Annotated in this window: 45 protein-coding genes and 2 pseudogenes (1 of these 47 running past the window's edge); 36 read left to right on the forward strand and 11 right to left on the reverse strand. The window is 39.6% G+C overall.

The annotated features are described in order from the left end of the window. Nucleotides 1–293 precede the first annotated feature (293 nt). Nucleotides 294–986, reverse strand: coding sequence for a DevA family ABC transporter ATP-binding protein (locus IQ244_RS21190; protein WP_193897744.1), 693 nt, complete (start codon nucleotides 984–986; stop codon nucleotides 294–296). A 229-nt stretch (nucleotides 987–1,215) separates the two neighbouring features. Between IQ244_RS21190 and IQ244_RS21195 the strand changes: the two genes are divergently transcribed. Next, nucleotides 1,216–1,803 carry a Uma2 family endonuclease gene (locus IQ244_RS21195; protein ID WP_193897745.1) on the forward strand — a complete coding sequence of 196 codons (588 nt, stop codon included), beginning with the start codon at nucleotides 1,216–1,218 and terminating at the stop codon, nucleotides 1,801–1,803. On the opposite strand, the gene devC is transcribed toward IQ244_RS21195, so the two are convergent. Together devC and IQ244_RS21205 are read right to left on the reverse strand one after the other, a co-directional pair. Beyond that, complete coding sequence (gene devC / locus IQ244_RS21200; protein WP_416209788.1) at nucleotides 1,800–2,975, reverse strand: ABC transporter permease DevC; 1,176 nt, start codon at nucleotides 2,973–2,975, stop codon at nucleotides 1,800–1,802. The genes IQ244_RS21195 and devC overlap by 4 nt on opposite strands. Before the next feature lie 413 nt (nucleotides 2,976–3,388). After that, nucleotides 3,389–4,585, reverse strand: coding sequence for an ABC exporter membrane fusion protein (locus tag IQ244_RS21205; protein ID WP_193897747.1), 1,197 nt, complete (start codon nucleotides 4,583–4,585; stop codon nucleotides 3,389–3,391). Nucleotides 4,586–4,888: 303 nt separating this feature from the next. Here IQ244_RS21205 and IQ244_RS21210 point away from each other — a divergent pair, with 303 nt between their 5' ends. Then, a complete protein-coding gene (locus IQ244_RS21210) occupies nucleotides 4,889–5,506 on the forward strand; it encodes a TetR/AcrR family transcriptional regulator (protein WP_193897749.1) in 618 nt (205 codons plus the stop codon). Here IQ244_RS21210 and IQ244_RS21215 read toward each other — a convergent pair. Continuing rightward, entirely contained in the window at nucleotides 5,490–7,190 is a 1,701-nt protein-coding gene (locus tag IQ244_RS21215) for a glycosyltransferase family 39 protein (RefSeq protein WP_193897751.1), read from the reverse strand. The genes IQ244_RS21210 and IQ244_RS21215 overlap by 17 nt on opposite strands. Before the next feature lie 335 nt (nucleotides 7,191–7,525). On the opposite strand from IQ244_RS21215, the gene IQ244_RS21220 reads away from it, so the two are divergent. Continuing rightward, nucleotides 7,526–9,844, forward strand: a complete 2,319-nt coding sequence (locus IQ244_RS21220) for a cation:proton antiporter (protein ID WP_193897753.1) — start codon at nucleotides 7,526–7,528, stop codon at nucleotides 9,842–9,844. Nucleotides 9,845–9,954: 110 nt separating this feature from the next. On the opposite strand, the gene IQ244_RS21225 is transcribed toward IQ244_RS21220, so the two are convergent. Then, nucleotides 9,955–10,173 (reverse strand): Hfq-related RNA-binding protein, encoded by a 219-nt coding sequence (locus tag IQ244_RS21225; RefSeq protein WP_193897833.1) that lies wholly within the window; start codon nucleotides 10,171–10,173, stop codon nucleotides 9,955–9,957. Between the two features lie 174 nt (nucleotides 10,174–10,347). Between IQ244_RS21225 and dapF the strand changes: the two genes are divergently transcribed. Then, complete coding sequence (gene dapF / locus IQ244_RS21230) at nucleotides 10,348–11,187, forward strand: diaminopimelate epimerase (protein WP_193897755.1); 840 nt, start codon at nucleotides 10,348–10,350, stop codon at nucleotides 11,185–11,187. 298 nt (nucleotides 11,188–11,485) lie between these two features. Here dapF and IQ244_RS21235 read toward each other — a convergent pair whose 3' ends face one another. Further along, nucleotides 11,486–13,645: a Tex family protein gene (locus tag IQ244_RS21235; protein ID WP_193897757.1), complete on the reverse strand. Its 2,160-nt coding sequence runs from the start codon at nucleotides 13,643–13,645 to the stop codon at nucleotides 11,486–11,488. Between the two features lie 242 nt (nucleotides 13,646–13,887). On the opposite strand from IQ244_RS21235, the gene IQ244_RS21240 reads away from it, so the two are divergent. Beyond that, a complete protein-coding gene (locus tag IQ244_RS21240) occupies nucleotides 13,888–14,124 on the forward strand; it encodes a hypothetical protein (protein WP_193897759.1) in 237 nt (78 codons plus the stop codon). On the opposite strand, the gene IQ244_RS33025 is transcribed toward IQ244_RS21240, so the two are convergent. Next, a complete protein-coding gene (locus IQ244_RS33025; RefSeq protein ID WP_265578941.1) occupies nucleotides 14,125–14,256 on the reverse strand; it encodes a hypothetical protein in 132 nt (43 codons plus the stop codon). It lies immediately after the preceding gene. Between the two features lie 27 nt (nucleotides 14,257–14,283). After that, nucleotides 14,284–16,458: a GumC family protein gene (locus IQ244_RS21245; protein ID WP_193897761.1), complete on the reverse strand. Its 2,175-nt coding sequence runs from the start codon at nucleotides 16,456–16,458 to the stop codon at nucleotides 14,284–14,286. A gap of 1,345 nt (nucleotides 16,459–17,803) precedes the next feature. On the opposite strand from IQ244_RS21245, the gene IQ244_RS21250 reads away from it, so the two are divergent. The 28 genes and pseudogenes from IQ244_RS21250 to IQ244_RS21385 all read left to right on the forward strand — a co-directional run bounded on the left by IQ244_RS21250 (nucleotide 17,804) and on the right by IQ244_RS21385 (nucleotide 51,644). After that, a complete protein-coding gene (locus IQ244_RS21250) occupies nucleotides 17,804–19,153 on the forward strand; it encodes a glycosyltransferase family 4 protein (RefSeq protein ID WP_193897763.1) in 1,350 nt (449 codons plus the stop codon). 853 nt (nucleotides 19,154–20,006) lie between these two features. Beyond that, the gene (locus IQ244_RS21255) at nucleotides 20,007–20,435 is read left to right on the forward strand and encodes a hypothetical protein (RefSeq protein WP_193897835.1); all 429 of its coding nucleotides are present in this window, start codon (nucleotides 20,007–20,009) and stop codon (nucleotides 20,433–20,435) included. Nucleotides 20,436–20,465: 30 nt separating this feature from the next. Beyond that, nucleotides 20,466–21,305, forward strand: a complete 840-nt coding sequence (locus tag IQ244_RS21260; protein WP_193897765.1) for an ABC transporter permease — start codon at nucleotides 20,466–20,468, stop codon at nucleotides 21,303–21,305. A 15-nt stretch (nucleotides 21,306–21,320) separates the two neighbouring features. Next, entirely contained in the window at nucleotides 21,321–22,610 is a 1,290-nt protein-coding gene (locus tag IQ244_RS21265) for a polysaccharide ABC transporter ATP-binding protein (protein ID WP_193897767.1), read from the forward strand. 19 nt (nucleotides 22,611–22,629) lie between these two features. Next, nucleotides 22,630–23,142: an acyltransferase gene (locus IQ244_RS21270; RefSeq protein WP_193897769.1), complete on the forward strand. Its 513-nt coding sequence runs from the start codon at nucleotides 22,630–22,632 to the stop codon at nucleotides 23,140–23,142. Between the two features lie 153 nt (nucleotides 23,143–23,295). Then, the gene (locus tag IQ244_RS21275) at nucleotides 23,296–24,333 is read left to right on the forward strand and encodes a Gfo/Idh/MocA family protein (protein ID WP_193897771.1); all 1,038 of its coding nucleotides are present in this window, start codon (nucleotides 23,296–23,298) and stop codon (nucleotides 24,331–24,333) included. Next, nucleotides 24,330–25,424 carry a DegT/DnrJ/EryC1/StrS family aminotransferase gene (locus IQ244_RS21280; protein WP_193897773.1) on the forward strand — a complete coding sequence of 365 codons (1,095 nt, stop codon included), beginning with the start codon at nucleotides 24,330–24,332 and terminating at the stop codon, nucleotides 25,422–25,424. The genes IQ244_RS21275 and IQ244_RS21280 overlap by 4 nt, the downstream gene beginning before the upstream one ends. 12 nt (nucleotides 25,425–25,436) lie before the next feature. Continuing rightward, entirely contained in the window at nucleotides 25,437–26,135 is a 699-nt protein-coding gene (locus IQ244_RS21285) for an acyltransferase (RefSeq protein WP_193897775.1), read from the forward strand. Between the two features lie 2 nt (nucleotides 26,136–26,137). Continuing rightward, nucleotides 26,138–27,112, forward strand: a complete 975-nt coding sequence (locus tag IQ244_RS21290) for an NAD-dependent epimerase/dehydratase family protein (RefSeq protein ID WP_193897777.1) — start codon at nucleotides 26,138–26,140, stop codon at nucleotides 27,110–27,112. Then, a complete protein-coding gene (locus IQ244_RS21295; RefSeq protein WP_193897779.1) occupies nucleotides 27,105–28,316 on the forward strand; it encodes a DegT/DnrJ/EryC1/StrS family aminotransferase in 1,212 nt (403 codons plus the stop codon). The genes IQ244_RS21290 and IQ244_RS21295 overlap by 8 nt, the downstream gene beginning before the upstream one ends. 86 nt (nucleotides 28,317–28,402) lie before the next feature. After that, nucleotides 28,403–29,125, forward strand: a pseudogene (locus tag IQ244_RS33415) (DUF4082 domain-containing protein); the annotation flags it as partial. A 33-nt stretch (nucleotides 29,126–29,158) separates the two neighbouring features. Beyond that, nucleotides 29,159–32,200 carry a N,N-dimethylformamidase beta subunit family domain-containing protein gene (locus tag IQ244_RS21305; protein WP_416209789.1) on the forward strand — a complete coding sequence of 1,014 codons (3,042 nt, stop codon included), beginning with the start codon at nucleotides 29,159–29,161 and terminating at the stop codon, nucleotides 32,198–32,200. Nucleotides 32,201–32,363: 163 nt separating this feature from the next. After that, complete coding sequence (locus tag IQ244_RS21310; RefSeq protein ID WP_193897781.1) at nucleotides 32,364–34,019, forward strand: glycosyltransferase family 4 protein; 1,656 nt, start codon at nucleotides 32,364–32,366, stop codon at nucleotides 34,017–34,019. Between the two features lie 61 nt (nucleotides 34,020–34,080). Next, nucleotides 34,081–35,016, forward strand: a complete 936-nt coding sequence (locus IQ244_RS21315) for a glycosyltransferase family 8 protein (RefSeq protein WP_193897783.1) — start codon at nucleotides 34,081–34,083, stop codon at nucleotides 35,014–35,016. Then, entirely contained in the window at nucleotides 35,017–35,583 is a 567-nt protein-coding gene (locus IQ244_RS21320) for an acyltransferase (RefSeq protein ID WP_228059052.1), read from the forward strand. Beyond that, nucleotides 35,580–36,524, forward strand: coding sequence for a glycosyltransferase (locus IQ244_RS21325; RefSeq protein ID WP_193897786.1), 945 nt, complete (start codon nucleotides 35,580–35,582; stop codon nucleotides 36,522–36,524). Before IQ244_RS21320 ends, IQ244_RS21325 begins: the two co-directional genes overlap by 4 nt. Nucleotides 36,525–36,602: 78 nt before the next feature. Continuing rightward, entirely contained in the window at nucleotides 36,603–37,565 is a 963-nt protein-coding gene (locus IQ244_RS21330) for a glycosyl transferase (protein ID WP_193897788.1), read from the forward strand. Between the two features lie 28 nt (nucleotides 37,566–37,593). Beyond that, complete coding sequence (locus tag IQ244_RS21335; protein WP_193897790.1) at nucleotides 37,594–38,607, forward strand: glycosyltransferase family 2 protein; 1,014 nt, start codon at nucleotides 37,594–37,596, stop codon at nucleotides 38,605–38,607. A gap of 60 nt (nucleotides 38,608–38,667) precedes the next feature. Then, nucleotides 38,668–39,843, forward strand: a complete 1,176-nt coding sequence (locus IQ244_RS21340) for a glycosyltransferase (RefSeq protein WP_193897792.1) — start codon at nucleotides 38,668–38,670, stop codon at nucleotides 39,841–39,843. 342 nt (nucleotides 39,844–40,185) lie between these two features. After that, the gene (locus IQ244_RS21345; protein WP_193897794.1) at nucleotides 40,186–41,256 is read left to right on the forward strand and encodes a glycosyltransferase; all 1,071 of its coding nucleotides are present in this window, start codon (nucleotides 40,186–40,188) and stop codon (nucleotides 41,254–41,256) included. A 137-nt stretch (nucleotides 41,257–41,393) separates the two neighbouring features. Then, nucleotides 41,394–42,629, forward strand: a complete 1,236-nt coding sequence (locus IQ244_RS21350; RefSeq protein ID WP_228059053.1) for a glycosyltransferase — start codon at nucleotides 41,394–41,396, stop codon at nucleotides 42,627–42,629. 12 nt (nucleotides 42,630–42,641) lie between these two features. Continuing rightward, nucleotides 42,642–44,132 carry an O-antigen polysaccharide polymerase Wzy gene (wzy, locus tag IQ244_RS21355; protein ID WP_193897799.1) on the forward strand — a complete coding sequence of 497 codons (1,491 nt, stop codon included), beginning with the start codon at nucleotides 42,642–42,644 and terminating at the stop codon, nucleotides 44,130–44,132. 20 nt (nucleotides 44,133–44,152) lie between these two features. Continuing rightward, nucleotides 44,153–45,325 (forward strand): glycosyltransferase family 4 protein, encoded by a 1,173-nt coding sequence (locus IQ244_RS21360; RefSeq protein ID WP_193897801.1) that lies wholly within the window; start codon nucleotides 44,153–44,155, stop codon nucleotides 45,323–45,325. Further along, nucleotides 45,312–46,490, forward strand: coding sequence for a glycosyltransferase (locus IQ244_RS21365; protein WP_228059054.1), 1,179 nt, complete (start codon nucleotides 45,312–45,314; stop codon nucleotides 46,488–46,490). Before IQ244_RS21360 ends, IQ244_RS21365 begins: the two co-directional genes overlap by 14 nt. 56 nt (nucleotides 46,491–46,546) lie before the next feature. Beyond that, nucleotides 46,547–48,340, forward strand: coding sequence for an asparagine synthase (glutamine-hydrolyzing) (gene asnB, locus IQ244_RS21370; RefSeq protein WP_193897803.1), 1,794 nt, complete (start codon nucleotides 46,547–46,549; stop codon nucleotides 48,338–48,340). A gap of 61 nt (nucleotides 48,341–48,401) precedes the next feature. Then, complete coding sequence (locus IQ244_RS21375; RefSeq protein WP_193897805.1) at nucleotides 48,402–49,613, forward strand: glycosyltransferase; 1,212 nt, start codon at nucleotides 48,402–48,404, stop codon at nucleotides 49,611–49,613. 10 nt (nucleotides 49,614–49,623) lie between these two features. Continuing rightward, nucleotides 49,624–50,775 (forward strand): glycosyltransferase family 4 protein, encoded by a 1,152-nt coding sequence (locus IQ244_RS21380; protein WP_193897807.1) that lies wholly within the window; start codon nucleotides 49,624–49,626, stop codon nucleotides 50,773–50,775. Between the two features lie 80 nt (nucleotides 50,776–50,855). Further along, nucleotides 50,856–51,644, forward strand: a complete 789-nt coding sequence (locus IQ244_RS21385) for a glycosyltransferase family 2 protein (RefSeq protein WP_193897809.1) — start codon at nucleotides 50,856–50,858, stop codon at nucleotides 51,642–51,644. Between the two features lie 102 nt (nucleotides 51,645–51,746). Here the strand turns inward: IQ244_RS21385 and IQ244_RS21390 are convergent, their stop codons facing one another. Together IQ244_RS21390 and IQ244_RS21395 are read right to left on the reverse strand one after the other, a co-directional pair. After that, complete coding sequence (locus IQ244_RS21390; RefSeq protein ID WP_193897811.1) at nucleotides 51,747–54,140, reverse strand: DUF4082 domain-containing protein; 2,394 nt, start codon at nucleotides 54,138–54,140, stop codon at nucleotides 51,747–51,749. Nucleotides 54,141–54,146: 6 nt separating this feature from the next. Then, nucleotides 54,147–54,506, reverse strand: coding sequence for a hypothetical protein (locus IQ244_RS21395; RefSeq protein WP_193897813.1), 360 nt, complete (start codon nucleotides 54,504–54,506; stop codon nucleotides 54,147–54,149). 908 nt (nucleotides 54,507–55,414) lie between these two features. Here IQ244_RS21395 and IQ244_RS21400 point away from each other — a divergent pair. Further along, nucleotides 55,415–55,855: pseudogene (locus IQ244_RS21400) on the forward strand (colanic acid biosynthesis acetyltransferase WcaF). 130 nt (nucleotides 55,856–55,985) lie between these two features. On the opposite strand, the gene IQ244_RS21405 reads toward IQ244_RS21400, so the two are convergent. Then, nucleotides 55,986–56,243, reverse strand: a complete 258-nt coding sequence (locus IQ244_RS21405; protein WP_193897815.1) for a hypothetical protein — start codon at nucleotides 56,241–56,243, stop codon at nucleotides 55,986–55,988. Nucleotides 56,244–56,663: 420 nt separating this feature from the next. On the opposite strand from IQ244_RS21405, the gene IQ244_RS21410 reads away from it, so the two are divergent. Both IQ244_RS21410 and panD read left to right on the forward strand, forming a co-directional pair. Then, nucleotides 56,664–57,173: an inorganic diphosphatase gene (locus IQ244_RS21410; RefSeq protein ID WP_193897817.1), complete on the forward strand. Its 510-nt coding sequence runs from the start codon at nucleotides 56,664–56,666 to the stop codon at nucleotides 57,171–57,173. Nucleotides 57,174–57,349: 176 nt separating this feature from the next. Continuing rightward, on the forward strand, nucleotides 57,350–57,671 hold the 5' portion of the coding sequence (gene panD, locus IQ244_RS21415; RefSeq protein ID WP_193897819.1) for an aspartate 1-decarboxylase. It continues 62 nt past the right edge of the window; only the first 322 of its 384 coding nucleotides appear in the window; it begins with the start codon at nucleotides 57,350–57,352; its stop codon lies off the right edge, out of view.

The following is a 57,671-nucleotide window of genomic DNA, read 5'->3' on the forward strand; positions in this document are numbered from 1 at the left end:
TGTTTTCTCAGCCGCTCACGTAATTCCTCGGCTGACTCTTTTATTTTTACTTTGGTGACTCCTGCCATGAACGTCTGCTCATATTTCTGATTTAACTATTTCTATCATGTTTTTCGTGAATTGGTATCACCTGTTACCTGTCACCTATTCCCTGTCCCCTACTATAAATAAAAAAAGGTAGGAAGCCCTACCTTATACCCAAAAAAAAGCATTTTGTAACCAAATACATCATTTAATATCACATACAGTTGTGACGACAATATTGCAAACACGCGACGAATATATGAATATTTTCACATCTTGACTGCTTGCACTAGTTTGCCATCTTCCATCTGCACAATGCGATCGGCAATGTCTAAAATTCGATGGTCGTGAGTCACCATGAGGATGGTACTGCCTTGTTCTTTGGCGAGTTTTTGCATGAGGTTCACCACATCTCGACCTGACTGACTATCAAGGGCGGCGGTAGGTTCATCCGCTAAGACAATTTGGGGATAACTCACCAAGGCGCGGGCGATCGCCACTCTTTGTTTTTGTCCGCCAGAGAGTTTATCAGGATAGTAATGTAGGTGATTCCCCAAACCAACCTGCTCTAACATCTGGGTTGAGCGAGTTTGGATTTCTTGAGTGCTAATATTTTGGTGTAACTCTAAACCGATTTTGACGTTCTGCACGGCTGTTAAACTACCATGCAGGTTGTGTGCTTGAAAGATATAACCGTTATGGCGGCGTGTCTGCACTAATTGTTCAGCGGTACCACCGCAAAGTTCTTGTCCTAAAACCCGTAAGCTGCCAAACTGTGGAGAGCGCAACCCACCAACTAAGGTTAACAATGTAGTTTTACCAGAACCGGAGGGGCCTGTCAAAATAATAATTTCACCAGCGTTAATTTCTAAGTTGATTTTAAATAATACTTGCTTACGCAGTGGCCCATGACCAAAGTAGTGATTGAGATTATCAATGGAAATAATGGGTGTGTGATTCATTAGTAAGTCGTAATTTAATGAGAAATTCTCAGTATCTTTCGAGTGTGTGACGCTGTTGCAACAAGTGAGGCGATCGCTGCACAAACGATACTAAAATTGAAAAATATAGGACTCCTAGTTGATTTTTGAAAAAACTCAGTACAGTTTCGCTTCCCTGTTCCCTAGCTTCACGAGTAAGTTCAGAAATCAAATCGGATTGCTATATATTGCTGTTCTTTATACAGATAATATGAACACTAACACCGTCAGTTTACCTGCTCCCCTCGAACTAAATATTGACTTAACTGACGAGCAGTTTTTTCAACTTTGTCAAAATAATCGTGACTTGAGATTTGAGCGGACAGCTACAGGGGAATTAATTATTATGCCACCGACAGGAAGCGAAACTGGTTACTACAATGCCGATCTAACTTATCAGTTAAGAGCTTGGAGTCGCCAGAATCAGCTAGGAAAATCTTTTGACTCTTCGGCTGGATTCAAACTTCCTAACGGTGCAGAACGTTCTCCTGATGCGTCTTGGGTGAAAATAGAACGGTGGAACACTTTGACTCAAGCTGAAAAAGAAAGATTTGCGCCTTTATGTCCTGATTTTGTGGTTGAATTAATTTCTCCCAGTGATTCCCTAGAAAAGACACGCGCCAAGATAAGAGAATATATGGATAATGGCGCAAAATTGGGATGGTTAATTAATCGTCAACAGCAGCAGGTAGAAATTTATCGCCCCAATCAAGAAGTTGAAATTTTGCAAAGTCCGCAAACTTTATCGGGAGAGGATGTTTTACCCGGATTTGTTTTGGATTTAACGGAAATATTTTAAAACATATCCGCAGGATCAGCAGATTGCAGTTTACGAGTAGCGATCGCCCCGGAAATTGCACACATCATAAAAGTGAGAATTATTACTTGTAATCCCCGAATTAAAGTCATATACATTGGTAGATTTGTCGCGGCGCGGGTTAGCTGATAAAGTCCCAATGATACGGCTACACCGGGAATAAAACCTAGTAGTGCTAAAATTAATGCCTCTTCAAAAACTACACTGAGTAAATAGTAATTGCGATAGCCAATAGCTTTAAAGGTCGCATATTCCCTAATATGGGCATTAACATCAGTCGAAAGCACTTGGTAAACAATAATTACCCCAACCACAAATCCCATTGAGACACCCAGACTAAAAATAAATCCAATGGGTGAATTTGTTCGCCAAAAGTTGTTCTCAAATTCAATAAATTCGGCATGAGTTAGCACCTTGACATCATCTCTCAGGTGTGCTTTCAATGCCATTGCTACCTGTTTTGCATCATAGCCAGGTTGTACCTTAATTAAGCCCAAACTGATACTACTTGACTGTCGTCGGGGAAAGATTCGCAAAAAGTTTTGATCACTAGTCATCAGACTACCATCCGCCCCAAAAGACGCACCAACTTGGAATAATCCACTAATTCTAATGGTGCGTCGTTCCATTTCTGTGGTGAGGATTTTACCTTGATCAATTTGGGCGATCGCTTTTTGGTAATCGCCTCTAGCACCACGGTCAAACAGAACATTATCAGGTAAGGCGATCGTCTGCAATTGTTGGTTGACATCGGTTAAATCAAAGGCTGGCTTATTGGGATTAAACCCAATTACTAACACCCCAGTCTCGCGCCGCGTTTGCGGATTCTTCCAAATACTGTTACTAAAATACATTGGTTCGGCTGACTTGACCCCAGGTACATCCATCGCTTGGTACAAGCGTCGCCGCGAAAACGAAGACATACTTTGCAGGTTTCGGGCTTGAGGACTGAGTAACACAATATCTGCTTGTAAACTTCGATGCAGTCTTGTGTTACTGTCATACAATGCAGTCTCAAAGCCAAGCTGCATAAACATCAGCACATCCGCAAAGGCAATGCCTGATAATGCTACCAACAGCCGACTTTTTTCATGACTCAGTTGCAGCCACCCTAAAGGTGTGCGTCGCTGGATTTGTTTGATAAGCCACATCATAAATTAAGTGCTGAGTACTGAGTATAAAGAAATATAGCGTTTCCATCTCTGGTGAGGTACAAAATTACCCCTCCCCAACCCTCCTTTTGGCAAGGCTACCGTGTACACACAAATCGGAAATTTGCAGTCTGAAACCGTATCCCGCCTTGAACTAAAGTTCCAGGCTCATAGCCAAAGTCTACTGAAGTAGACTGGAATCAATTTATTTTTGAGTCCTCTTGAGAGGACTTATGCTATTAGACTCGGAATTCATTCCGAGGCGGGACAGATGCACTACACGAATATTTCTGTGTACACCGTAGCCCTGGGGAGGGTGCGCGACAGCGCGAGTGGGGTGTATTTCATCTGCTGGGGAATTGCTATGGTATTTTTTGACCAATAACAAAGGACAAATGACCAATGACAAACAGCAATCAACGTTGAATTACCACTTTGACTTGCAAATTACTCAAAGTGGCGGCTTTTTGGCTGGATGCTTGATCTAGTTTGATATGTACTTGGACTACTCGGTTATCAATATTACTTAGAGGGTCACTATTGACTAGATTTTGTCGCCGCACTTGCAAGCCTTTGCGTTCTACTGTTCCTTGCAATTCAATAGGCAAAAAATCACCGACTATTTGCACTTTTTGTCCTGGGCTGACTTTGCCAATATCGCTTTCGTAAACTTCTGCGACAACATACATTTGGCTGGTTTGTCCAATGTCCGCAATGCCATCGTTACCGATTAATTCCCCTGGCTGGGTGTGGATTTCAAATACTTGACCATCTTGGAGCGATCGCACATAAGCTTGTTGTAAATTTACCTTAGCCCGATTCATTGTGGCGATCGCACGATTCACTTCGGCTTGGGCAACTTCCACATCGACTTTCGGCACGTCGGTAATTTGGTCTAAAGTAGCTGTGGCTTCTTTAAGTTGTTGCTGACTAGATGTTTGAATGCGTTTTAACTGGGCTTGGGCTTCTTGGAGTGTTTTTTGGGCAGTTTCTAAATTTAAGCGTTTACTATCTCGTTGAGAAACCGAAATTGCACCTTCTTTAAACAGAATTTGATAACGATTATTTTCAATGACAGCGTTTTCGACTTCGGCTTGTAAACGGGCAACAGTTGCCGCTTGAGAAGCAATATTTCCTTGGCGTTCTGCTTCTAGACTGGCAATTTTTGCTGTTTGGGCGGAAATCTCCCCGCGTTTTGCCCCTACTTGAGTGCGATTTAAATTCGCTTGGGCGACTTTGACTTGTTCTTGTGCTTCTTTAAATGCTGCTTCTAAGCGATCGCGATTATCTAAAATGGCAATTATTTGCCCTGCTTTTACCTTATCCCCTTCATTAATTAATAATTGTTCAACTCGATTAACTTCAGTTGATGTCGAAGCTGAGAGTTGTATAACTTTTCCCTTTGGTTCAATTCGCCCCAAAGCTGTGACTGTTTTAATTTCTGGCAACAGTACTGCTGGAATTTGCGCCCTTTGATTAGCCGCTTCCCGAAATTTTAATACAGTAAAAATACTACTGCCAATTACGGTTAAAGATACAATAGTGGCGATAAAAAAGGGTGGACGGAAAATAGACTGACGAGATATCGGCCTGCCTAGCTTTGAGTTTTGCACGATAGCATACCTTTGAAACCATTCCAGATTGGTTGATTCAAATGCGGGAAAAATAGAATTTTGGTAAATGTCTTGACCCAGTTTGGACGTAGATGCTCAACGGTTATAAGAGAACAATGAAGCGGGAAATACAAAACTAAACCGTATAGTTATATAATTAGGATTATACTAAACCGAGTAGTTTAGTCAAGCCATAGCCAAAAAGTATTTACTATTTAAGAGCATTGCCAGACTTGCTTTCGACTCAAGTGTTACAGCTACAGAAATTCTTAAGACAGATTACAAGATAAGGAATATTGAAAAATGGCACGCCCAAAAGCGGGGGAAATTGACCGTTCAAATTCAACAGATAAAGTAGAAAAGATTCTCCAAGGGGCAATGCAGGAGTTTCTTGCTCATGGCTATGCTGCTACGAGTATGGATAAAGTGGCAGAAGCAGCCAGCGTTTCTAAAGCCACGGTATACAGCCATTTTCAAGATAAACAAGGGTTATTTCGGGCATTAATCGAAAAACTGGCAAGAAAGCGATTTCATTCAATTTTGGGGACACAACCCCTCTACGGAGAACCTTATGTTGTGCTGCGGCGGTTAGCCAAAACAGCATTAGATCAGATGGTGAATGACCAAGAATATCAAGCATTTGAACGCTTGCTAATGGGAGAGTCAGCGCGATTTCCCGAATTAGCACAGGTGTTTATTGCTAGTATTGCCAAACCCGCCATTGAGACTATCAGTAAATATTTAGCCTCTTGTGCCGAATTAAACATCCCCGACCCAGAAGCCACAGCGAGAATACTCATTGGTTCATTAGTGCATTTTGTGATTACACAGGAGATTATGCACGGTAAAAATATTATGCCAATGGAGAGCGATCGCATTATCGATGCTTTAACACACCTGATTGTCAATTGCGCTGATTAACCGCTTGTAACTTCCATAAACCGAAAACTGGATTTTTCCCTAGATAAAGAGGTTCTAGATTATAGCTAACTCTGAGATATTTATATAACTTTCTTGATGGATAAAACAAAAATAAACTATCTTGCTTTTTGGGAATCACCAACGCTTGAGGCTGAGTCGTTAGTTGAAAACTCGCATCTGAATTAAGTAGATGAGTTAGTCCTAAAATATAGGGAAATTTCGCATCACTCACTACTACAGGCTGGAGAGTTTGATTGAGGACAGTTGCAACTTGATCTAACCTTAAATTATTTGCCGCACCTTTATTCCACCAAATCCCAGCCGAAGAAATAATTACACAAGATATAACACCACAAGAAATTACAAAAATAGTAATTAATCTCCAGATTTTTTGCCATTTTAGACTTTGAATTAAGACTAATTTACTTGCCAACAAATGAGCTATAGTTAATTGAATTCCTAAAAATGTCGGTATCAAATATCTCGCAACTCCCGAACGTCTACCACCAAAGAGAATATCAGGGATTATTAATGCGATCGCTGTTGGGAAAGTAAAAGTGAGTAGAAATAGCCACGTAGTTTTAGGCGTTGAACGACAGAGATAGTAGAATCCATAGCCAATTAAAATTAGTAATGCCAAAGTAAGTGGTATCAACCAAACGATTGCTTTAATTGATGTATTTTCATTAATATTCATCCAATCGAGAAAAAGCCGGGTGATATTCAGCAGCCACTTACCCATTAAAGCTGGTAAACTAGTCGGTTCTGTAATCCAATCTAATCGTTGAATTCTGCCAGACATTTTGCCTTGGTAAATAACTATCAACCAAGGCAAGAAAGCTATAATGGCTACCATCAAAGATAATATATAAGCAATTAATGTCTTAGTTAGTTTATAACTATTGATTACTAATATATAAATTCCATGCCCAAGTGGCACAAAGATTGAGAACAAAAATGTGTAAAAACTTAAAATGAGTGTAATTGTATAAATCACCCAACTAAAAAAAGTCTTTTTTCTTAAAGCCAGTAGTAGGGAATAATTAGAAATTAGAATGCTCAATGTCCAGAGGCTGTATTCTCTAGCCTCCTGAGCATATAATATATGAAACGGTGAGATGGCTATTAGTGATATAGATATCCAACTTGTTAATCTCGACTTAAATAATTCTTGACACAAATAATATATACCGACTAAAGAAAATACACTAATAATGGCAGATAAGCTTCTAATTATAGCTACTGAATTACCAAGCCAAGCTGACCATAACCAAGCAAGATAATAATATAGTGGTGGATGTTGAGAGTCTTCTAAAGCTAACCGAGTAATTGCACTATTGATACCTTGGTCAATATTTACCTGTTGATATTCTTTCAATATGTCAATATTGACAATTGCACCATTATAAAACTTTTCGATAATTTCTAAAGTGGAATGACCAGAAAGCCATAACGATGTATAAACTTCATCTGTCCAATAAACTTTGTGATCAAGATTAGCAAAACGGAAATAAATTCCCAGCAACAAGATACAAATAACCAGAATTTTTAGCCAGATAAAATCTCTTTTGTGATGTTGGCTATCGAGAGTTTTCATGGTAAAAAAATCAAGAGAATAGTAGGTTGGTTGTAGCGATCGCGTCACCCAACAAAGTCTAGATGATGTTGGGTTCTGTTCCTCCACCCAACCTACATCTAAGTGGGCGATTTTTCTAGTAGACTATTGGTTCTAATTTAATGCAAGTATGTTTTTACACTTATATTACTTAGTGTCATCTTGCCAAGTAAGTATTTTTGCTTGCTAAAGTAACAGCAATTAGCCTCATCTTTACATTCGGATACAAATTCGTGGTAAGTAGTTACTAACGATGAACTATGTAAGTCTATTTACAAGTTGTAATTGAGCAATTTCAAGAAGAAAGCACAAATTTGTTGCCTCTATACCAACAATTTAACCCCTAGATAGATAAAAATTTGTATGCTGAAGTTAACAGGTCTTAATAGTTCTTTTTAAAGATTGTGCAGGAAGATTTTAGATTAATTGTCGATTTAGTATTAGTTTTGGGAGTCGCAGCCTGTGGGGGACTGTTAGCATCCCTGTTAAAACAACCTGTGCTGTTGGGTTATCTCATCGGTGGAATGGTTGTTGGGCCTGCGGGGCTAGGGCTGATTAAAGAAATTATTCAAGTAGAGACCTTGGCACAATTTGGGGTTGCCTTCCTTTTATTTGCCTTGGGCGTGGAGTTTTCTTTTTCTGAATTAAAAAAAGTAAAAGCGATCGCCCTTGGTGGAGGTGGACTGCAAATCGCCTTGACAATCTTAGTCACAGTTGTGGTGTGTGGCGTAACGGGAGCTTGGGGTAGTTTACCCGCCAAAGGTGTATTCTTGGGGTCTATTCTCTCTTTATCTTCCACCGCCGTTGTCCTCAAGTGCTTGATGGAGCGTAATGAAACGGAAACGCCCCACGGGCAGGTAATGCTGGGGATTTTGGTAGTGCAGGACTTGGCTTTAGGGCTGATGCTGGCTGTATTACCCGCCCTGCACGCACCAGCAGAAGTTATTGGTGTAGCAGTATTAACAGCCTTGGTACGGATTGGTTTATTTGCCGCTGGGGCAGTAGTGGCAGGCATTTGGCTGATCCCGCCATTATTGCGAATGTTAGCCCGCACGGAAAGCCGCGAACTATTTTTACTCGGTGTAGTAGCCCTCTGCTTAGGCATTGCTCTATTAACAGAGTATTTGGGCTTGTCAATTGAAATGGGGGCGTTCGTCGCTGGCTTGATGATTTCTGAGGTGGAATACGCCGACCAAACTCTGACTTATGTAGAACCACTACGAGATATTTTTGCCAGTTTATTCTTTGCGGCCATTGGGATGCTGATTGACCCGGTGTTTTTGTGGCAGAATCTGGAATTAATTTTAGGGTTAGTGGCGTTGGTCTTTGTCGGGAAGTTTTTGATTATTACGCCTTTAGTCAGACTGTTCCGCTACCCGTGGAAAACGGCCTTAATTGCTGGGTTGGGACTGGCACAAATCGGGGAATTTTCCTTTGTTCTCGCCAGTGAAGGACAAGTACTAGGGTTAGTATCCCGACGGATATATTTATTAATTTTAGGAACAACAGCCGTTACCCTGATTTTGACCCCTTTTGTGTTGCGGCTACTACCATTTTTGTTTAACTTTGCCGAATCCATGCCTTGGCTAAAACCCTATTTAGCTGGGGAAGCTGAAGCACGAGATGTATCGGACGAATTACCCATAAAAGACCATATAGTTGTTTGTGGCTATGGGCGTGTGGGCAAGAATTTGGTCAAGTTATTGCAACAGCATGACTTACCTATAGTAGTTATAGATCAATCTGAAAGTCGAATTCAGCAGTTGCGGGATGCGGGAGTGCCTTATGTGTATGGTAACTGCGTAAGTTTTCATGTTTTAGAAACCGCAGGTGTTAACCATGCTAAAGGAATGGCGATCGCACTTCCTGACCCCATGAGTACGCGCCTCAGCCTGAAACGCGCTTTGGAATTACATCCAGAATTAAATTTGGTTGTCCGCGCTACCCAAGATAAAAATATTGAAGTGCTTTATCAATTAGGGGCGAGGGAAGTTGTTCAACCAGAATTTGAAGCCAGCTTAGAAATGGCAACTTATTTATTAAACGACTTAGGCTTCTCACCATTTATCGTCCAGCGAGAAATGCAGCAAATCCGCAACGATCATTACTTGGATTTGCGCCCAGAACGTTCGGCTGATGAGGTTTCCCGTGATTTACACCAAGCAACCCGTGATTTAAATCGGCGTTGGTTTCCTGTACCTTCTACTTCACCTTTGATTGGGATGAGCTTAGAAGAAGCAGATATGCGTTATCTAACAGGGGTAAGCTTGATGGCGATTCGCCGCGCTAATGGGACAGAAATTGACTATCCTAATAATCAAACTAAATTAGAGGAAGGCGATCGCTTGTTGGTCGTTGGTGCATCTGAGGAACTAGCCGCCTTAGAAGAATTTGCTCAAGGTAAGATAGCCGTTCCTGGAGAAAATAGTGCTTGTCAGTGGATAGCTGTCGAGGCTGATTCTCCCGTTGACAGTAAAACCCTGGCTGACTTGCAAAATCATGAGCCATCAGTCAAGGTGCAAGCACTGCGGCGGGATGGTAAGTTTATTCGCCGCCCTGATGACAAAACAGAACTCAGAGTTGGCGACCAAGTATTATTATGTGGTAGCTTACCCAGTCTGAACCAACTACAACCCTTATTCGCCCCAGCCAACAAAGTGCCTTTATCTATCCCCATCGCCAAAGCGAATGAAGCACAAAAACTGAAAGAGTTTCTGCCTTGAAAGTGCTGTTAGCGGTAGCGGGGCGTTTAGCCCGTGCTGAGTGCTGAGTGCTGAGTAAAATTACTACTCTCTAACCTCTAGTCTCTCTTTCATCGGAACAGCCTGGAGGATTAAACTTTGGGTTTGAAGTAGGCGATCGCTTGTTTCCAAATGGTTGTTTGCTGGTTGTTTTCATCGGCAATACAAACACAACCTGGGTCTTGCCATAAAACCTTACCTGTCAACAGGTCGCCTGTCACCAGTTTGAACTCAACTAATGCGGCTTGTTTAATCAGGTTCTGCACTTGGCGAATGCTTGGCAGTGACGTATCAAAATCAGTTGTCGCCATGTTTGGGGATGGTTTATGCACAATAAAAAATGTTTTCTGTAAGGAGTTGTAAAGTATGAATTATTGATTATGAAGGATAAAATTTCATCCTAGCCTACGGCAAGCCACCCAAAGGGTGTCTACATACTTCACACTTCATACTTTCCTAATCATTGATAATTCATCATTGGAAAAATGGCAATCGAATTTACTAAGTATCACGGTCTAGGAAACGACTTTATTTTAATTGACAATCGCGCGTCAGCCACGCCACTACTAACACCAGAGAAAGCAATTGAGTGGTGCGATCGCCACTTTGGCATTGGTGCAGATGGTGTGATTTTTGCTTTACCCGGCAAAAACGGTACTGACTATACCATGCGGATTTTTAATTCCGATGGTTCAGAACCGGAAATGTGTGGTAACGGGATTCGCTGTTTAGCGGCGTTTCTCGCCGACTTAGAAGGTATATCTCGCACTCAAGATAAATATCGCATTCATACCTTAGCGGGGACAATTACACCCCAGCTAACACCCGATGGTCAAATCAAGGTGGATATGGGTTTACCTCACCTACTAGCTGGCGAAATTCCGACTACCTTGGGCGAGGCTGATGCTAAAGTGATTAATCAACCCCTGGAAGTCGCTGGACAAACTTGGGAAGTCACCTGTGTGAGTATGGGGAATCCCCACTGCATCACTTTTGTCGAAGATGTAGCGGCGATTTCTTTAGAAACCATCGGCCCAAAATTTGAACATCACTCTGTTTTTCCCCAAAGAACCAACACCGAATTTATTCAAGTGGTGAGTCGTGACTACCTGAAAATGCGGGTATGGGAAAGAGGCGCAGGAATTACATTAGCTTGTGGTACAGGTGCTTGTGCTTCTTTAGTCGCTGGGGTATTAACTGGCAAATGCGATCGCGCTGCGACTGTAGAATTACCAGGAGGTTGCTTAGAAATTGAATGGTCAGAAATAGATGACCGAATTTATATGACTGGCCCCGCTGAACGAGTGTTTAAGGGTACTGCTTGAAACATAATTTAGAAGTCACGCAGTGTAAAACTTTCTCTCAAACCTAACCCCCAACCCCTTCCCTGTTAGGTAAAGCTACGGTGTACACACAAGTCAAAAATTTTCATGTTCAACCACATCCCGCCTAGAACTAAAGTTCCAGGCTCATAGCCAAAGTCCACAAAGCGTGGACTGGATATATTTTTAGTTGAGTCATCTGAAGATGACTTGCGCTATGAGACTCGGAATTCATTCCGAGGCGGGACAGATGCAACACACGAATATTTGTATGTACACCATAGCGGTTACTCAGCACTTTTCATTGCTTGGCTGCTTTCATTGATAAACTAATCCGTTTTAATTTCTCGTTCACTTCCAGAACTCTCACTTTAACAACTTGTCCCACCTTAACTATGAGCTTAGGGTCATCTACAAATCTATCGGCGAGTTGGGAAATATGCACCAAACCATCTTGATGTACGCCAATATCGACGAATGCGCCAAAATTCGCCACATTGGTAACTATTCCTTCTAATTCCATCCCGATTTGTAAATCTCTAATTTCTTTGATGCCTTCTTGAAAGGTGGCATACTTAAACTCGGCACGGGGATCTCGTCCGGGTTTTTCCAGTTCGCGGAAAATGTCGCGTAGGGTAGGTTCACCAATGGTGTCGGTGACGTATTTTTTTAGCTCGATTTTTTTGAGTTTTTCCGCAATTTGACTAACTTGGTTTAATGGTACTTTGAGGTCAGATGCGATCGCTTCCACCACAGAGTAACTTTCAGGATGCACCGCTGTATTATCTAAAGGATGATCGCCATTGCGAATCCGCAAAAATCCGGCGGCTTGTTCAAAAGCTTTCGGCCCTAACTTCGGAACTTTCAACAGTTGGCGGCGACTTTTAAAAGCTCCATTCTGATTGCGATAGCTGACAATGTTATTAGCAACTGCGGCTGTAATCCCAGACACAAAAGTTAAAAGTTCTTTAGAAGCTGTATTTAAATCTACACCCACAAAGTTGACGCAGCTTTCTACAGTATCATCAAGTTTCTTCTTCAATAACTTTTGATCAACATCGTGCTGATATTGTCCCACGCCAATTGATTTCGGATCAATTTTGACTAATTCCGCTAAGGGGTCTTGCAAACGGCGACCGATACTAATTGCACCCCGCACTGTCACATCTAAATCGGGAAATTCTTCCAAGGCGACTTTACTGGCAGAATATATCGATGCACCAGATTCATTTACCATTACCTTAATTGGTTTACGGTCTACAGCTTGTAATACTTGCACTACAAATTCATCGGTTTCCCGCGAAGCTGTACCATTACCAATAGCTACTAGCTCAATTTTGTATTTTTCAATCAAATTTTTAATTGTTTGTGCAGCTTTGGTGCGTTGTTCCGCTGCTTGATGAGGAAAAACAGCCTGATACTCTAAAAATTTGCCTGTTTCATCTAAAACTGCTACTTTGCATCCAGTTCTAAATCCCGGATCTATTGCCAAAGTGGGTTTCATTCCCGCTGGTGCAGATAGCAATAACTCCCGCAGATTGGTTTCAAAGGTTTTGATAGATTCTATATCTGCATAATCTTTTTTGGTAGAAATTACTTCTCCTGTTAAAGAAGTTTTCATCAGACGGTTAAACGCATCTTTTAGCATCAGCTGATAAAAATCCCGAATTGCTCTGACTTTAGTGTGAATTACCTGAGATTCAAGATAACCAAGCACATAATCTTCATCAAAGTTAATCTCAAAGTTTAATACTCCCTCAGCTTCGCCACGACACAATGCCAACATATTATGGGGAGCAATATTTTTGACTTTGATTTGATAGTTGCGGTACATCTCAAATTTCGTTGTACCTTCAGGATAATCATCTTTAATCCGAGAAACAAAAACTCCTGCGTCTAAAAGGTAGTCGCGTAAATAAGCCCGGAGTTCCGCTGTTTCTGCTACGGCTTCTGCGAGGATGTCTGCTGCACCTTTGAGGGCTTCATCTGCCGTTTTTACGCCTTTCTCTTCCGAGATATATTTGCTGGCTTCTGTTTCTAAAGATGCAGCTATACCATTTTTAATATTCAGCGATTTGATGAACTCTGCCAGAGGTGCTAATCCTTTTTCTTTCGCAACTGTGGCGCGAGTGCGGCGCTTTGGTCGATATGGTAGGTATAAATCCTCAAGTTCAGTTTTTTGTTGACAAGAGATAATTTGTGTTTTCAACTCATCAGTGAGTTTACCTTGTTCGGCGATCGCATTTAAAATTACTGATTTTCTGGCTTCTATTTCTGTTAAGTAATTGTACTTATCAAACAAATCCCGCAATTGCACTTCATTCATTTCTCCAGTGCGCTCTTTGCGGTAACGTGCAATAAACGGAACTGTTGCACCCTCCGCCAAAAGTTCCAGCGCGTTCTGCACCTGATAAGGTTTAAGGTCTAGTTCAGTTGCTAATAGTTGAGGAATGTTTAGCATTGGGTATTTAATGGAAAAATGTTACTTCTCAAGGTAATATCGTAGATCGTTATTATAGTGATAGCGCTGAGTGTTAAACTTATTTACTGGACAATTACGGAATCCTGACTTGCCAATTGTTTATTTCTTTAGAGGATTGTGAAGACACCTCTTTAGATATAAGATTGACAGCAATGATTATAAAAAAAATATAAATTAAAACTTCTCAGTCCTTGGCATTCTACGTTAGGAGAAGAAGAGCAATGCCCTTGTTTTTTTTAATTCCCCTGTTTACTGGTTTAGCAACTGGTTACTTGTCTAAAAAATGTAGTGATGAACTAGCCTACTTGACTGGTGTCTTCACAATTATCAGTCTAGTTGTAAGTTTAGTTTTAGCACCTTGGCAAATCCAGTTGATGCTGTTGATTGTTGTGGTTATTACTACTAACAAGCTTTTACGAGAGAATGATAAAAATTATACCCAAATAAGTAGAAAATAACTAAAAATAATTCAATAATAGGGAAGGTGCGATCGCCACTAATTTAGTAAAATAAGCGTCTGAAAGCGATCGCTGTCTCTTAGTAAAACACTCAGTCCTCAGAAATTTACCAATCATATAGAGTAGAGTCATCAGCGAATACTGACTTCTACCTATTATTTAGTAACTCTTAAAGGTAGTTTTTTCACCATTGCCAACTATACCCAAAATATTCAACCGAGAAAGTTTTAAGTTGTCAACAGCACGGTTCAGTACTAAAGACTGGGTTTTGCCAATTTTTACCACTATTAAAATACCGTCTGTATGTGGTGCTAGTAAACTAACATCAGCAAGCCCCACCAAAGGAGGTACATCATAAATTACTAAATCGAAAGAATTATGAAACTCCGTCATCAGTCGCTTCATTTTTTCTGAAGATAGCAATTTTGTCGCATCTGGTGGTACTGGGCCAGAGGTAATTACAGATAATTGACTTAACGTAGGTATTTCCTGAATGGCTTCTCCTACTGGTAAGTTGGTCGAAATTAAATTACTCAAACCCCACAGATTGCTTAAGTTTGATAAAGTATGGATTGTTGGTCTACGAAGATCGCCATCTACTAATAGTACTCTCTGCCCCATTGCTGTAGCTATTTGAGCCAGATTAAAAGCAACTGTAGATTTACCATCACCAGGCATAGATGAAGTAATAATGATAGAGCGAATGGGGTGATCGGAATTGAGAAGCTGAATATTTGTATAAAGTACCCGTAAAGCTTCTAAAAAATTGGTAGTATAATTACTGTTTTCATGAACTGTGGCAATATTTAAATTAGGCAGAAATTCTGAGAAGTATTTTGGTAAATTTATCAAAGGAAGATTTCGCGGAAAAAAATATCTATCTTGCTCAGGTTGAATTTGCTTTTCGAAAGGGATGTTACCTAATAAAGGTAATTTTATCTTTTCCTTTAAATCTTTAATACTATTGTATGTACTATCTAACTTTTCTAGTAGTAAAGCCGCACCAATTCCTATTAGAAAACTTGCTGCTAATCCCGATAAGAGGTTCTTTTTTAAACTGGATGAAGTTGCAGGAAAGTCTGGTCTAACTGGTGCTTGAACTAACTCCCAACTAAATTCTGTTTGAGATTTTTGAATTTGCAGATTTTCACGAGTAGACAAAAAACGATTAAGACTTTCAACCGCAACCTGTAGTTTTCGTTGCAAATCTGTATATTGACGTGATAAAATAGGCAACTGCTTGCGCTTTTGTTGTAATTCCTGTTCTCTTTTTGCTAGTGTCAGACTCTGTACTTCTAAAAGTCTAATTGTAGTTCCTATCTCGGCTCGTCTAGTATCTAAAAAGCGATTAGCTTCTTGGCTAATTAAAGGTAACAAACTATCTCGTCTGTCTTTTAATGATTGGAGTGTGGGATTATCTGGTTGGAAACGCGTAGAGTCAGCAGCTACCTGAGCATCTAATTGATTTTTTTGATTGATTAACTGTTGATATAAAGTTGCCGTAGTTAGTGCTGTTTTAGCACCGTCTGGTTTTTGTAGTAAATTTAAATTAGCACGAGCTTGTGCTAACTGAAAATTAATGGTTTGCTTTTGTGCAGTTAAGGTTGCTGTTTCAGCATCTAATGCTTTTGTTTCAGTTTCTGGGTCGTTAAGATTGTATATTTGCTTGAGAGTTTGCAGTTGTTGTTGCAGTTGATCAACGCGACTTTGGGAAATTTTTAGCTGTTGTTCAACAAACAGAAGTCCTTGCCCTAGTTTAGTTTGCCGTTTTTCTTTACTATATTCTAAGTAAGATTGAGCGGTTTTATCCAAAACAAGTTTAACTTTATCTGGATCGTTATCTCGATAACTTACTTGTATAATTTTTGTTTTACCCAGCTGAAAAACAGTTAAAGACTGAGTTAGGAAATCATAACTGATGTCTGGATAGGTAACTTGTACCCGTTTAATAACATCTCCCAAAATTACAGGACTCTTAAGAATCTGAATTTGGCTATCATAATCTAGACTAGATTGATTTGAATTATCATTAGTATCATTGATAACATCAACATTTTTGCTATCTTCACTGACTGGTTCTACAAGAATCTGAAAGTTGGCTTCATATTCTGGCTTTGTTGGGTTCAGTGTTAAGCCAATAATAATGCTGACCATCGCCACAGTAGCAACTCCAGAAATAATTAACCATCTTCGTTGTAAGATACTTAAAGTTTCTTGAAGATTCCAACCGCCTTCTGATTCTTCAGCCCAAGGCAGAGGTTGATTCGGGGAAAATTGATGTTCAGGGGTGCTATTATGCCCTGAGTTAGAGTATTGAGAATGATGATTATCCATTACTTGTAAATATTTAGTATTAAACTATACAAGATTATTTATAACAATTTTTTAGATTGAGTTTCTTTTGTAGCAACAATGAGTGAAGAAGAGTTTCGAGAAAATTTATGCAACCTACAGAAGAACGACTTGAGTGATACTGGATTTAAAAGTAATTTTTAATACTGCTGAATTCCCAAGGAAAATATTGTTGTTATTTAAAAGACAATTTTATATCTATTATTATAGATTATAATTAATACTCACTAAAGGTTCAGTAATTTATCTCAAATTTACTAGAGTTTTAAGATACCTACATACAGAAACTTTTTTATAGTATTTTTTATCTATTGGATTAAATTATACGTTAAAAATTATATCAAAACAGTAATTTTGAAGTTACAATTCTTTAACTACTAGTAGGCGTTCGCTTCTAGATAAATCTGTTTTATTTGTTAATAAAAAAAAGCTTTGCTATATTCAAAGACAATCTGTAATCACTGATTACTGCGATTGTAAATACGTAAACTAAGTTACAAAAGGTTAATATATTGACAAAATTTACCAATAACTAAGGATAAAACATGAGCGAGTTAACTAGTTGGCTTAACCTTTGCTAAACTACTTTCAATAGTGATGATGATTCCAGGCTATAATTGAGCATTTTATTATACTCTTAACAAGAACCAGAACCAGCCGCTAATTCATCAATTAGTTTTTGCTTAGGAGACTGAAGTTCAATATATATTCAATATATATAAGAACTAGTACTTACATAAAAATGTTCTATATGAAGATAGTGTATAAAGCTACTTGAGCAAGATAAATTTTTGATGAAGCTTATGAGTAAACTTTGAAACATGATATTTTACTATTTAAGATAATATTTGTGATACACAGCAATTTCTATAAATTGTATGCAATCTCTAAATAAGTAAACAGCACGACAAATATAAAGTAAAACTACAAAAACAAAAGTTTCACATAGGAGGTAAATTAGATTACGTTGGAAATAAATAACAATTCCAAATTTTGTGTAGACGATTAATCAGCGTCAGCTAAAAACTTACCAGAAAAAAGTTTTATCTAAAAATAAAGCTAATGACATTTTTTGTGTTCCCTGTTTAATAAAAGTTATTCTACATAATAGTCCACTTACCTATATTTAGAAAGATTTCCTCGCTCTTATAATTATTATGAGTAAGTTTTAGGAAAACTTAATAGAGTATGTGGTTCTTATACCAGACTGTCATTCAACTAAAAACTGGTATAAATATTTAGATTGTATAGATTAATGACTTAAGAGCTTTAGTGGTTCAGTAATTTTTCCCTATAAATCTCTAAATTCTTAAGTAGGATAGTACCGATGAGACTCAATGAATGGATGAACCAGAAGTTTTTACAATCCATTTCTACTGGGTTAGAAGAACAAAGCGAGAATTCTCTAAAAGCTCAGCAATCTATTAGATTGTCTGTGGTCACCCAATATTTCCCCCCAGACTATGCTGCTACTGGACAATTGATTGAGGAATTAGTAAAACAGTTAGGACAGCAAGGGGTAGATGTAGAAGTTTTCACTAGTCAACCTGGTTATGCGTTTAATTCAGCAGCGGCTCCATCGGTTGAGAAAGTAGAGCGTATTAGAGTTCAGCGCTCTCGGACTGCTCAACTTTGGCCTGGAAGAATTCGCGGCAAAGCAGTCAATGGTGTTTTGTATACTTTACGCGCTTTCTTATATATGTTGAGAGCTTGGCGGCGTAACAATGTAATGTTAATAACAACAGCCCCGCCATTTTTACCAATACTAGGATATTTGGGTTATTTATTATTTAGGCTTCCTTATGTCTGCATAATATATGATCTTTATCCTGATATTGCGATCGCTCTAGGTGTAGTTTCCAAGAGTCATTGGCTAGTCAAAATTTGGCGTACAATTAACCAACAAGTTTGGCTAAATGCAAGAGGTATTATTGTTTTAAGCCCAGCAATGAAACAACGGGTGTTAGCTCATTGCCCGCAAATCAGCGATAAGATTTCTGTCATTCATAGTTGGGCTAATCCAGATTTAATTGTTCCAATAGCCAAGCAAGAAAATTGGTTTGCATGGAAACATAACCTCGTGCAAAAATTTACAGTTCTCTACTCTGGTAATATGGGTCGCTGTCATGACATTGAAACTATGTTAGACGCAGCAAAGGAACTTCAAGATGAACCAATTCAGTTTGTGTGTATTGGTGGTGGGGCAAAGCGAGAAGAATTGATTCAGGAAGTAACCCGCTTGGGTTTGAGCAACTTTACATTTCTACCATATCAAGATAAGCAAGTACTGCCGTATTCTTTAACAGCTTGTGATTTGTCATTCGTAAGTGTAGATGAAACTACAGAAGGTTTGGTTGTTCCGAGTAAGCTCTACTCTGCCTTAGCTGCGGGAAGACCAATAGCAGTCATTTGCTCACCCTACTCTTATCTAAGACAGTTGATTGCAGAAGCTAACTGTGGTGGAACATTCGACAACGGAGATGGCCACGGACTAGCTCAATTTATTCGCTTACTTAGTCGTGACCCACAATTAGGAGAACGGATGGGAAAAGCGGGTCGTCAATATTTGCGATCGCATTTCACACCTAAGTTGATCTCTCAACAGTATTTTGATGTTTTACAGCAAGCAATAGCCTCTGATGAAGTGATTGCTGTATCTCCAATACAGACAAAATAAACTTATTTCTCTCTTCATTTTGTTTGTAGAAAATATTCAGCTTAGTGTTATTTTCTAACAGCACAATGTGGCTTATTTACTAATCCTCGGTTGAGAATGAACTCACAAAATAAGTAAAATTGATAGTTTATAATAGGAGAAAGATAATATTCTAAATATTGGTCTGATTCATCTATTTGAAGAGGTAGAAATATCAAAGAATGAACAAAAATATAGCCTAAATCAATTAGCTAAAGACAGTGTTGATTGCTTAAAGAAATAAAAAAAATGTCTTATATTCAATTCGGCATTCAGCACTTTCTTTTATGACACATTATTTATAAATATTTGAAATTTACGTTGACTAAACAATTTGATATGGCATAAAAAATCAACGTTTCAAAATATGTTATAATAGTGTAGAAGCAAAGTTAAGTTCACTAATTTCTGACTCGCCAAAATATCACCTCCCGCTAAAATAGATTATTTAACAAAAATTAAGATGAATAAATAGCTGATTTCCCCTATAGAAAATGAGTCAGACTAAAAGACTATTCTAAACTCTTTTTAATTCACAAGATTTACATAAACTTAATAAAGTACCACTGATGTGAGTTGGAGGCTAAAAGCAGTAGTTTCGTTGATAAGGCTAGAGTTTACGATTAAAGCTAAGGTTGAAATCTTTACTATTGCTTGATAATTTTTAACTCACATAAGGCGTAAAGTGTTGATAGAAAGATTTTAACTAAATTAGTAGTCAAATCAAATTTGAAATATTTAGGAGATGGGCTTTGATGGTCATTTTGATCTCAGTCCCTCTAAATAAACCTTCCTTACTTATCTATTTTGTAGTTAATCAATGTGGGAGGCAAAATTGCGGAGAAGGTGTGACCGAAATCGGAAGCGTTCAAAAAGAAGGGCAATCTACTGCCCTGTTCACAGTTGCTATATGGATAGCGTCAGTCAGAAATATCAAATATTTGCAGAAAGAGCAGGTCAATTGCAGCAAAGAGGTGTGAGCCGACGTAATGCTCTAATGCTAATAGCCAGCCACACGACAGTTACCATAGAAGGAGAATGGCTAGAAGCTTTTTGGTGTGAAGAATGCCAACAAACAAAATGGTATCACGTACAAAAATCTGGAGATCGCACATATAACCTTTCACTAGCTCCCCATGAACTTTGGCAACAAGTAACTGGAGTAATTAATCCATCCGGCAACCCTTCTGTGGGAGAGTTTACTCGTAGGCAATCAAGACTAGTGGGTTATCAAGGTATGAAAGATTTCCAGTTTGTAGGTTAACTGTTACAGATAAGATACTAAATAAATACTATGAGTAGTCAAGATATAGCTTCTAAACAAGAGCTAATACTGGAAGCTGGAAAAGTGGAGCGCCAGTATTGGCAGGACTTGTGGCGCTATCGTGAACTATTATATTTCCTGGCCTGGCGTGATATTTTGGTGCGTTATAAGCAAACTGTGGTTGGTTTAGCGTGGGCGTTAATCCGACCATTTTTGACTATGGTTGTATTTACTGTAGTATTTGGCAATTTAGCAAAATTACCCTCCTCAGCACCTTATCCAATCCTTGTTTTTGCGGCGATGTTGCCTTGGCAATTTTTTGCTAATTCCCTGAGTGAGTGTAGCAACAGCCTCATCGGTAATGCCAACTTGATATCCAAAGTCTACTTTCCTCGCTTGATTGTGCCGATGAGTTCAGTAATTGTCAGCTTCGTAGATTTTATGGTTTCTGGCATAATTCTCCTGGCACTGATGGCTTGGTATAATTTTGTTCCTGATTGGCGAATACTCACACTCCCCTTATTTATTGGTATTGCTTTTGCTGCGTCAGTTGGAGTTGGGCTATGGTTTGCAGCATTAAATGTGGAATATCGAGATGTTCGCTACATAGTGCCATTTATAGTGCAGTTTGGGTTGTACATATCACCAGTTGGTTTTAGTAGTAATCTTGTACCAGCGCAGTGGCGCTTGCTGTATTCCTTGAATCCAATGGTAGGAGTAATTGATGGATTTCGCTGGGCTATTCTTGGTGGTGATGCCAAAATTTACTTGCCAGGATTTACCTTATCTCTAATTTTAGTCGTACTTTTACTACTAAGTGGCATTTGGTATTTCCGCAAAGTAGAACGGACATTTGCTGACGTAATTTAGAAAGGAGCAAAGCAGATGTCAGAAACTGTAATTCGTGTTGAAAATCTTGCCAAAAAATATATTATTAGTCATCAGCAAGAGAATTCTGGTCGCTATCGCTATAAGGCTTTACGTGATGTTATTACTGATGGCACTAAATATTTGACTCATAAACTCCTCAAACCAGTTGATAAGAAAATATCCAATCCATCTCGTGAAGAATTTTGGGCATTGAATGACGTTTCCTTTGAGATTAAACAAGGTGAAGCCATCGGTGTGATTGGACGTAATGGTGCAGGTAAATCAACTCTTCTCAAAATTTTGAGTCGCATCACCGAACCGACTAGAGGGCGTATCACCATCCAAGGAAGGGTAGCAAGTTTATTAGAAGTGGGAACGGGATTTCACCCAGAACTTACAGGTAGAGAAAACATCTATCTCAATGGTTCCGTTTTGGGGATGAGTCGAGTCGAAATTAAGCAGAAATTTGATGAAATAGTAGCCTTTGCTGAGGTTGAGAAATTTTTAGACACCCCAGTGAAGCGCTATTCTTCAGGAATGTACGTACGCCTAGCATTTTCTGTTGCAGCCCATTTAGAGCCAGAAATTTTAATTGTTGATGAAGTTCTGGCTGTAGGTGATTCAGCATTTCAGAAAAAGTGCTTGGGAAAAATGGATGATGTTGCAACCAAAGAAGGGCGGACAGTTCTATTTGTTAGCCATAGTATGGCAGCGATCGCCCAGTTAACAAAACGTTGCATCCTGCTTTCTAAAGGTAATATTCAGTTTGATGGTAATACCAATAAAGCTGTCCAGCTATATCTGGTTGGACAAAAAGATAATTCCATACAACAGGCATACTACCAAGCCCCGGCAAATAAAACTGGTAATTACATCGGTTGGGCGCGAGTGCATACATCTGAAAGTGAAGGAATTCACTGTTGGGGTGAATCAATAAAAGTTGAATTTGCATTAAACATCACTCAACCTCACGAAAGTCTGCGGTTTTCTTTTCAGATAGTAAATTCTTTGCAACAACCAATTTGTATTTTTTGGTTTTTTGAATCAGATGCTCCCTTCTGTAAAAATCCTGGAACATTTATTCTCAGGTGTGAAATACCAAAATCTAGGCTGTACATGGGTTCATACACTTTAACAACCTGGTTTTCTGAGCGACGCAGTGAGACTTTACTCGAAAACCTCAAAGAAATATGCCCATTTGAAGTAACCATGCTCAATTTCGAGCGTCCAGAGTATGAATGGCAACCCAATGAATGTATTTATTTAGAAGATGCCGTTTGGCAGTCTGTTGAACAAATCTCATAACAGCAAAAGGTAGAACAAAGTGCCAGTAAATGATGATGTCAAATTAGGCAAAAATGTCCAGATTTTTCATCCCAACCTTGTGAATCTTTACGGTTGTGCAATCGGAGATGAAACTAAGATAGGTGCGTTTGTAGAAATTCAGCAAGATGTGATTGTAGGCGATAGATGTAAGATTTCATCACACAGTTTTTTGTGTGAAGGAGTCATCCTAGAAAATGAAGTATTTATTGGCCACGGAGTGATGTTTACCAATGACATTTATCCCCGTGCAACCAATGAAGATGGCAGTTTAAAAACAGGAGATGATTGGTGTGTCGTCAAGACCGTAGTTAAAAAATGTGCCTCTATTGGCAGTAATGCCACCATCTTACCAGGAGTAACTATTGGTGAAAAAGCCATCATTGGGTCTGGTGCAGTGGTAACTCAAGATGTTCCTAATTATGCAATTGTAGTTGGAGTCCCGGCTAAAGTAATAGGTGATGTGCGCGATCGCTGCCAACAGTTGGAAATGCCTGCTAATTTTGTTAGTTAAGCAGATATTTATTAGTAATTTTTAATCATAAATTGAGGGTTTAGATGTGTCAACTCAGACAATGTTTATTTCTTCTTCATCCTCATATAGCGATTGAAATAAATTCACCTACCAAATCAGACAAATTTAAATTTTGATTAGTTAGAAACAATAATGGGAAAGAACATTAATATTGGTGTCATTGGCTATGGTTACTGGGGCCCTAACCTAGTGCGAAATTTTGCAGAGATCCCCGGAGTTCAGGTTACTGCTGTGAGCGATTTTAAGCCAGAACTCTTGACGAAGGCACAAATGCGCTATCCAGCCTTGAAGATAACTACAGATAGTCGAGATTTGTTGAAAGACCCAAAAATCGATGCGATCGCAATCGCCACACCTGTTTTTACGCATTTTGATTTAGCCTTAGCAGCATTGCAAGCTGGGAAACATGTGTTGGTAGAAAAACCGATGACTACAACTTCAGAGCAGGCGATGCGGCTAATTGATGAAGCAGAAAAGCGCAACCTAGTACTGATGGTTGATCACACTTTTGTCTACACAGGTGCTGTCCGCAAAATGCACGATTTGATCGCCACTAATTCACTGGGTGATATTTACTACTATGATTCTGTGCGCGTTAACCTGGGACTTTTTCAGCATGATGTGAATGTCATCTGGGATTTGGCAGTCCATGACCTATCAATCATGAACTATGTATTGCCATCACAGCCTTATGCCGTCTCGGCTACAGGTGTGAGTCATGTACCTGGAGAACCAGAAAATATAGCTTACCTAACTTTATTTTTTGAAAACAACTTGATTGCCCATATCAATGTTAATTGGTTAGCACCAGTAAAAATCCGGCGCACACTCATCGGTGGTAGTCAACGAATGATTGTTTACGATGACTTAGAACCCAGTGAGAAAGTCAAGATTTACGACAAGGGTATTACAGTTAATGGCAACGCTGAAAGCCTGTATCAAATGCTCATTGGTTATCGTACAGGAGATATGTGGTCTCCCAAGTTGGATATGACAGAAGCCCTTCGTTCCGAAGGCTTACACTTCATCGATTGTATTACCAAAAGCGATCGCCCACTGACTGGCGGAGAAGCAGGACTGCAAGTAGTCAAAATTCTCGAAGCTGCTACCCAGTCCCTCAAAAAGCAAGGCCAATTAATTGAGTTGAATACAGCAGGGGTAGCAGTATGATTCCATTTGTAGATTTAAAAGCTCAATATCTAAGCATTAAAGACGAAATTGATACTGCTGTCCTAAAAGTTCTTGAAAGCACCCAATTCGTTTTGGGGAATGAAGTCAAAGCATTAGAAGAAGAATTTTCCCACTACTGTAATTCAGACTATGGTATTGCTGTCAATACAGGTACTAGTGCATTACATTTAGCATTACTAGCAGCTGGTATCGGTGCTGGGGATGAAGTAATTACAGTACCCTTTACCTTCGTTGCCACCACAGCAGCCATTTGTTACACCGGAGCTACGCCTGTTTTTGTCGATATCGATCCTGTTTCCTACACCATAGATGTCAACCAAATTGAAAAAGCCATAACAGAACGAACAAAAGCTATTCTACCCGTGCATTTGTATGGTCAACCGGCAGATATGGAGCCAATTTTGGATATTGCCCGTCGTCATGGTTTGGTGGTGATAGAAGATGCAGCCCAAGCTCACGGCGCTGAGTATAAAGGGCAAAGGGTTGGTAGTATTGGCGATATTGGTTGTTTTAGCTTTTACCCTGGGAAAAATTTAGGCGCTTACGGTGAAGGAGGTATGGCAGTCACCAAAAATACCGAGTATGCGCGGATTATGGGGATGCTGCGCGATTGGGGTCAAGAACGCAGGTATCACCATGTTTTCAAAGGTTACAACTATCGGATGGATGGCATCCAGGGAGCTATTTTACGCGTGAAGTTGCGCTACATCGAAGGCTGGACAGAAGCCAGAAGAAGCCACGCAGCCTACTACGACAAACTCTTAGCAGAATCGGGTGTTAGTACACCTACTGTGATGTCTTACAGTCGTCACGTTTATCATGTTTATGCAGTGCGATCGCCCCAAAGAGATGCCCTGCAACAAGGTCTGCAAGAAATGGAAATTCAAACGGGAATTCATTACCCCATTCCCGTTCATTTGCAACCAGCATATTCTGAATTAGGTTATAAACCTGGAGATTTTCCTCACTCAGAAGCTGCATCTCAGGAAGTTTTATCTCTACCAATGTATGCAGAACTCAGCACAGAGTCACAAACTCAAGTTGCCAAAGCATTGATCAGCTTAACATAACCGAGGAATTCAATGTCCGATCCAGGTAAAACTAAGCTAGTTAAAGCTGTCCACAGTTTACAACCTCAAAAGCTAGACTCTGACTTTGAAATTCAACTAGCAGAATATTTACGTACTCAGTACGAACAAAAACCATTAGTCGAATTATACGCCCGCTTCGTGACAAGTGACGGCGACTTTGATGGACTAATGCGGCGAACTATTTGGCGCGCCGTAGCTCGCAAATTCGGACACAACGTTAGCATTGGCAATGGTGTGGGCTTTAAACATCTGGAAACCTTTGAAATTGGCAATCAAGTATTTATTGGTTCCCAAAGCTACATTCAGGGAAGATTTGATGGTACTTGCGTCATTGGTAATCACGTTTGGATTGGCCCACAGAGTTATTTTGATGCCCGTGATTTGATTATCGAAGATTATGTGGGATGGGGGCCAGGTGCAAAAGTACTAGGTTCAACACACCGTGGCTTGCCGATTGATATACCGATTATCCAAACCGATTTAGAAATTAAATCGGTAAAAGTGGAAACTGGAGCCGATATTGGTATGAATGCAGTAATTCTACCAGGTGTGACCATTGGTAAAAACAGCATCGTTGGTGCTGGAGCAGTTGTCACCAAGGATGTACCGCCATTTGCGATTGTAGCTGGTGTCCCTGCTAAATTTTTACGCTGGCGGGAAGGATATGAATTATCGGAGAATACAAAATAAATATGCAAAATCAGCGAATTTTAATCACAGGTGGTGCAGGTTTAGTCGGTTCCCATATTGCCGATTTGTTGGTTCATGAAGGAGTCTCAGAGATTATTGTTCTAGATAACTTCACCCGTGGACAACTGAAGAACCTTGCTTGGGCAAAAGAACATGGCCCTTTGGTAATTGTAGAAGGCGACATTCGGGATCAAAAACTCCTGGGTGAAGTTATGCAAGGTGTCGATATAGTCTTTCATCAAGCAGCAATCCGCATTACCCAATGTGCTGAAGAACCGCGTTTGGCATTAGAAGTTTTAGCAGATGGCACTTTCAATGTGTTGGAAGCAGCCGTCAAAGCCGGGGTTAAAAAGGTAGTCGCTGCCTCATCCGCCTCAATCTATGGTATGGCAGAGGATTTTCCCACAACTGAATCTCATCACCCATACAATAACCGCACCCTCTATGGAGCAGCCAAGGTCTTTAATGAAGGCTTATTACGCAGCTTTTATGATATGTATGGTTTGGACTATTTAGCACTACGCTACTTTAACGTCTATGGGCCGCGGATGGATATTTACGGTGTATATACTGAAGTCTTGATTCGCTGGATGGAACGCATTTCCAAAGGACAGCCACCACTAATTTTCGGTGATGGCAAACAAACAATGGACTTTGTATATATCGAAGACATTGCCAGAGCAAATATTTTGGCTGCTAAAGCTGATGTCACCGATGAAGTATTTAACATTGCTAGTCATGTAGAAACTAGCCTCAATGACCTAGCCTATAGTTTGGCAAAGGTAATGAATTCAGATTTACAACCAGAATACGGGCCAGAACGCAAAGTCAACCCCGTATCTCGCCGACTAGCAGATGTGAATAAAGCAAAACAATTACTGGGTTTCGAGGCACAGGTATCTCTGGAAGAGGGATTACGTCGGCTAGTTAGTTGGTGGCGTGAACAAAAATTGGCGCAGGAAGCAAGCAATGTCTGAGAAAATACAATCTATCCCCATCGCTAAACCCTGGATAGGTGAGGCTGAGGCTGAAGCAGCTAAACGGGCGATTATGTCGGGCTGGATCACACAAGGGCCAGAAGTCGCTGCCTTTGAGCAAGAGTTTGCCGCTTACGTAGGAGGAAAGTATGCCTGTGCAGTTTCCAACTGCACCACAGCATTACACTTAGCGCTATTAGCTGTAGGTGTGCAACCTGGGGATGAAGTGATTACTGTTAGCCATTCTTATATTGCCACTGCCAATAGTATTCGTTACTGCGGGGCAATACCAGTGTTTGTGGATATTGAACCACAGACATATAACATCAACCCGATTTTAATTGAGGATGTGATTAGCGATCGCACCCGTGCTATTTTGATTGTCCATCAGATCGGTATACCTTGCGACCTCAAAGCCATCTTAGATATTGCTCACCGCCACAAATTGCCAGTAATTGAAGACGCGGCTTGTGCTATCGGTAGTGAAATTCTTTGGGATGGAAAATGGGAGAAAATTGGGAAGCCGCATGGCGATATCGCTTGCTTTTCTTTTCACCCCCGAAAAGTCATTAGCACTGGTGATGGTGGGATGCTAACCACAAATCATCCCGAATGGGACAAGCAGTTTCGCCTCTGGCGGCAACATGGGATGAGCGTCCCTGATACAGTACGCCACGGTGCAAAACAGGTGATATTTGAGTCCTATCCCATACTGGGTTACAACTACCGGATGACTGATATTCAAGCAGCCGTTGGGCGAGAACAACTCAAACGTCTTCCAGAGATTGTGGAACGTCGGCGCTACTTGGCACAGCAATATCAGGAAATGCTTAAAGATGTGCCTGGAATGAAATTACCATCAGAGCCAGCTTGGGCAAAAAGTAACTGGCAGAGCTACTGCATTAGGCTCCCTCAAAAATTTGACCAACGACAAGTAATGCAGGTAATGTTGGATGCTGGCATATCAACACGCCGGGGCATTATGTGCGCCCACCGAGAAGTGGCATATCAACATGAAGCTTGGTTGTGTGGTAATCAAAGAGAAGATTGCCACTGTGTTCAAGGAACTTGCGATCGCCTTTTTGAAAGTGAGCAAGCACAAGACAATACTGTTCTCTTACCCTTATTTCACCAAATGACTGAACCAGAGCAAGACTATGTTGTCAAAACCTTGAAAATGGCTTGTCAAGCCGCTCAAAACTAGCGTTTACATACTTTTTTAAGCAAGTTGTTAAAAGTAAAATTTCTAACGACTTACTTAGTAATTAGACTTTATTATAAGAAATAGCTATGACCGTATTATTTACCAATCAAGTGCCAAGCATCGGCAATGCAACTGATGATAGTCCCTATGAATTAGGGATGAAATTCCGCAGTGCCACAACAGGACAAATTACTGCGATTCGTTTCTGGAAAGCTCCCAGTGAGACAGGAACTCATATTGGCAGAATCTGGTCGGCTACAGGAACTCTGTTAGCAAGTGTTACTTTTACCAACGAAACTACTTCTGGTTGGCAGCAACAGACCTTAAGTTCACCACTCACTATTCAAGCTAATACAACTTATGTCGTCTCTGCCAACGCCAATGCTTATTATGTTGCCACTAGTAGAGAATTAACTAATACCATAGTTAATGGCAACCTGAGTTCAGTTGCTGATGGTAATAATGGCGTATTTGGGACTGCGGGCGCGTTTCCCAGTAATTCTTACAATAATACCAACTATTACCGCGACATTAACTTTGTGGCAGTTGCCCAACCCACCATTACCAAACTCAGTGGAGATAATCAAAATGGTGCAGCTGGAACTACCTTCACTAATCAGTTAGTTGTCCAAGTTAAAGACAGTGCTGGTAATCTCCAATCAGGCGTGACAGTGAACTTTGCTGTTACCAGTGGTGGCGGGTCTGTTTCACCTACTAGTGCAGTTACTAATACTAATGGACAAGCTACTACTAGCCTAACTTTAGGATCTGTAGCTGGAGCAACAAATAGTGTAACTGCCACAGCCAGTGGAATTGGCAGTGTCACTTTTTCAGCCACAGCTATTCCTTCTGGAAATACACAAACAATTTTCACAAATCAAGTGCCAAGCATCGGCAACGAGACTGATAATAGTCCCTATGAATTAGGGATGAAATTCCGCAGTGCCACAACAGGACAAATTACTGCGATTCGTTTCTGGAAAGCTCCCAGTGAGACAGGAACTCATATTGGCAGAATCTGGTCGGCTACAGGAACTCTGTTAGCAAGTGTTACTTTTACCAACGAAACTACTTCTGGTTGGCAGCAACAGACCTTAAGTTCACCACTCACTATTCAAGCTAATACAACTTATGTCGTCTCTGCCAACGCCAATGCTTATTATGTTGCCACTAGTAGAGAATTAACTAATACCATAGTTAATGGCAACCTGAGTTCAGTTGCTGATGGTAATAATGGCGTATTTGGGACTGCGGGCGCGTTTCCCAGTAATTCTTACAATAATACCAACTATTACCGTGACATTAACTTTGTGGCAGTTGCCCAAACCGCCATTACCAAACTCAATGGAGATAATCAAAATGGTGCAGCTGGAACTACCTTAGCTAATCAGTTAGTTGTCCAAGTTAAAGACAGTGCTGGTAATCTCCAATCAGGCGTGACAGTGAACTTTGCTGTTACCAGTGGTGGCGGGTCTGTTTCACCTACTAGTGCAGTTACTAATGCAAATGGACAAGCTGGAACTTACCTAACTTTAGGTTCGGTTCCTGGGGCGACATTGGGTGTGGTTAATAAAGTAACTGCCACAGCAGATGGAATTGGTAACGTCACCTTCTCAGCCACAGCTATTCCTTCTGGAAATGCAGAAACAATTTTCACAAATCAAGTTCCAAGTATTGGTAACGCTACTGACAATAGTCCCTATGAACTAGGAATGAAATTCCGTAGTGCTAGAGGGGGACAAATTACTGCGATTCGTTTCTGGAAAGCTCCTAGTGAGACAGGCACTCATATTGGTAAAATTTGGTCAGCAACAGGAGAATTTTTAGGCAGTGTTACCTTTACCAATGAGGCTGCTTCTGGTTGGCAGGAACAATTGCTCAACACACCTATTAACATTGATCCCAATGTTATCTATGTGGTGTCTGTCAACATCAATGTTTATTATGTAGCTACTTATAATGAACTAAGTAGCTTGATCACCAATGGTGACGTAAGTTCAGTTGCCGATGGGAACAATGGAGTTTTTAGTGTAAATCCTAATAGTTTTCCCACTATTTCTTACCAAAATAGTAACTATTACCGCGACATCGTTTTTGTTTTAGGCAGTACTTTTGTCAAAGTAAGTGGAGACAATCAGGTTGGTGCGATCAATGCAACTCTTTCTGATCCTTTAGTTGTAAGAGTTGTCAATGCTCAAAACATTCCCCAATCAGGAGTCACTGTCAATTTTAGTGTGACTAGAGGTGGAGGCTCATTCTCATCTAGCAGTGTAGTTACTGATGCTAGTGGCTATGCTAGTACTAACTTAACCCTAGGATCAGTTCCCACTGGCCCAGGGGGAGTAGTGGTAGCTGCAACAGCATCAGGCATTGGCACTACTACATTTTCTGCCTCAGTTGCCCCAGCTAACCCCAACCCGATATATTTAGAAAATACCCATACTGGTACAACTGAATGGAAACTGAGTAATCGTGCCAGTGGTGAAATTGCAGGTTATGCCTCTGCCACCAGTGTGAATAAAGGCGGGTCTTTACCTATCAAGGTTTCTTTGTCACAAGCTGGGCAGTTCACCATAGATGTGTACCGTTTAGGTTACTATGGCGGTACGGGAGGAAGGTTTATGATGAGTAGTGGAGCGCTTAGTGGTACTACTCAACCAGCTCCTATCCCAGATCCTAATACCCGTTTGATTGAGTGCAATTGGTCTACTTCTTACACTCTACAAGTAGGTGGTAATTGGACTAGTGGTCTTTATGTAGCAAAGTTGACAGATCAGACAACTAGCAGACAGGCCTCTGTGTGGTTTGTTGTGCGTGATGATAACAGCAATGCAGATATTCTCTTCCAGAGTGCCTGTAACACCGTTCAGGCATACAGCACAATGGGAGAATACAGCTTGTATGGTTTTAACAGCATGAATGGTCAAAGGGCTTTCAAGGTTTCTTATGATCGTCCTTACTCGCAAGCAAGCTATCAGGAATCTTACGAAGCTGATACACCTCTGCGATGGGAATACAACATGGTGCGATGGCTGGAATCTCAGGCTTACAATGTCACCTACACTGATAATGTGCAGATCCACGTAAATGGACAAAGTTTACTTAATCATAAAGTGTTTTTGTCTGTGGGTCATGATGAGTACTGGTCTAAAGAAATGCGCGATGCAGTTGAGGCTGCCCGCAGTGCCAGAATTAATTTGGGATTTTTCTCAGCTAATACTTGCTATTGGCGAGTACGCTTTGAAAATTCTACTTCTGCATCTGGGTCAGTGCGGTCTAATCGTGTTATGGCTTGTTACAAGCAAGATTGGTCATTAGACCCAGTAGCCCAACAGCAGGGATCATCCGCAGCCACTAATAAGTTTCGGAGTGTTCAAAACCAACGCCCAGAAAACGCCTTGTTAGGAGTTATGTATGGTGGCGACACCTCAAACATATACGGGGGTTATAATTTTGTCGTTAGCAACAGCAGCGATCCTTATTATGCAAACACAGGACTTCAGAATGGTGATCAGCTGCCTCTGTTAGTAGGCTATGAATGGGATTTTATTGTTAACAATACCTCTACCCCTGCTGGTATAGTTATTTTGTCTCAATCCACAGTTGATTCATCTGAAAGTTTACCCCCAACTTCTGATGAACCACCTGGAGAAGTAGCTTTACCAGCCAATCAAGATTATACAAAATCCAACTCAGTACGATATACGGCAAATAGTGGGGCTAAAGTCTTTGCGTCAGGTACAATTCAGTGGGCATGGGGACTAGATAGTGACGATGTTAGCCCAATGCGGGAAGATCTTCGTGTTAAGCAAATAACGGTTAATGTTTTAGCAGATATGGAAGCCAGACCTCAAACTCCTCATGCCAGCTTGATTGTTCCTTAAAATTTTCCTAGCTATATCTGGCAGTGAAAAATGTGAGCTAAATCTCTTGCTAGAGACGTTGCTAAGTAACGTCTCTACAAAAACATACATTGAAATTGAACATTATTTTCTTATATTTCAGTGTTGGGTTCTATAAGTAATAACTGTAAGTTAGATGATTGATATGAAAACAATATCTCAAGATACCTTGAGTTTGTGGCAAAAGGAAGGTATTAATCTCATCCCCAAAAACTTTGCAGTGTTTCGTAGTCTAGTCTCACAAACAAAAACGCTAGTCAAGCGTCATAAGTATGAGGAAGCAGCAGTTTGTGCAGAAATGGCAGCTTGGTTTGCTTGTGGCCAACCTTGTGGGTTATTTGTGAGTATGGAACTTGAGCAAGTTTTACTTGAAATTGGAAAACAGGCGATCTCATACAATAACTATTTGACAAAAGATGCAGCGATATCTAAATCTAGTAGACCAAAGAATGTAGTCCATGTGTGTACATCTGTGATGTCTATTGGTGGACTTTCTAAGATGCTTTGGCGCTGGATTCAGCAAGATATAGACAGTAGTCATTCGATTGTTTTAACGAAGCAGGAATCAAATGAAATACCGCAAATTTTGAAAGATTCTGTCAGCCAGAGCCACGGTAAGATATATATTTTGAATAAGGAAGGGAACGGTATTCTTTCTAAAGCTAAAAAGCTACGAGAAATTGTAGCTACAGCCGATGTAGTGGTATTACATGTATATAGTCAAGATGTGATTCCTATGATTGCCTTTGCTAACAAGGAGCAATCCCCACCAGTAATATTTTTAGATCATGCTGATCACCTATTTTGGCTAGGCGCTAGTATCAGCGATGTAGTTGCTAATTTACGCGAGTCTGGTATGCGCTTATCGCAGGAACGTCGTGGGATTGAAACAGAACGTAGCATACTATTGCCTACTATTGTAGAGCCTACTTACCGAGAATTTTCTCCAATAGAAGCGAAGCGAAAACTTGGTATTGAAGAAAATACCATAGTCCTGCTATCTATTGCTCGGTCTGTTAAGTACAGTAGACTTGTCGATGGTTTAAGTTTTGCAGACGCACATCTGCCCATTTTAAACAAATATAAAAATGTTTGTCTTTTAGTTGTGGGGGTTAACAATCCAGAGGGTTGGTCAGCAGCTATTGAGCAAACTCAAGGTAGAATCAAAGCGATCGCGGAAACTGATCATACCTCCACATACTACCAAGCGGCTGATATTTATGTAGACTCTTTTCCATTTGTCTCTATTACATCTTTATTAGAAGCAGGAAGCTATGGAATACCTTTAGTTAGTCGTTATCCGTATTTTTCTGGAGCTTCGGCAATTCTTGGTGCTGATATGCCTGGTTTAACAGGTAATTTAATTCGAGTGAGAAGCCTTGAAGAATATATAAATACTCTATCGAGTTTGATTGAAGATGAAGAATTAAGAATTTCTTTAGGGGAATCCACCAGAAATAAAATAGCTCAAACACATTGGGCTAACAATTGGCAAACTGCTTTAGAAAAAGTCTATTTACTTGCCACTACTCTACCTCGAATAAATACACAATTAGTCTCAAATGAAAAAGATCAAATATGTTTAGGTGAGCCAGATATTTTTTTACCTAGTGTATATGGTTGGTATTCAGATTTTACTCTGGCTATTCAACCTTATCTAAAATTCCTCCCTTTCAATCAAAGATTATTTTATTGGTATAAATTAGTTAAAAAACATGGAGTTCGCAATCGGATTAGCCTATTATTACCTAATTGGTTCTATTCCCTATATCAAAGCTGGAAAATAAATTTTAAATTCTAAGATTAGAATTTAGTCAATAAATTAGTCATACATCTATACTTTAATTTAAATAATGAATATTATGAAGATTAGTGTTGTTTGTACAATAGATGATAAATATGCACAGCACTGTGCAGTTATGTTAGCATCTTTATTCAAAAATAACCCAGAACAAGCTTTTGCAGTTTATATCATTACTGATAAATCCCCATCGCATCACTTGAATAAATTAAAAAAATTCCTGGAGCAAAATATAAATGAATTTAAGTTTATTCCTATAGACGAAAATAGCTTTCAAAATGCACCTATTAGTCATCACATATCTATTGCTGCCTATTTTAGATTATTAATAGCTGAGATATTGCCTCAAAACTTAACCAGAGTATTATATATAGATTCGGATATTATTTTCCGTAATAAAATTGATACTTTGTGGAAAACAGATATTAGTAATTTTAGTCATGCCGCTGCAATCGCTATAGGTATGGACAATTACCCAGAACAAATAGGTTTGCCAGAAGATTCCTTATACTTTAACTCTGGATTAATGTTAATTAATTTGGACTATTGGCGTAAGTATAAAATTTTTGAACGAGGTTGTGAGCTAATTCGGCAAACCCCTGAGAAACTTCAATGGTGGGATCAAGATGTCCTCAATATACTTCTTTGTCATACCTGGTTGCCCATAGATTTGCAATGGAACTCACAAGTATTCATGGATGGACAAGAAGTACAAATATCTTCTGACTACAAAGATAGGTATGAAAGATTTAATTATCTAACAGCTAAACTTGACCCAATAATTGTTCACTTTATAGGAGGTGGTAGTGCTAAACCTTGGCATTATGGTTGTACACATCCATTCAAGTATGAATATGAAAAATATCTTCAGTTTACACCTTGGAAAGGTACAGTCTCTATTGGAAAACCAAGCTTAATTTCCCAAATTAGATATCGTCTCGGTTTAGGTAGTAAACTGCGTAATCTATTTCAGATTTTAACTAACAAGCCTGTTTAAATGTTACTTTTGTTTAACCGCCTCATAACACAACAGAAAAAACTGATAAATATTTGGCAGCAATTTCATCTCAAATTAATTGGTGTAGAATTAGTCCCCTCTTGTACTATAAATCAGCAAATTTCGGCTCGTCTGGGATTTGCTAATGGCTCTTTTGGCAAAATTTCCTTATCATCAAATGTAGAGTTGGAACAAGGAGTAGTTCTGCACGCTTGGGGAGGAAACATCACCATTAAAGATAATGTTTTTATTGGGCCTTATACCGTAATTTATGGTCATGGAGGCGTAACTATTGGACAAGATTCTCTAATTGCTATGCACTGCCGTATTCTTTCCTCCAATCATACTGTTCCTGACGAATGCGATCGCATTCGTTGGCAACCTGATATTTTGCGACCAACAACCATAGGTAAAGATGTCTGGTTAGGTGCAGGAGTTACTGTTTTAGGCGGAGTCACAATTGGCGATGGTTGTGTTGTGGGTGCTGGTGCTGTTGTGACTAAAGATTTACCTCCTTATTCCATTGCTGTAGGTGTTCCTGCAAAAGTTATCAAAACACGTATATGAATCCTCTAATTTCAGTCATTATTCCCACTCATAATCCTAATTTAACTCGACTGCACAGAACCTTAAATGGATTGCGATCGCAGTCTTTACCCTATAGTGATTGGCAGTTACTAATTATTGATAATGCTTCTAGCAATCCAGATTTATTTGCCAATTTAGACCTCTCTTGGCATTCCCATACTCAAATTATTCGTGAGGAACGTTTAGGGCTAACTAGAGCTAGAATTGCTGGTATTCAAGCCAGTCAAGGAAAATATGTAGTCTTTGTCGATGATGATAATGTTTTATGTCCGAATTATCTTCAAGACATTATCAACATTTTTAATACCTATCCCAATTTAGGGGCAATAGGCGGAAAATCTCTACCAGAATTTGAAGCAGATCCCGAACCTTGGGTAAAACAATTTTGGGGTTGTCTCGCATTGCGGGATTTAGGGTATGAGATGCAAATTTATGCTTACGACAAAGACCCCAATAGCGAGAAAAAACACCCTGAATTTGCACCCATTGGTGCAGGAATGGCCTTGCAACAACAAGCCGCACAGTTTTATGTCAACAGTATCTTAAACGATAGTCTGAGATTAGGTTTAGACCGTACTGGTAAGAGTTTACAGTCTGGCGGTGATTGCGACATTAATTTAACTTTGCTTGATGCTGGCTGGGGAGTTGGTTATTTCCCCCAACTACAACTTACTCATCTAATTTCGATTAATCGCTTAACAAAAGATTATCTGGCTAGACTTAATTATTCTTCGTCCCGTTCTTGGGTGCAAGTATTAGATGCTCACAATATTCGCCCTTGGCAAAAAATTGCTAGTTGGAGTGTTCATTTGAGGAAGGCTAAGGCTTTCGTTAGCTGTCAGCCTTGGAAAAGTCCTGCTAATTATGTGCAGTGGCAAGGTGTTTGTGGGCTGTTTGAAGGTTTAGCGATGTTGAAATAGTCTTTGTAAGATTTGCAATATTCACCTTACCTATATATCAAATAATTATAGTTAAATAGTAATTTGAATAATATTTATATGACCGCCAATCAGCAACTCCGTCAGTTAGCTAAACAATTGGGACTGGGTGCGATCGCCTACAAATTATACTATGCTCCCAAGGAATTTTTAGAGAAAATATCCCGTCAGGGAAGTATCAATACAGCGATTGATTATTGGTCTCGTCTTCAGATGGAAGCTGCTGCTGATAAACTTCCTACAATTGCAGTCCAAACATCAGCACCATCTTTAGATATTTATTTTTTAAGTGGTCGCAAATTTTGGTATCAAACCTGCTTTTGTGCCTACTCAATGCAAAAACACACAAATCTGATATTGCGTCCAATTATTTATGATGATGGTTCTTTAGATCAGCAATACCAAAATAAAATTAAGCGAATTTTTCCTCACGCTAAAATTATTCTGCTGTCGGAAGTTGAAGAACGCTTAGAACAATATCTACCCCAAAGTAAATTCCCCTATCTCAGAGAACGCCGTCTCAATTATCCCAATCTGAAGAAATTAACAGATATTCATATTGGCTCTCAAGGATGGAAACTGGTACTTGACTCTGATATGTTGTTTTTCCATCCGCCGGATTTATTAATAGAGTGGCTCAAATCGCCTCAGAAACCATGTCACATGGTAGATGTAGAGACATCCTATGGTTATTCTCAGTCCTTGATGTCTTCTCTAGCCCAAGCAGAGATTCCAGAGCGATTGAATGTAGGAATTTGCGGATTAAAAAGTGAAGATATCGATTGGGAAAAGTTAGAGCATTGGTGTAAAACTATGATTGAGGAACAGGGGACTCACTACTACCAGGAACAGGCGTTGATAGCGATGTTAATGTCTAGCCAACCTTGTACTATTGCTTCAGCTACAGATTACATTGTAATGCCAAGTGCTGAAGAAGTAATCAAGCCTAAAGGAATTATGCATCATTATGTAGCGGATTCCAAGACTTGGTATTTTCGTTCTGCTTGGAAACATATTTTATAAAATAAATTTATATAATGGATATAGCTATATGGAACCATTAGTTTCTATCATTATTCCTTGCTACAATGCTGCATCTTGGATAGGAGAAACATTAGAATCTGCTTTAAACCAAACTTGGAAAAACACAGAAATTATTGTAGTAGATGATGGCTCCACAGATGCCAGTTTAGAAATTACTAAAAAATTTATATTTCGTGGTATTAAAGTTATCTCACAAACCAATAGAGGAGCTAGTGCTGCTAGAAATAGAGGATTCCAAGAATCACAAGGAGGCTTCATTCAATATTTAGATGCTGATGATTTATTGGCTCCTGATAAGATAGAAAGACAACTAAAAATTTTCAATAGTACTGATAATTTAGAATATATTGCATCAGGAGAATGGGCTAGATTTTATCAAAAACCTCAAGAAGCTTTATTTCTTGCTCAGTCTATCTGGCAGGATATGTCACCTGTAGATTTACTTGTTGAAGCTTGGGAAAATCACTTGATGATGCACCCAGCAGCATGGTTAGTACCAAAGCAAATTGCAGAAAAAGCTGGTTTATGGAATGAAAGTTTATCTTTAAATGATGATGGAGAATACTTTTGTCGTGTTCTCTTAGCGAGCAAAGGTGTTAAATTTTGTCAGGGGGCTAAATCTTACTATAGATCCGGTAATACTAATAGTTTAAGTGGTTCAAAATCTCGTCGGGCTTGGGAATCAGCTTTTTTATCTTCAGAAATTGGTACAACAAATCTCTTAGCTAGAGAAGATAGTCCCACAACACGCCATGCTTGTGCAACTGTTTTTCAACGCTTCATTTACGAAGTTTACCCTGATGTCCCAGATTTACGCAAAAAAGCAGAAACCAAGGTGCAACAGTTCGGTGGTTCTGATATCAAACCTATAGGCGGGCCAATGTTTAAACTTCTGTCTACTTTTTTAGGCTGGAAATTGGCGAAAAAAGTGCAGAAACAAGTTTATGAATATGGTTATGCTAAAGCTGCTCTAGGTTGGAGAATAGCGAGATTTAGAGAGAGAATCATGTTTAATTCATAAGGTAATAATGTGTTGTTTTTGTCAAAATTACCTTAACACCTACATTTTTTTATAAAAAATATGATTTCTACCAGCAATATTCCGAGCAATTCTGACTCCCAAAACTTGACAAACTCTCTTTGTCTGACTCCAGCCTTATTTGTCTCTGCATCTGCGTATCTGACAAACAGTCCAGGGGGAGTGCAAATTTGTACCCAAGAGTACATCAACACTCTCAAAACAGCAGGTTTTTCTCTTTCTGTGTTAGGTTATGAGCCAGCAAGAGATCTATTTACCCGAATACAACGCAAACTATTCCCTCAACCCTATGTTGGAAGATTGCCGCTTAACTTAGCACAAGATGTAATTAGCCAAGCCAAAGCGCAAAATCTCAAGTGGATTTTTCTCAATCAAGTAGATACAGCTCCTATCGCTAAAGAATTGCGATCGCAACTCGGCCCCGAATGCAAGATAATTTTGCTATCTCATGGTTTAGAAAGTACAGATATTTTTCACGCTGTCAGGACAAAAAGTGGCAGCACTAATTTTAGTGAAGTCACATCCAAAGATTTACAATTCTTAGCTCAAAGCTTAGTAGCCGAGGGGATACATCGTCAGTATATTGACTATATATTTTGCCTGTCTGCTTTTGAAGTGGAAATTGAGCGTTGGTTAGGAGCAAAAAATGTTACTTGGTTTCCACGTACCATTTCTAACAATCCTCTACCTTGGCATCCCCACCCTGCAAGACTAGGTTTTGTTGGGACTATTGACCATATTCCGAATAAAGAAGGCTTAATTCTCTTCCTTGAAGCACTAGAAAAAAGAGCCTTTGGCAATATTTCTTTGAGGCTTGTAGGCGGCCCTGAGTCAGTGGCAAAAGATATTACTCAACGCTTTCGTTTTGTGGAATATTTGGGACAACTTTCTAATGAGGAACTTGAGAAAGAAGCAAGTACTTGGAGTTGCTTTGTACATCCACTTTTTTGCTATTCACGAGGTTGTAGCACAAAATTAGCCATTGCTCTGGGTTGGCAAATCCCTGTAATTACTACTCCAGCAGGCTGTCGTGGCTATAGCTGGAATGATGGAAAACTGCCTTTAGCAGACACTCCAGATGCTTTAGCTGAATTAGCTATAAAAATACTTAATCCTGAAGCAGCTATTGATAGTCAAAGAGAAATTATTGATATTGTCAAATCTTCTCCAAACCTCAATGATATTGCCACAAAAATTAAGTTATTGTTATCTATTTAATTAGACATTCATTGTGAGTAGCGATTTTGTAGTGAGAAATTGATTTGGTCTTAAAATCTGATCTCTTACTCTCCCAATCATAATATTGAAAATATATTTTCTGAGATTTTTTCAACAAATTTTACAGTTTTACCAAATTCAATTTATTGGTGATTTCCCTATGAACTATAGATATATTATTTGCAAAAGCTTTTTTCATATTTTTAATACGATATTATCATCTCGATTTATGCCTTAAAAATATTTTTGTTTTTGTAATGCCCTTTTTGTTAATGGTAAAATTTAGCTAAAAAGCAATGAATATATTCGGTAAATAGTAATAAAAGCATCACCAACAATACTATGAGAATTTTACTGACTGCTGATCCTGAGCTTCCCGTACCACCAAAACTATATGGCGGAATTGAACGTATTGTTGATTTAATGGTCACTGGACTGCGAAGCAGAGGTCACACTGTCGGGTTAGTTGCTCATCCTGAGTCTACTTCTAAAGCTAGTCAACTTTTTCCTTGGTGGGGAAAACAATCTCAAAACACATTAGATGCTTTAAAGAACACAAAAGTCCTGTTGTCTGCTGTACAGCAATTTCAACCAGATATTTTGCATAGTTTTTCTCGCATCTTTTATCTGTTACCCCTGCTGAACTCTAGTTTACCCAAAATCATGTCTTATCAACGTAACCCCAGCCTACGCACTACAAGCTGGGGGACAAAATTAGCTAGAGGTTCCCTCACCTTTACTGGTTGTAGTGATTATATTTGTGGTATTGGGCAGCAAGCTGGCGGAGTTTGGCACACAATTCACAACTGCGTAGAACTAGATAAATATACTTTCCAACCTACTGTAAAATCAGATGCTCCCTTAGTTTTTCTCAGTCGAGTTGAAAGTATCAAAGGAGCGCATCAAGCGATCGCCTCGGCTCATCAAGCAAAAAAGCCTCTGATTATAGCAGGGAATAAAGTCAATTCAGAGGAAGGAAAAAACTATTGGGAACAAGAAATAGCTCCCTATTTGGGCAAAGATGGAATTGAATATATTGGCCCAGTCAACGATGAGCAGAAAAATAAATTACTTGGCCAAGCCGCAGCTATGATTGTTCCCATTCAATGGGATGAACCCTTTGGCATTGTCTTTGCAGAAGCGTTAGCCTGTGGTACGCCAGTTATTTCCTGTCCTCGTGGCGCTTTACCAGAAATTGTCCGTCAGGGTATGGATGGTTATCTAGTGAATAATCTGGATGAAGCTGTTGCTGCGATCGCCAACATATCTAAAATTAATCGTGAGCGTTGCCGTCAGCGTGTTGAACAGTGCTTTTCTGCTAATGTAATTGTTAGTAAGTACGAGCATCTTTACCATCGTCTCATCTCTTCCAATCATCTAGATTTAGAGCCAATTAGGTCAATAGTTTCCTAAACTTACAATTTGTAAGTTTTTGCTGCAAAAATCCTTTAAGAATATAACGTTGAGAGTCTTTAACTTTGGTTAATCGAGTCTTAATTGTCAGCCCACACTTTCCTCCTATCAATGCCCCTGATCACCAAAGGGTAAGAATGTCTTTGCCTTATTTGGAAGAATTTGGCTGGCAATCTCATATTCTCACAGTGCAACCAGATGCTGTTGAAGGAGTTAAAGATCCACTTTTGGAAAAAACAGTTCCCGCACATATCCCAGTCACACATACAGGAGCATTATCCATCCAACAAACTCGAAAATTTGGCTTAGGTAGTCTCGGTCTGCGGAGTTTTCCTCAGCTACTTCAGGTAGGAAGTCGCCTTCTACAGCAGCAGAAGTTTGATTTGGTATATTTTTCTACCACTATATTTACGTCAATGGTGCTGGGAGCAATTTGGTATCGGCGTTTTGGTATTCCTTACGTCCTAGACTTCCAAGATCCCTGGCTAAGTGATTACTATCAAAAATCCAATACTGCAAGACCGCCTGGCGGTCGTTTTAAGTATGAGTTTTCGCAACTGCAAGCTAAATTACTGGAACCTATTGCTTTAAAATCCGCCAGTCATGTGATTAGTGTCTCACCTGCTTATCCGCAAATCCTTCAACAGCGATACCCCCACTTGCGCCCAGAACAATTTACAGTTCTACCCTTTGGTGCGCCAGAGTCAGATTTTGCATCGCTTCCTGGACTTGAAGTACAGCAGAAAATATTTAAACCTGATGATGGCAAACGCCACTGGGTTTATGTAGGTCGAGGGGGTGATGATATGGCATTGGCATTGCGAGCCTTATTTTTGAGTATACAGTGCGATCGCCGCCAAAATCCTCAAGTATGGCAGTCAATTAGGCTACACTTTATTGGTACTAGCTATGCGCCTAAAGGACTAGCCATCAAAACTGTAGAACCAATTGCCCAAGAATTTGGAGTTGCCGACTTAGTAACTGAACACCCTGAACGTATTCCTTACTTTGAAGCTCTAAAAATCCTCACAGATAGTGATGCTATCTTACTGATTGGTTCCAATGACTCTACTTATACTGCATCTAAACTTTACCCTTGTATTCTAGCCCGCAAACCCATACTGGCAGTTTTCCATCATCAGAGTTCTGTGGTAGATATTCTCCAAAAATGTCAAGCTGGTGAGTATGTAACTTTTAACTCCGACAGCCAACCGGAAGATTTATTAGTCGAGGTAAATACTGCGATTCAAAAATTGCTTGACTTACCGAACAGATATATACCAAAAACTAACTGGTCAGCCTTTAAACCTTATACAGCAAAGGAGATGACCAAGAAGCAATGCCAGATTTTTGATCAGTGTCTTGCCAGTTAAAGCAAATCACTTATGAATGAGTCATACCCTAGCAATTATCACTCTTTAGCTTTACTACCAGTCGTTGAAAGATATCAACGGCGACATTTGCTCAAAGTATTTTGGTTCATTGCTCTAGGATTACTGGTATTTGAATTACAGAGTGAAACTGATTCTATACTGTCAAAGTTTGCAGCCATAATCATCACTTTAGCCGCACTATGGCCTAGTTATCTTTGGTGTTCTGGTCGAGCCTTTGGAATGCCACTTTTTCCATTATTTGCTCTTACTTATACATGGACTTATGGTTTGCCTCTAGTAGCTAATCATCCTTTAGTGATAACTTATTCTCCCGAAAGTCATTTATTTGCTGGTATAACAACTGCCGGATTTTTAATTATAGGTACTTCAGTTTGGCTGAAATCGGTAAAATCTCCCCCTCCTTTGCCTAAACATTATCGCGCTTTAAATGGGAAAAAAGGAAATTTATTTTTTTTATTAATCATGACACTAGCCGTTTTATTCAATTTGTCTAAAAACGGAGGGTGGCTGATATTAGATGGAGGTGTCTTTGCTGCTGTTCGTGGTGCTGTTTTAGGACTAACTGTCCTTGCAAGTTTTGTCCTTACATATCAGTTAGGTAATTATGCTTTACCAAAAATTCAATCACAATTATTTTTAATTTTGCTGATTACTTACATGGTAACAGATGCAATTAGTCTAGTAGTGGTAGGTGCAGCATCTACATTTATGGTAGCTACAGCAGCCTTTATTATTGGTAGAAAGAAAGTCCCGATTATAGCTATTTTAGTAGTTACTATTTCTTTATCTGTTTTGCACCAAGGCAAAGATGAAATGCGTCACAAATATTGGTTTCAAACAGATACACCCACACTTGTTCAACCTTGGCAATATTTTAATTGGTATAGTGAGTGGATAGGTTACAGCCTAGAAAAAATGAGAGCAAAAGATGATATTCATAGATCATCAAAATCAGAAGAAAAATCATCTTTTGTAGAACGTTCTAGTGTAGTTCAGATGCTGCTTTTAACCCAGACTAAAAGCCCAGAATCTATTCCTTATTTGTATGGGGAAAGTTATGCGATCATACCACAACTATTAATTCCCCGGTTTCTGAATGCCAATAAAATTCGCAGTCATGAAGGCACTTCTATTTTGAGCATTCATTATGGATTACAAAGGCGTGAAGATACATTAGGCACAACTATTGGTTGGGGGTTACTTGCAGAATCTTATGCCAATTTCGGCCTTTTAGGCTGTGCAGGGCTGGGGATAGTTTTGGGAAATTGGTATGGAAAAATTACTCGTTGGTCTATGAATGCACCAATTCTTTCAGCACAGTCACTATTTTCTGTTCTCTTGCTGGCATTTTCGTTTCAAACAGAGTTTAGTGCTGGAGTCTATGTTTCGGCTTTATTCCAATCGGGTATGGTATTGGTGGGGATTGTGGTAGTCTTGATGCAGAATCAAAAGATACCGAGATTTCCCGCGCATCACTCATAACAGACAAGTGCAGCTAGAGCATGAAAAAACTGGCGATTGTTGTTTCTCATCCTATTCAATATTATTCTCCTTGGTTTAAATATCTCAGCAACACAACAGGTTTAGCTGTAAAAGTTTTTTATCTGTGGGATTTTGGTGTTACCAAGCAAGTCGATTTTGGTTTTAAGCAGGAAATTCAATGGGATATCCCTTTACTAAGCGGATATGATTACGAATTTGTACCAAATATCAGTTCTCAACCTGGTACGCATAATTTTTGGGGATTACAAAATCCTTCTTTAATGTCACAAATTCAAAACTTCCATCCCGAAGCTGTACTGCTAATGATTTATAACTATGCTAGTATCTATCGTTTATTGTGGGGTTGGAATCAAAGTCAAATTCCATTGTTATTTCGAGGTGATTCCCATCGATTACTAGCATCTAAAGGAGTAAAGGCTTTAGTTAAGCGAGAATTTATTACACAAATTTATCGTCGATTTGCGGCTTGTCTGTATGTCGGTAAAGCCAACTATGATTACTTCCGTTATCATCGAGTAGTTGAGAAGCAGTTGTTTTTTTCTCCCCATACAGTAGATAATGAGAGGTTTTTGGCTCAAGCTGATACAGTTAATCACCAAGCGCAAGCCTGGAAACAAGAATTAGGTATTTCCTCAGATCATGCAGTAATTCTCTTTGCAGGTAAACTGGAAGATAAAAAACGTCCTTTGGATTTGCTCAAAGCTTTCTTATCAGTAAATATTCCTCAGACATCTTTGTTATTTGTCGGTGCTGGCCCTTTAGAGACAGAGCTAAAAAATACCGCAGCAGAACACCCAAATATTTACTTTGCACCTTTTCAAAACCAAACATTAATGCCTCGTACTTATGCTGCTGCTGATTTATTTGTTTTACCAAGTTGTGGTGCAGGAGAAACTTGGGGACTGGCTATTAATGAAGCAATGTGTTTAGGTCGTTCTGTAATTGTCAGTGATCATGTTGGTTGTTCCCAAGACTTGGTTCATAATGAGCATAATGGTTTAATTTTTCGGGCTGGTGATATATCTGCATTAGCCCATAGCCTGCAAGCAGCGTTATCAGATCGGGAACGTTTACAAAAGTGGGGAGAAAATAGCCGAAAAATTGTAGGAAATTACACTTACGCTCAGGCAACTCAGGGATTAATGCAAGCACTCGAATATGCCAAACTCTGATACATCAATGAATATACATCTTTGGTTGCCTCAGTTGTTTAGTTTTAACGGTGGTATCCAGATATACTCTGCTTTTTTATTTCAAGCTTTACAAAACCTTTTTCCTGACAGTCGGTATGAAGCTTTTATCAAACATGATGTTGAGACTTCATCTAGGATTACCTACTTACCTCAAACTCGATTTCATTTTGCTGGTGGTTTACCAGCAAAATTCCGTACACCCTTATTTGCAGCGCAGCTGGTTGGCAATGGTCTGATAAAAAAACCCGATTTAGTTTTGGCAACTCACTTAAATTTTGCTGTGGCTTCCTTGATACTTAAACGGTTAGTGGGTATTCCTTACTGGGTAGTTGCTCATGGGATAGAAGCGTGGAATATTAAAAATAAGTATTTGCAGACAGCTTTAATGGAGGCTGATTTAATTTTAGCTGTCAGCAGTTATACACGTGATCGCCTGCTCAAAGAACACAACCTCGATCCCCAAAAAGTTACTATTCTACCCAACACCTTTGATGCTCATCGTTTTCGACCTGCGCCTAAACCTGAATATTTATTAGCAAAACATAATATCCAACCAACACAGCCAGTCATATTAACTGTAGCCAGATTATCGGCTGGTGAACAATACAAAGGGTACGACCAAGTTTTACAAGCAATTCCTCAAATTCGGCAGTCAATTCCTAATGTTCGTTATGTGATTGTCGGTCAAGGTACTGATAGACCTAGAATTGAGCAACTCATAGCCCAGCTAAAATTACAAGATTGTGTCTCCCTAGCTGGATTTGTGCCTGATGAACAACTGTGTGATTACTATAATCTCTGCGATGTTTTCGCTATGCCAAGTAAAGGAGAAGGCTTTGGAATTGTGTATTTAGAAGCACTAGGTTGTGGTAAAGCCGTTTTAGGAGGTAATCAAGATGGTGCTATAGATGCTCTGTGTCATGGTAAATTAGGGGCGCTGGTTAATCCAGATAATGTGCAAGCGATCGCACAAACACTTACAGAAATCCTTATGAAAAAATGTCCCAATCCTTTGATTTATCAACCAGACTCTCTAAGAAGTTTAGTCATTGATACATTTGGATTTGAAAAGTTTCAATTGACACTTAATCAATTTTTTCAAAAATCCCCTCTCCTCTCAAATATTGCTAAGTTCTCATCCTAATTTATTAAAAAATAAATTATATTTTCCGTCTAAATTTTAATAACAAATATTACTATATGTGTGGCATTGCTGGTATTCTTACAGTTAATCAATATCAAGAACAATTAGAATCTACGATTCAGCGAATGCAACTTGCTTTGCAACATCGGGGGCCAGACGATGCAGGTATTTTTATTGCCCCAGAACGGCAAGCGGCATTAGCTCATACTCGTCTATCAATTCTTGACCTTAGTAGTGCTGGACATCAGCCGATGTCTACTACTGATAAAAGATATTGGATTACTTTCAACGGTGAAATTTATAACTTTCAACAACTGCGACAGGAGCTAATTACTCAAGGCGAAAATTTTAATTCCCAAACAGATACAGAAGTTATTTTAAAACTCTACCAAAGATTTGGTAAGAATTGTGTTCAGCATATCCGAGGGATGTTTGCCTTTGCCATTTGGGATGATTTTGAAAAAACTTGTTTTTTAGCTCGTGATCCTCTAGGAATTAAACCCCTTTATTATTGGCAATCTGGTTCTACATTAATATTTGCTTCTGAACTCAGAACCATTCTCTCTTCTCGCTTACCTGCAATTAATTTAAGCATGGAGGGGTTATATGGTTATCTGATTAGCGGTTCAGTTCCAGAGCCAAATACGCTGATTGCAGGAGTTCACTGCTTAAATGCAGGTCACTATCTGCATTGGGAGTCTGGTCAATTGACGCAAAAACAATATTGGCAATTTGATTTTACTCCCGAAAAAATCACCTTAGAACAAGCCCGTGAAAAAGTGCGAATTGCACTAATTGATTCTATTCAACACCACTTTGTCAGTGATGTACCTGTAGGGGTGTTTTTGAGTGGTGGAATAGATTCTACAACAGTGGTTGCCTTAGCACGTCAAACCCAAACTGGTGTACTCAAAACTTACTCTATTGGTTTTGAAGAATCTGCATGGAATGAAGGTAAAGTCGCCTCTAAAATTGCTCAAACATTTGAAACTGAGCATAAAGAATATATAATTACATCTGCTTTAGGTAAATCATTATTTCCCAAATTTCTAGACACAATTGATCAACCAAGTGTAGATGGTTTTAATACTTTTTGTGTATCTCAATTAGCTCATGAAGATGGCACAAAAGTTGTTCTTTCAGGTCTAGGAGGAGATGAATTATTTGGGGGTTACGGTTCTTTTCAAAAAATTCCCCAAATGGTTCGCTTAGGCAGGAAAATTAAAACCCTATATCCTTTAAATATTGGTATTGGGAAGGGCTTAGAATCTTGGAGTAAGTCACCACAACTCAGACGCATAGGAGACTTCTTACAAGACGTTCCAGATGTAAAAGCTGCTTATCGCAGTTTTCGGGGCATATTTTCTCACCAAGAAGCTGTCACAATAGCACATACATACCTTCCAGAACGAGATTTGCCCCTACGTCATAGTCAACATCCAGCTATGTCACTACCTTCTCTTGAAGATGAAGTTAGTTTATTAGAAATTAGCGGCTATATGCGTAATCAGCTATTAAGAGATAGTGATGTTATGAGTATGTCATGGGGCTTAGAACTAAGAGTGCCACTTGTAGACAGAGTATTGTTAGAAACGATCTCTTCTATACCCAGTAGTCTGCGCTTAATGCCGCAAAAAAGGTTATTAATTGAATCTGTTTCTGAATTACCAAGTTGGGTTACTAACCAACAAAAACGAGGTTTTTCCTTTCCTTTTCCCGAATGGATTAATGATGAATGGCATGAATGTTTTACAGGCATGAATTCAGACAAAGATATTCATTTAGGAGTTTGGTATCGTCGCTGGAGTTTGGCATTATTACAATATTGGTGGGAAAAAATTTCTACCTAATCTCTAGACATTTAGAATAATAAAAAGTTAAAGGTGTTTTCAAGAAAATTAATTAACTCTGATGAAAACAGTTGCCAAATCATTAAATGTATGTCATGTAGTTGCCAATATTAACGAAAATAGTGGTGGGCCAGCCTATTCAGTAACTAATCTAGCACAAGCTTTATCTGAGCAAGGAATTTGCCCTCATTTATTTACCCTTGACTATCAAGGACATGGGAAACAAGTCGCTACGAAAAATGTAAATCTCCACAGTTACACTGCAACAAAATTAGCAAAATATCTACGTGGATTTCAGCCAAGTGCTAACCAAGCTTTACACCAGTTGGCAGCAACAGAATTAGATTTAATTCATAATCACGGGCTTTGGATGTTTCCTAACTTTTATGCCCGGCAAGCTGCCACAAGGAATAACCTACCATTACTTATTTCTCCTAGAGGGATGCTAGAACCTTGGTCTTTAAGGAATAGTTGGTTTAAAAAACTACCTGCGTGGTTTCTGTATGAACAACAGAACCTCCAAAAAGCGATCGCCTTCCATGCAACTTCCCCAGAAGAAGCAAATTCCCTTCGCCAACTCAATTTTCACCAACCTATCGCTGTAATTCCAAATGGAGTCAGCATTCCTAACCTTGACAATCAACCTAGTCGAGAAGTTTTAGTCAGCCTATTTCCCCAATTAGCTGGCCAAAAATGGCTACTTTTTTTATCTAGAATTCATCCCAAAAAAGGTCTAGATAACTTATTATTCGTCTGGAAAACACTAGTAAAACAATTTCCTGACTGGCATTTGATCATTGCTGGGTCTGACTTAATCGGCTATCAATCCAAATTAGAAGAGCTAACAGCAACATTACAATTGCAGCCACAAGTGACATTTACTGGTATGCTATCTGGAGAGCAGAAAGCCTGTGCGCTCAGTAATGCGGATTTATTCGTTCTACCAACTCATTCAGAAAATTTTGGAATTGCAATTGCCGAGTCTTTAGCTTATGGTGTACCTGTAATTACCACAAAAGGCGCGCCCTGGCAGGATTTAGAAACATATAGCTGTGGTTGGTGGGTTGAGATTAGCCAGCCAGCTCTCACAAATGCTTTGGTAGAAGCAATGGAGATGTCTTTGAGTGAACGACAAGCAATGGGTGTTAAAGGTAAAAATTTAGTTAAAGCCAAATACTCTTGGGAGGCGATCGCCAAAGATATGGCCAATGTTTACCAGTGGATTCTTGCTGGTGGTGAAATCCCTAGTTGTGTTCAGTTTTATTCCGCTTAAGGAGGTAGGCTTGATTATTACCATTGCTACAGGCCCCTGGCTACCTATTCCGACTCTACAGGGAGGAGCGCATCACCGTCTTTGGCAGGGCTTGGCCGAAGAATTTGCGGCCGCTGGTCATCAAGTAACTATCTTATGTCGTGCGTATCCAGGACAACCTCCCACAGAAACCATCAATGGTGTGAGATATATCCGTCGCGGTGGCTTTTCTCAAAGTCCTAATATCTGGTTAGACTTACTCAAAGATTTAGCTTACGCTCTACAAACATTTCCCACCTTACCGTCTGCCGATATTTTGGTGATCAATGATTTTTGGCTACCTGTGTTTGCACCACTACGTAATCAAGTTGGCAAAATTGTCATCAGTGTTGGCCGATTTCCTAAAGGACAATACCCTTTATATCGTCGTGCAGACCGCTTTACTGTGTTGTCAGAGTCGATTTGGCAAGGAATCGCACAACAGTATCCAGCAGCAATTCCACGTATGCGATTAATTCCTAACCCAGTGGATACTCGCGTTTTTTCTCCATCTACACAAAATCGGACAGATAGTGCAGAGAAGATAATTTTATATGTGGGAAGAATTCATCCAGAAAAAGGAATTCATCTGCTGATAGAGGCGTTTTCTATCCTGGCACAGCAAATGTCTCAAGTGAAATTGAGGATGATTGGGCCAAGTAAAGGCAGTCAAGGTGGTGGAGGTGAAAATTATTTAAATCAACTGAAACTGCAAGCAAAGGGATTAAATGTAGAATTTCTAGACCCAATTTTTGACCCGAAGAAATTGGTAGAAATATATCGACAAGCTGATGTATTTTGTTATCCTTCCTTGGCAGAAAAGGGTGAAGCTTTTCCCATTGCCCCTTTAGAAGCAATGGCAACTGGTTTAGTACCAATAGTTTCTAATTTAAGCTGTTTTCAGGATTATATCAAAAATGAAGAAACAGGATTTTTCTTTGAACATCATAGTCCAGCCGCAGCCCAAAATCTAGCCACAGTAATGGCATCGGTGATTCAGAATTCAAAGATAAGATATCAAATCAGTCTTAAAACTAGTCAGAAAGCATTGGAGTTTAGTTATCAGCGTATTGCCCGTTTATACCTAGCTGATTTTGAGGATTTAATTAGTAATCAAACTATCAATAGTAGTTTACCAGTATAGCAGTCTTAATTTGTTGGATAAAATTAATTCATAGAGCATAGGAAACAGGAAGTAGGAAAACAACTTATGTAATCAATTTTATGATAGAAGAAATTACGCCACTCATCCTGACATATAGCGAAGCACCAAATATTGCTCGCACGCTACAAAAATTGAATTGGGCAACTGCAATAGTAGTTATTGATAGTTACAGCACTGATGCAACTTTAGAAATTTTGGGTTCTTATCCCCAGGTACAAATATTTCAAAGAAAGTTTGATTCCTTTGCTGGGCAGTGCAATTATGGATTAACAAAAATTTCGTCTCAGTGGGTACTTTCACTAGATGCTGATTATATATTAACTGATGAGTTAATTCGGGAAATTCAAGCACTGCAAGTAGATTCAGATGTAAATAGTTACAGCGTCAGATTCAAGTATTGTGTCTTTGGTAAACCTTTGCGTGGTACACTGCTACCACCGCGTAAAGTCCTTTACAAGAGAGAAAAAGCAATTTACCAAAATGATGGTCATGCCCACCGAGTTTGGGTAGATGGTAAATCTGCAATGCTATCTGCATATATTCATCATGATGATCAAAAACCCTTAAGTCGTTGGCTGTGGGCGCAGGATCGTTATATGGTAATTGAAGTAAACAAACTATTAGAAACACCAATACAAGAATTAAGTTGGAGCGATCGCATCCGTAAGCAAAAAATTCTTGCTCCCTTTATTATATTGTTTTATTGCTTAATTCTCAAAGGTGGCATTCTTGATGGTTGGGAAGGTTGGTACTATGCCTTCCAACGTGTATTGGCAGAAATTCTTCTCGCTACTCGTTTGATTGAAGCGGAAAAGTTAAGCTTACGTACGCATCATAAAATGAACTAAAAAGTATTATTTTTATACCTCTTCTCCTCAGTGGAGGCGATGATGATAAAAAACAGCCTGTAGGTAAACTCACAGGCTGTTTTCCAAGATGACTAAATTATGTTAGTTAGGCGCTCTGACACCATTTTTCCCTAATGCAGAATAGTCAGAGGACGGGAAGAGGCTATCTTGGCCAGTTACTCTATAATCAAATCCCTGAATTGGGACGATTTGTTTATAGGTAATCTCCTTAGAAGGATCGGGTGACGTTCTGCCATTTTTGCCATAGGCATCTGTATAAATTACAGAAGATGGAGAATTATTAAAAGCCAGTCCGGAAAAGTGACTTTCTATACCCACTGTTCCGCGGAAAGGTGAACGAGGATCATCCCACACTACTTTGCTACCAGCCGCCAGGGTTTCTTGGCATGATAATGTCTTAGCAAGAGGATGATCTGGAAGATAACACAAATCTACTGTTCTGCCGATCTTCGTTGTAGAAGAAGCATCATAAAAACGCGCAGGATTTGTGACTCTAAAGTAAAAATCACCGCGGACGAACTCTGTTAGCCAGTATTCAAATGTTCTTTTTTGAACTAAGGAAGATTGTTCGTCTTGAGAGCCACGCGCATAGCAATCCTTTGTAGGAATCGCACGATGAGCGCCATCTGTTGGCTGGTTGAGTGGGTTCGGCGTAATACCAGAGGCCAAGAATGCGTCACAATAAGTTGCTTCAGGTTCTTTGAACTCTCCAGGCGTACCAAACAAGCCAAACTGTTTGACGTTAAAAGGTTGTTGTCCATCGCATTTACCGGCCACAAACATCTCATGTGCCGTATTTGTGAGCGCATCGGGTGAATGCGAACCCATATGTATTTTCACAACTACATCACATTTTGTAGTGTTACTGCTATTGTTAGCACTGTACATAGTCCAGTTATTGGCAACAAAAACCTTATGGCCAAAGTGGTCTTCATGTCTGGGATGAGCTGGATCATTAATTGCGTGCTGTTCGTTGATATAGCCGAAAGCTGGCATACCCGCAGTAGTAAACACTTCTGAACTGAGTGGGTTATCGCCATGCTCATGACCATAGGTACAATAAGTATTGGTCTCTGGGTTGAAATCCACTGGTGGGTGCCAAGTTGGGTAGGTTTTATTATCGTCAGCTTTCACCCAATAAGTATCGTGCATCCACTTTGGACATTCCCAAGTTTTTCCAGGAGACCATAGACCGTATGATTTCGCTAGTATCGCAGAACTTGTAGGAAGCAAATCTTTTGTCCGCACAGGGCTACCAGCAATTGGTATCACAGGTGCAGGTTTGTTGATCATAACGGTAGATTGCCATTTCTGTATCTGGTCAATTGTTTGCGTTGTATCCTTAGCCCAGAAAGCAAACCAATTAAAACGCATTGTGCTGTTGGTGCCTGGGAACCTGATAACTAGGTTTTGTTTGTCTTTGGCAAGGTCTGTATTCAAAGGACAAGGAACGGTACGGTAGGTTGATACAGAACCGGTACTGTTGATGGTACATGTTCCCAACAAAGTACCACTAGCCGAGCCTAAGCGGACTTCAACAACGTTAGTGCCTGAAGCCAAAGCAACGCGGAGCATCAGTGCTTCCACGCCACTGCCTAAATCAATGTTGTTGTAGACTGCATAGTTGCCACTTGAAGTATTCGACAGTTCTTGGGTCTGTACACCAGGTGAAAGGAAAAATGGATCTTCACTGTTTTCAAAATAATCTCCCCAAACTTTTGTTACCCCCACACTGGAAGAAAACTTGAGAGCATCTACACGCTGAAATACTGGCCAAGGAGCGAGCGCACTCGATGGAATGGTCGATGTCGATGTTGGTGTGGGTGTTGGTGTGGGTGTTGGTGTGGGTGTGGGTGTTGGTGTGGGTGTTGGTGTTGGTGTTGGTGTTGGTGTGGGTGTTGGTGTTGGTGTTGATTGGGCAGCAGCAACAAAATTAATGTCACGGAAATAGTTTGTATTCAGGTAAGAATTATTGGGGAACGCACCTACAGTCGTGTTAAAAACCCCACTGTTAACTGCCAATGAACTCAAGTTACCATTGAGTATGGTGTTAATAAATCCACCAATTGTAGCTGCATAATAAGCATTAGTGTTGACAGAGACCACATAGGTCGTATTCGCTTGAATATTCAGTGGTGTATTTAGAGCCTGTTGCTGCCAACCAGAATCAGTCTCGTTAGTAAAAGTAACGCTACTCAGCTGAGTTCCTGTTGCCGACCAGATTCTGCCGATGTGAGTTCCCGTCTCGTTAGAAGCTTTCCAGTAGCGAATGGCGTTAATTTGTCCGTCTGTAGCACTGCGGAATTTCATGCCTAATTCATAGGGAACTCCATCAGTCTTGAAAGTACTAGGAACTTGAGTTGTTAAAACTGTTTGACCAGTAGTGGTCGTTTGTGCATAAATTACGCCAGAGAAGCTTAAAAGCAGCGAAAGAGCAGCGAGTAAGCAAAACTTGATATATTTAATCTTCTTCATAATTATTTAGCAATTGACGCTTTCTGCTGTGACACTAAAGTTAGTTCTGGCAGTGCCTGTCTCTTTAGCAGCACTATCTACAAGCATTTCTTCACTGTAAGCAAGGCTATTTGACCCTGATCGATACACAGGAAATTTCATGGTCACACTAGCTTGGTTATGCTTCGGTAAAGTTGCGTTCTGCGTCAATTGCTTATTTGTCAGAAATTTATGGAGACTCAAATTCCATTTCTGAACATATTTGTTGTTGCTTTGATTGGTTGGGAAGAGATTAGCTCTACAACTGAAAATAGAGCAAAAAAAAGCAACAGAAACAACAGGAGCAGTTGATTCTGCTACTGTCACAAGGTCATTGAAAAGTTTCATAGAACCTCTTAGCCTGATTATCTTTATATCGGGAACACAACTTCTATCTAACAATTTAGAAGCATTGGGAAATGAACACTGAAATAGTTGTTGGGCGATCGCTTCCCTAAGTAAGCTCTAGAGCTTATCTTGAGAATAAACTGAACATACAATCTTAAGTTGCGACTAACACGCAGTTAAGTTAACAAAGAAACTTGGCTCTTAGTTATAAGAACTGAGTTGCATATTAAGATTGCACGAATTAAGCAAATTTTGAGAACAGTCATCAAGGGTACCTCCTCACTAAATCAGAATACTTCATATTCTGCCTGAGTAAATTTACCATAAATTCATATATCGTCAAGCAAATCTTGGTGGATATACGTTAATTTAATTGCATTCAAAAATCTTATATGTTGATCTGGTAGGCTTTTCAAGTAAAATTATGAAATTTAAATTAACTACATCAACCTCAGAAAATTTAGCCTTGGTAACACACAGTTCAATTGGATTTCTTGCCATTCTATTTGATTTTCCAACAAAGTAGCGGGAAATAGACTTGTTGGTAACTCATGGAAAATTAATTGTCATATTCTATTTTTCTGCAAGCGGATGGTAGACTGGTTCGAGAAGATAATCAGTCCCAACTATGAGAATTTAGATAAAATTTTTGAAGCGTTAAATAACAGGATAGTTGGCTTGTTTTAGGCAATTTTATCCTGAACTGATTCGGACAAAACATTTGAACCTCAAGCTATTTCTATATTTGGTAACACTACAAAACGAGAAAAACTCACAGTTTAATTTCCTTGGTAATACCGATAACAGCTATGTTTTATTGTTTACTCAACTATTTATTAGCTTGATATATGCAGTTAGATAATTACACTCTTGGTACTTATACTCCAGGCGCACCCTTATGGAAATAAATGTTGTGGTATTTCCTGGGTTCTCCTTTGGTACAAAATGGGTGCTTAAAACTGTCTCCGGCTTAAAAGTGTTGTTAATCCGCAGTTTTGGAGCGCCAATGGGTCGGAAACTTCACATCACACCACGAGTAGGAATTAGGTTTGTCCGGCTACTAACTGTAGGTGACTAGATTTGCATTGGGGAAGATGCTTGGATCGATAATCTGGCGGCTGTAACCATCGAAAGCCATGTGTGCATATCTGAAGGGATTTATCTTTGCACAAGCAAGCATAACTGGAGTCATCCCGACTTTAAATTAATTACTGCCCCAATCCACATTCTAGAAAGTAGCTGGATTGCTGCTAAATTGAGTAGTTAGCCCAGGAATTACTATTGGGAAGGGTGCGGTATTGACTCTGTGTGGAGTTACAGGACGTTTTTTAGAAGCTATGACAATCTAAGTCGGGAATCCCGCCCAACCGATTAAGCAGCGTAAGATTTAATTGTGGAAGAGGGCGATCGCACCAAATTTGCAGACCATCCTTATTTCCGATTCAATGTCAGATATTTCTTAGGAATGGTCAGCAGTTTTTATAATTCTGACGCTGTATCTGGGGCAATAATTTCACCAGTACCTATTTCTAGGATCATGTCTTGATCAGTAATTAATTCACTCAATTCCTTCACTTGTAAATTCATGTTTTCACAAGCTTGTCGGAGTTCTTGGGCAAAAGTATTGAGATCATCACCATAGCCACATTGATAAGCAGCGGTTTCAATTCCTTGCTTGGCATTTGCTCTGGCACAATCTACTAGTTCTGTGCCATACAATGGTTTTGGAGATGGCATAATTCTCATGTTTATTAATTAGACGTTGATTTTACATTAGCCATTATTAAGTATTCACACATCCCTCTGATGGAAGAATCATCACTATAGCGATCCTTGCAGGAGTTGTGCAAATTATTCGTTAAGGCAGGGAAAAGGGAACAGGGAACAGAAAAGAAAATTTCCAAATATGCTTTACTTTTTCACAAATGATTTAGGACTGCTATAGAAGGAATAATTACTATGTAGAAGGCGTAACTTCAGCTAATAAATGGCATTCAGCATTTTAGGCAAAAGTAAGGATGATTTTTGCGTTTATCTTTGTTGTATTTAGGGTGTGTGAGAAAATTCTTTGGGAAGAAGTACATCTTGGCCATAAAATTCTACACGGGGAACTAAACAGAGTGCATCCCCATTCACCGTTAGCCGAGGAGTTTTGTTGTGGACTTATCCCGTATTCCTGCTCAACCAAAACCGGGTATTCTGAATGTTCTGATTGAAATCCCAGGCGGGAGCAAGAATAAATATGAGTATGACAAAGAATTGGAAGCTTTTGCCCTAGACCGAGTGCTTTATTCTTCGGTAAGATATCCTTATGATTACGGCTTTGTACCGAATACTTTGGCTGATGATGGCGACCCACTGGATGGGATGGTGATTATCGATGAGCCAACTTTCCCAGGCTGTATTATTGCTGCGCGACCAATAGGTATGTTAGAGATGATTGATGGTGGCGATCGCGATGAAAAAATTCTTTGTGTACCAGACAAAGACCCACGCTATACCCATGTTAAATCTCTCAATGATGTAGCGCCACACCGTTTAGATGAAATTGCTGAATTTTTCCGCAGTTATAAAAATCTGGAAAAGAAAGTAACAGAAATTCTCGGTTGGCAAGATGTTGGTAAAGTTGCAGCCTTAGTTGAGCAGTGTATCAAAGCTGCTAAATAAGCATTGCTGAGTTAGGAGTGTTGATTCTTAACTCCTAACTCCTTAACTTCACAAAGTACTAGGTACAAAATTCATAAAGACTGCCTCCTGCTTTCCTATACTAGAGTCAGGCAATCACAAAAATAAAAGTTTAATAATTGCAGATTGCAAACCTGGCCACAAAACCTAAAAACCAAATGCAGCGTACAGTCCTTTTGGCGAAAATACACAATTGCACCCTGACTGGGGCGAATATTAACTACGTAGGCAGTATCAGCATTGATGAAATGTTGTTAGAAAAAGCAGGAATTTTACCCTACGAACAAGTGCAAGTAGTAAACGTTGCCAATGGTGAGCGCTTCATTACTTATGCCATCACGGCTCCAGCCAATTCGGGAATAATTGAATTAAATGGGGCGGCGGCACGTCTAGGCATTGTAGGCGATCGCTTGATTATAATGGCTTACGGGCAGTTCTCTTTGGAAGAGTTAAAACATTACTCTCCTACGGTAGTCATTG

It is taken from the genome of Nostoc sp. LEGE 06077, assembly GCF_015207705.1.
GTDB lineage: Bacteria > Cyanobacteriota > Cyanobacteriia > Cyanobacteriales > Nostocaceae > Nostoc_B.

Bases quoted from the DNA above. Each gene is read 5' to 3' on its own strand.
- IQ244_RS21250 (WP_193897763.1), top strand. From the start codon at position 17,804: ATGAGACTCAATGAATGGATGAACCAGAAGTTTTTACAATCCATTTCT.
- IQ244_RS21395 (WP_193897813.1), bottom strand. From the start codon at position 54,506: ATGAAACTTTTCAATGACCTTGTGACAGTAGCAGAATCAACTGCTCCT.
- IQ244_RS21350 (WP_228059053.1), top strand. From the start codon at position 41,394: ATGTCTTTGCCTTATTTGGAAGAATTTGGCTGGCAATCTCATATTCTC.
- asnB (WP_193897803.1), top strand. From the start codon at position 46,547: ATGTGTGGCATTGCTGGTATTCTTACAGTTAATCAATATCAAGAACAA.
- devC (WP_416209788.1), bottom strand. From the start codon at position 2,975: ATGATGTGGCTTATCAAACAAATCCAGCGACGCACACCTTTAGGGTGG.
- IQ244_RS21365 (WP_228059054.1), top strand. From the start codon at position 45,312: ATGCCAAACTCTGATACATCAATGAATATACATCTTTGGTTGCCTCAG.
- IQ244_RS21225 (WP_193897833.1), bottom strand. From the start codon at position 10,173: ATGGCGACAACTGATTTTGATACGTCACTGCCAAGCATTCGCCAAGTG.
- IQ244_RS21295 (WP_193897779.1), top strand. From the start codon at position 27,105: ATGTCTGAGAAAATACAATCTATCCCCATCGCTAAACCCTGGATAGGT.
- IQ244_RS21275 (WP_193897771.1), top strand. From the start codon at position 23,296: ATGGGAAAGAACATTAATATTGGTGTCATTGGCTATGGTTACTGGGGC.
- IQ244_RS21360 (WP_193897801.1), top strand. From the start codon at position 44,153: ATGAAAAAACTGGCGATTGTTGTTTCTCATCCTATTCAATATTATTCT.
- IQ244_RS21335 (WP_193897790.1), top strand. From the start codon at position 37,594: ATGGAACCATTAGTTTCTATCATTATTCCTTGCTACAATGCTGCATCT.
- wzy (WP_193897799.1), top strand. From the start codon at position 42,642: ATGAATGAGTCATACCCTAGCAATTATCACTCTTTAGCTTTACTACCA.
- IQ244_RS21280 (WP_193897773.1), top strand. From the start codon at position 24,330: ATGATTCCATTTGTAGATTTAAAAGCTCAATATCTAAGCATTAAAGAC.
- IQ244_RS21310 (WP_193897781.1), top strand. From the start codon at position 32,364: ATGAAAACAATATCTCAAGATACCTTGAGTTTGTGGCAAAAGGAAGGT.
- IQ244_RS21210 (WP_193897749.1), top strand. From the start codon at position 4,889: ATGGCACGCCCAAAAGCGGGGGAAATTGACCGTTCAAATTCAACAGAT.
- IQ244_RS21325 (WP_193897786.1), top strand. From the start codon at position 35,580: ATGAATCCTCTAATTTCAGTCATTATTCCCACTCATAATCCTAATTTA.
- IQ244_RS21345 (WP_193897794.1), top strand. From the start codon at position 40,186: ATGAGAATTTTACTGACTGCTGATCCTGAGCTTCCCGTACCACCAAAA.
- IQ244_RS21265 (WP_193897767.1), top strand. From the start codon at position 21,321: ATGTCAGAAACTGTAATTCGTGTTGAAAATCTTGCCAAAAAATATATT.
- IQ244_RS21405 (WP_193897815.1), bottom strand. From the start codon at position 56,243: ATGCCATCTCCAAAACCATTGTATGGCACAGAACTAGTAGATTGTGCC.
- IQ244_RS21330 (WP_193897788.1), top strand. From the start codon at position 36,603: ATGACCGCCAATCAGCAACTCCGTCAGTTAGCTAAACAATTGGGACTG.
- IQ244_RS21245 (WP_193897761.1), bottom strand. From the start codon at position 16,458: ATGGATAATCATCATTCTCAATACTCTAACTCAGGGCATAATAGCACC.
- IQ244_RS21235 (WP_193897757.1), bottom strand. From the start codon at position 13,645: ATGCTAAACATTCCTCAACTATTAGCAACTGAACTAGACCTTAAACCT.
- IQ244_RS21385 (WP_193897809.1), top strand. From the start codon at position 50,856: ATGATAGAAGAAATTACGCCACTCATCCTGACATATAGCGAAGCACCA.
- IQ244_RS21285 (WP_193897775.1), top strand. From the start codon at position 25,437: ATGTCCGATCCAGGTAAAACTAAGCTAGTTAAAGCTGTCCACAGTTTA.
- IQ244_RS21320 (WP_228059052.1), top strand. From the start codon at position 35,017: ATGTTACTTTTGTTTAACCGCCTCATAACACAACAGAAAAAACTGATA.
- IQ244_RS21195 (WP_193897745.1), top strand. From the start codon at position 1,216: ATGAACACTAACACCGTCAGTTTACCTGCTCCCCTCGAACTAAATATT.
- IQ244_RS21190 (WP_193897744.1), bottom strand. From the start codon at position 986: ATGAATCACACACCCATTATTTCCATTGATAATCTCAATCACTACTTT.
- IQ244_RS21240 (WP_193897759.1), top strand. From the start codon at position 13,888: ATGCCCTTGTTTTTTTTAATTCCCCTGTTTACTGGTTTAGCAACTGGT.
- IQ244_RS21290 (WP_193897777.1), top strand. From the start codon at position 26,138: ATGCAAAATCAGCGAATTTTAATCACAGGTGGTGCAGGTTTAGTCGGT.
- IQ244_RS21315 (WP_193897783.1), top strand. From the start codon at position 34,081: ATGAAGATTAGTGTTGTTTGTACAATAGATGATAAATATGCACAGCAC.
- IQ244_RS33025 (WP_265578941.1), bottom strand. From the start codon at position 14,256: ATGACTCTACTCTATATGATTGGTAAATTTCTGAGGACTGAGTGTTTT.
- IQ244_RS21375 (WP_193897805.1), top strand. From the start codon at position 48,402: ATGAAAACAGTTGCCAAATCATTAAATGTATGTCATGTAGTTGCCAAT.
- IQ244_RS21390 (WP_193897811.1), bottom strand. From the start codon at position 54,140: ATGAAGAAGATTAAATATATCAAGTTTTGCTTACTCGCTGCTCTTTCG.
- dapF (WP_193897755.1), top strand. From the start codon at position 10,348: ATGGCAATCGAATTTACTAAGTATCACGGTCTAGGAAACGACTTTATT.
- IQ244_RS21340 (WP_193897792.1), top strand. From the start codon at position 38,668: ATGATTTCTACCAGCAATATTCCGAGCAATTCTGACTCCCAAAACTTG.
- IQ244_RS21260 (WP_193897765.1), top strand. From the start codon at position 20,466: ATGAGTAGTCAAGATATAGCTTCTAAACAAGAGCTAATACTGGAAGCT.